Genomic DNA, 56,688 nt, shown 5'->3' on the forward strand with positions numbered 1-56,688 from the left:
AGGCCTGAGCGTGGCACTGGCGCATACCTTCGTCACGGTCGAGCCGGACCGCAAGAACCCCGGGACCGCCGAATGGAGCGTCGCCTTCGACATCTTCCACCTACTGCTCTGACCCCGGGCGGCTGCCGGGGGCGACAGAGATCGATTTCCCACCCCACTGCGACGTCGGCGACTACACCGTCACCCAAATCACAAACGTGCAGGACGTGTGCGGGTCCATCTCGGCCTTGGCCGTAGCGGGAAGTCCAGCTAGAGCGCACGCCTGAGAAGCGAGCGGGAGTGAGACGCCGTGCCTGGTGCGAGAGAAATTGGGGCGGATTCAGAGCAGGTGTTCGGTGGGGAGCCGCAGCGGGTCGGCAGCTTCCGATTCTTCCTCGACGGTCAGCGGTGGGAATGGTCCGACGCCGTCGCCCAGATGCACGGCTACCGGCCCGGGGACGTCACGCCGACCACCGAACTGCTGCTGTCCCACAAGCATCCCGAGGATCACCGGCGCGTCGCCCGCGTCCTCGAACGGATGATCAGTGACGCCGAACCGTTCAGCAGCAAACACCGCATCATCGACACCGCCGGCAAAGTTCACCTCGTCGTGGTCGTCGGCGACCTCTTGCACGACGACACAGACGCCGTGATCGGGACCACCGGCTTCTACATGACATCACCCAGTCCTACCGCAGCGATGTCAAGGAGTCGGTCGACGCGGCGGTCGCCGAACTCGCCGAGTCACGGGCGGTAATCGAACAGGCCACGGGCGCACTGATGCTGGTCTACGGGATACCCGCCGACCGCGCCTTCGACGTTCTCACCTGGTGTTCCCAGCAGACCAACACCCGACTTCGCACGATCGCCGAACAACTCGTCACCGGATTCGTCGAGTGCGAACCCGCTGCGGACCTACGGACCCGGTTCGACCACCTTCTGCTCACCGCCCACCAGCGAACCCGGCAACAGAGCTGAGTGAGTGACAGTCCCGCGGGGTGTAGGGAGTCAAACGAAACCTGGACCGGGCTGCCGACCGGTCGAGCACCCGATCTGGCACCCGCGCATCCGGGGACGGCTGGGTCGCGCGCGCTGCGCCGGCAATGATCATCCCGCCTCGTTCGACGGTTGTCGCGTCTGCTCGATGCGTTGCCGCTGCCGGACCCCGTACGCCGCCTCTCTGACGGCGGCGTCGTCCTCGAGACCCGACCCGAGCGCCCCACCGATGGTCGCGATGGACGCCAGTAGCCAGGCGAGGGTGAGGTAGTCGGAAAAATTCACCCCGTGCCCGAGAATGCGGGACAGCAGTTCCGGGGGAAGAGTCAGACACGCGGTGAACAGCAGCAGGCCGAACAAAGCCACGTGGAGGACGATCACGCCGATGACCAGGGTGACGACGGTGGCGGTGTTGTACAGCACCGAACGATCGCGCTCCTCCGGCGACTTCGGTCGTTCCCACAGTTCGTGTTCGACGAGCAGCCAGAGAATCATCGCCACGATCGACAGGACCGTCGCCGCACTCATCCGCCATGGACCCATCGTGTCGGCGAACAACCAGATCGTGTTGGTGGCCAGCGCGATCGCACCCGTGGCGAAGGCGCCGACGAGCACCTTCGACAGTCCGGTGACCAGTCGCCACGGCCGGTTGGCCCGCACCATCCCCGACAGCAGTCGCAGTCGCCGCAGTCCCGAGGGCGCCAAGTATCGGATGCCGTCCTTGATCTGCACACACGGGTACCGTCGCGCCGCGCCGGGAGGCATGAGTTCGGGTTCACCGAGAACGCGGGCGAGCGCGAGTTCGGTGACGGTGCGGATGCGGCGCTCGATCCGGACGCCGCCCACACCGGCGACCGAGATGAGTGCGAAGCTGACGTCGGCCACCACCGGCAGGGTGTCCTCCCGGCGCGGCAGATCGGTGAGATACACGACGATGTCTTCCTGTTCGGAGGACGGATCGACCGTGTCGATGACATCGGTGAAATCGGCTTGCTCGTCCGGCAGGTACGGTTTGCGGCGCACACAGGTCGTCCACCGGCGCTCGGGCCGGTCAGGGCTTTGCAGGCGTTCCGGCAGGTAGTCGGCGATGCGTTCGGCAAGAGCCGCTGGTTCGCCCGGATCCGCGATCAGCAGCACCGAAACCTGCTCACCCGCGGGATCTGGTCCGCTCGGTGCACCCCGCTGATCGATCCATTAGGGGCAAACGGGCCAATGACTGGGCATCGATCTCCTTACGGGATAGCGACCGGGCTGAGGATTCTGACAAGTTCGTGGGAATAAGGCACTGACACGACGGCGCGAACCTGCAGGTCGGAGATCCGCGAAGTGACACCGATCCGCGGAACCTACAGTAGGCCGGGGCGTGCATGGGTGCGAGAGTGCTCGGGTGCAGGTCCGCGAGTGCGCGGATGGTGGGTCCGAGTTCGGGGGTCAGGCACGTCGCGCGACCCAGGTCCTCCGCCTGCAGAGCGGGGCCGACGATCTCGCTCGTCGTCCGTGCCGGATATCTACCGAACGCCGTGAACAGATCACCGCACAACAGGGTGGATGTCGTTTCCTCGAACATCAGACCTGCATCCCATCCGTGTGGAACGTGCGGGGTGTCGATGTGCCGCACCCGACGTCGCCCGGTGGCCAGGACGTCCCCGTCCTGCAGGGGATGCGGTGGACGATCCGCAAGATCGGCGACCTGGACGAAACAACCCATCGCACCGTGGGCGACCTCCGCCGCCGGCGCCACTTCGAGCCAGGAGTTCATCGATCCACACTCGTCGGCCTCGACGTGCCCGAAGGTGATCCACCGCAACCGATCCAGCGGTATCAACCGTGCCACCGCCTCCGACACCGACGGGAACAACGCCCGATATCCGGTATGGAACAGCAGAGGCTCGTCACCGTCCACGAGGAACTGGTTCATCGTCAGGTTCGCCGCGTCGAGAAATGTGGACACGCGGTAGACATCCGGAGCGATCTCGGTGATCTCGGTTTCCATCACAGGTCTCCTCGGTCGCACCCCCCTTCTTTCGAGCGTGCCTCTGTCTCCGGCCGGACACAAGCCTCCGAGCCGGTACTCGTGCGAAGATGCGAGGAACAGCTGTCGACGAGGCCGCAGGAGGCGCTCATGGAGCACACCGAATCGTCGTTCACCGGCGTCGGCGCGATCCCGATCGTGTACGACGTGTGGTCGCCGGAGGCCCCCACCGGCGTGCTGATCCTCAGCCACGGGCTGGGCGAGCACGCACGTCGCTACGACCACGTCGTCGCGCGGCTCACCGATCTCGGTCTCGTCGTGTACTCCCCCGACCACCGCGGTCACGGACGGTCGGGCGGCAAGCGTGTGCACGCCCAGGAGATGCGCGAATTCACCGATGACCTGGACAGCCTGATCGACCTGGCGACCCATGCGCATCCCGGCCTGCCGGTCTTCATGCTCGGTCACTCGATGGGCGGTGCGATCGCGCTGGCCTACGCGCTCGACCATCAGGACCGGCTCGCCGCGCTCGTGTTGTCGGGGCCGGCCGTGATCGTCACGTCGGGCACACCGAAACCGGTCGTGGAGATCGGCAAGCTCATCGGGCGTTTCCTGCCGGGTGTTCCGGTGCAGAAGCTCGACAGCAAAGCGGTCTCGCGCGATCCCGCGGTGGTCGCGGCGTACGACGCCGATCCGCTCGTGCACCACGGTCTCGTGCCCGCCGGACTCGCGCGGGTGCTGGTGCTCAACGAGCAGAGCGTCGAACAGCGCCTTCCGAGCCTGAGGCTGCCGTTGCTGGTCATGCACGGAACCGCCGACGCTCTCGCCGATCCGGCCGGGGCGCAGCTCATCGCCGATCGTGCGGGTTCGAAGGACTTGACGCTGAAGTTGTACGACGGGCTGTACCACGAGGTGTTCAACGAGCCGGAGAAGGACCGCGTGCTCGACGACCTGACGGCCTGGTTGAAGACACGACTCGACAACTGAGGCTCGACAACCGGAAGGAGAGGGCGTGTCGTCACGCATGCCGGTCGCGTTCGTCGGCCACGGCAGTCCGCTCAACGCGCTCGAATCGAATCGGTACACGCAGGCCTGGGCGGCGTTCGGGCGATCCGTGCCGACGCCCCGCGCGATCCTGGCGATCTCCGCCCACTGGTTCATCAACGCCACCGCGGTGACCGCGATGCGGTCGCCGCGCACGATCCACGACTTCTTCGGGTTCCCGCAGGAGTTGTTCGACGTCGAGTATCCGGCGCCGGGCGCTCCGGAACTGGCCGAGGAGATCGCCGATCTCGTCCATCCGACGTGGGTCGGTGCCGACGTCGATTCGTGGGGCATCGACCACGGCACCTGGTCGGTGCTCACCCACGCCTTCCCGGAGGCGGATGTCCCGGTGGTGCAGCTCAGCCTCAACGCCTACAAGCCGCTCGACTATCACGTCGAACTCGGAGCCCGTCTCGCCGGACTCCGCGATCGCGGGGTGTTGATCGTCGCGAGCGGCAACGTCGTCCACAACCTCGGCACGATGGATCCGCGACGCCCGGGCGCGGGGTTCGACTGGGCGCACCGATTCGACGAGGATGCCTTCGCCGTTCTGCGCGACCGTCCCGGTGACGCCGCGGCGCTGGGTGAGCACCCCGATTACCGCCACGCGGTGCCGACCCCCGATCATTTCCTGCCGTTGCTGTACGTCGCGGGTCTGGCCGCCGAGTCCGGGGAGCAACCGGAGACCCTCGTCGACGGTGTCGAATACGGATCGCTGTCGATGACGTCCTACGCCGTCGGCGGGAACTGTCCGCCGCGCGACGGGGGCGGCCACGGCGCCGGACTGCCCGAGAGCCCGGAGCCGCCCGACACCAACCTGTGAGCGTTCAGGCGGCGTCGTCCACTGCGACGATCGCGCGTCGCGCGAACCGGGTGCTGAGCCCGATCAGTTCCATGGCTTCGGGGATCGCGCGGGCCAGGACCGGCCACGCGTGGATCTGCCCGCGCCACAGATGTGTCTCCACGGTGCGTCCCGCCGACGCGAGTCGTTCGGTCATGATCTCCACGTCCGGCCTGGTCAGCTCGTATTCGGCGGCGCACATGAACATGGGAGGGAACAGCGCCGGATCGGCGTCGACAGGGTTCGTCTCGCCCTCGATCGCCTCTTCCCCGGCGAACCAGCGCGGACTGATCTTCCCGAGTGCCTTGATGGGCAGGTAGGCGTCCCTCGCCATGTACTTCGGGTCGTGCTTGTCTAGGTCGAGGTTGAGCAGCGGCGAGTACCCGATCACCGCGGCCGGTCGCTGGATGCCGCGACGCGCGGCGAGTTCGGCGACCTTCGCCGCGAGATAACCGCCGGCCGAGTCGCCGCCGACGACGATGCGCGTGGGATCGTCGGCCACCTCGAGCAGAGCGGTGTAGGCGTTCATCGCGTCCTGCACCGAACCTGCGATCGGCACCGCGGGCACCTGCCGGTAGTCCATCGAGTACACCGGGGCACCGGAATCGAGCGCGAGCTGCACGCACAGCTGACGGTGGGTGGACGGGCCGCAGAAGATGAAGCCGCCGCCGTGGAAGTAGAGGATGGTGGCGTCGTCGAGCGGATCGTCGACCGGCTTCGGGGAGATGATCCGCTCACCGGGCACTCCGCCGAGTTCGGTCTGCGTGACGTGCACGGCGCGCGGCGTGGGCGTGATCCTGTCGACCACCCACGACAGCCGGCCGAGCACGGCGATGCCGAAGTCGTTGCTCGGCCAGAGACTCAGAATCGGCTTGAAGAGGATCCGGACCACCCACAGGAGGATCAGCGCGACCCTACTGCTGCGGTCGTGCCAGGTCACCGCATCGGTACGCATGTGCACACATTATGTGACCGATACGTCTCGGGCATCGAGAGTTCCGACACCCGGCGGCCCCGGACCTCGAACGCGTCACCCGATCCGCAGCAGCGGCACGAGCAGTTCCTCGTCGGTCAACGCCCCGTGCTGCCCGGGAAGGTTCGACATGACCTGCTCGCCGTCGCTGCGGATCACCGTCGATTCGCCACGTCCGACGGCCACGATGTCGCCGATCCGTTTGGCCAGCGCCGGATCGGGATCGGATCCGAACAGGCACGCCGCGAACGCGTCGTCGCGGGTGCCGACCCACGCGTGGTCGCCGAGTTCGTTGCGCCAGCGTTCGAGGACCCGGTCGACGTGGTAGGTGTAGATGTGGCGGCACCGCGGTTCCCCGGCGATGACGGTGACGTCCTCACCGAGACCCGGGGTGTGGTCGAAGTCGATGCGGCGACCCCGCGAGGCGTCGACCATGCCGTGATCGGCGGTGACGAGCAGGCGGGTGCCGGTCGGCAGCGCGTCGGCGAGTTGCTCGACGAAACGATCGACCACCGTGAGTTGCGCGAGCCACGCCGCGGACTCCGGTCCGTAGACGTGTCCGAGGGTGTCGACCTCGCCGATGTAGCAGTAGACGAGGCTGCGGTCGCCGGCGCTCACCGCGGCGACGACCTGGGCGAGCAGATCGCCGTAGGCGGAGACCCCGACGAAGTTGCCGCCGCGCAGCACGGCCCGGGTGAGGCCGCTGCCCTCGAAGGCATTCGGCACGACGGTGGTGACGGTCAAGCCCGCCTCGCGGCCGCGTTCGAACACCGTCGGGTGGGGCTGCACGGTCTCGGGTACAAGATCGTCGCGCTGGTCGATCGCGGTTCCGGCGAGGGTCCAGCGGAGCCAGTTGACCGGGGCCTCGATCTCGTCGACGTACGACTGGTAACCGGTGATGCCGTGGAGGCCGGACGGCAGCCCCGTCCCGAGGGAAGCGAGGCTGACGGCGGTGGTCGTCGGGAAGCCGGCACGCATCGGGCTCCCCGGCGCCTGCGTCAGGTACGGAGCGGCTTTCGCGTTGCGCTGCAGCAGCTCCCATCCCATCCCGTCGACGAGTAGGACGACGGTGTGATCGACGGGAGTGAGATCGAGTCGGTTGGTCTCACCGGCGACCCCCGCGGACGAGAGCACCGAAGGCATCAGGTCGGCGAGGGTCGGCTCGGCGTAGACGTCGCGCAGTGGCAGGCTCATAACCCGAGTATGAGCCACTCGCCTGCGCCGAGGGTCACTTGATGTCGGAGCCGTGCTTCGTCAGCGGCATGACCTCGATGTTCATGTAGGGGAACAACGGCAGGTTCCACAGGATCTCGTGCAATTCGTCGGCCGACTCGACGTCGAAGATCGAGATGTTGCTGTACTGGCCGACGATCCGCCAGATCTCCCGCCACTTGCCCTGGCGCTGGAGATCCTGGCTGTAGGCCTTCTCCTTCGCGACGGTCTCGGCGCGCACGTCGGGGTCCAGATCGCGGGGGATGTCGACGTCCATCCGAACGTGGAACAGTGCCATGATGTTTCTCCTTCTTCTGTTCTGACGAGAGCGCGAATCAGGAACGCGCGTACTTCTTCACGACGTCCATGTCGAGTTCGACGCCGAGTCCCGGCCCCTCGGGCAGGTGCACCTGGCCCTCGGAGTAGTCGAGCGGCTCCTGCAGCAGTTCGACGGCGAACAACTGCGGACCGAACAGTTCGGTGCCGTAGTCGATCCCCGGTTCGGCGCAGGCGAAGTGGACGGACGCGGCGGTCCCGATGGGGCCTTCGATGGAGGTCGCACCGTGGCACCGCAGGCCGGCCGCCTTCGCGACGGCGACGACCTGCTTGCTGCGCTGCAGTCCGCCGCACTTGGTGGTCTTGAGCGCGACGACGTCGGCGGCGCCGAGCTTGGCCACCTCGTACGCGTCGTGCGGGGTCTGCACGGACTCGTCGGCCATCACCGGCGCCGAGACGCGTCGGTTGATCTCGGCGAGCACGTCGAGTTGATCTGCGGGAGTGGGCTGTTCGATGAGCTCGACTCCACCGTCGACGAGCTGCGGGACGTGGCGCAGCGCGGTGAAACGGTCCCAGCGGGCGTTGACGTCGATGCTGAATCCGACCTCGCCGCCGAACGCCTCGACGATCTTGACGACACGATCGGTGTCGACTGCCGGGTCGAGCGCCCCCATCTTGAGCTTGAAGGAGTAGTTCAGACGCTGCTCACGCTTGTGGGTGACCTCCTCGACGATCTCTTCGAGCGGCGCGGCGCCGAGCGCCCACCGCACGTCGACGCCGGTCCGGAAGGCACCGCCGAGCAGCGACGCGACCGGCACACCCAGCGCGCGTCCCCACGCGTCGTGCATCGCGACGTCGACGGCGGCCTTCGCGAATCGCGCGTTGGCGACGATGCGCTCGATATCGACCATGACGCCACTGATCTCGTCGACTCCGCGTCCGATGATGTAGGGCCCGATGTAGCGATCGACGATCTGCTGCATCGTCTCGACCGATTCGCCGCCCCACCACGGCCCGCCCGGCACGACGCCTTCACCGTAACCGGTGACGCCGCCCTCGGTGGTCACCGCGACGAGCAGGATCGGCTGCGCTTCGGCGGTGGTGGTGGCGAACTTGTGGGGTCGGATCAGCGGTACATCGATGATCGTCGTGGTGACGGAGGCGATCTTCAGATCGGGGTCGGACATCGGAATTGCTCACAATCGGATCGGGGTGTGACGGGGAATAGGTCGACCCTGCATTCAGCACGAATGCCGGTACCCCAGTGGGGCACCGGCATTCGTTACGCAGAACCGACTCGCGCGCGGGGGCCGGATCGGGCGGTTTCCGCGGTGCGGATCACGCTTCGGGGTCGAGTACGAAGTTGTAGGTCACTTCGTCGATGCCGTCGGCGTTGGGCTGCGGATCCAGGATGAGCTCGGGCTTGACGGCCGTGGCGACGTCGTCCTCGACCCACTCGCCGCCCTTGAAGTACAGCTGGGTGGTGATGGCGCGCTTGCCGGGAGCCTTCACCATGAGGTGCAGGTGGGCCGGACGCCAGGGGTGTCCGCCGTAGGAGCTGATGAACCAGCCGGTCGGTCCGTCGGCCGGGATCTTGTAGGGAGCCGGCTTGAGCGTGGTGATCTCGAAGTTGCCGTTCTCGTCGACCTCGACGGTGCCGCGCAGGTTCCACTCGGGGATACCGGGGGCGAACTGCGAGTAGAAGCCCTCTTCGTCGGCGTGCCACAGCTCGACGGTGGCGCCATGCAGGCCGTTGCCCTCGAGGTCGGTGACCTGGCCCTTGAAGACCAGCGGCGGCGCGACCTTGTCCTTCTCGCGCATCGGCATCGTGCACTTGGCCGGGAGCTTCGGGCTGTCCGGGACGTAGTAGGGGCCTTCGATGGAGCCCTTGGTGCCGGTGAAGCCCTTGCGGTTGTAGTGCACCTTCTCGATCTCGTGCTCGAGGAAGACGTCCAGCCACAGCGGCCACTCGCCGTATTCACCCACGTCGATGAGCCACTGCTTGAGCACCCGGTACTCGTCGTAGGTCACCTGGTGCTTCTGGATGATGTCGGCGAAAGCCCCGATCACGTCCTGGTAGATCGCCGACGCACGCTCGACCGAGGTGTCGGACGTGACCCGCTCGGACTTGAACTTGGCGGTCGCAGCGTTGCCGGACCCGTGGGCGGTGGGGTTCTCCATGGTGGTCATGGCTCTCCTCGTGGGGACTGAACTATCGGAAGTGTGGGGCCGGTGCGACACAGGGGCTGCGGTGATCACCGGTCAGTACGCTGTGCGTACTTGTGTATCGCAGTGCGTACATCACATACTGTGCGTGGTGTCACACAGCTTGTCAACACCGGATCGGGCAGTATCAACAAGTACGCAGGTAGGAGGCAGGATGCCGAGCATCGACCTAGGTAATGGCCCTAGCAACGATCGAGACTTCATCCAGAGCATCGAACGTGGTTTCGCGGTATTGCACGCCTTCGACGACAAGGACCCGAACCCCAGCCTGGCCGAGCTGGCCGCCAAGACCGGCCTGTCGCGACCCGCGGTCCGCCGGATCCTGCTGACCCTGCAGAAACTCGGCTACGTCACCTCACACGGCACGAGATGGTCGCTCACTCCACGCGTGCTCAGTATCGGCCGGCACTACACCGAATCCCACACTCTCGTGGACTCGGCATTGCCGAAACTCGTCGAGATCGCCGAGCACGCCAACGAATCCGCATCCCTCGGCGTACTCGACGGCACCGAGGTCGTCTACGGCGCACGCGTCCCGGTCCGCCGGATCATGAGCATCAACGTCTCCGTCGGCACCCGCGTCCCCGCCTACGCGACGTCGATGGGTCGGGCGCTGCTGGCCTGGTCACCACGCGAAATCGTCGATCGCGTGCTCGAGGAAACCGAGTTCGTACGATTCACGAGCGCGACGATCGACAACCCCGACGACCTGCGTGCCGAACTGGCCCACGTGCGCAACCGCGGCTACGCGATCACCTCCGCCGAACTCGAGGAAGGGCTCATCACGATCGCCGCTCCCGTCTTCGACCCCTCCGGCTATGCCGTGGGAGTGCTCGCGTGCTCGACGTCGACCGGTCGGCACACCCTCGACTCGTTCCGCGATCTCGCTACGAAAAGGGTCGTGAACTGCGCCGAAAGGCTCAGCAGCGAGCTCGGCTACCACCACAACTGACGGCCCTCGATCACCCACGCAGCGTGACCGACGGTGCCACCCCGTACTTACGCTTGTAGGCCGCCGCGAACCGGCCGGTATGGGTGATACCCCACTTCAGAGCCACATCGGTGACCGACAGTTCCGCCGCATCGCCCACCGCGAGTTCCTCGTGGATGCGCTCGAGGCGCAGGTCGAGCAGGTAGTCGCGCGGGCACACCCCGAGATATTCGCGGAACCCCTCCTGCAGGCGCCGCACGCTGACCCCGGCCACCTCGGCCATCTCGGCGGTGGTCCACGCCGAGGCGGGATCCTCGTGCAACCGGTCGAGGACACGCTTGATGATGCGCGGGCGCGCCCCGCCGGTCGGATCCGCGTCCTCCGGCATGACCGCGAGGATGAACGAGGTCGTCAGAGCACCCGACAACTGCTCCGAGACAAGCGGATTCCGCCAGATCGATTCGTCCGTTTTGAGCTGTTCCACGACCGAGCGCAACAGCGTCATCCAGCTCTGGCCCGCCTGCGTCGTCAGATCCACCCGATTCGGGAGCTGCAGGTCGGGACGGGCGAGGATGCGCGACATCTCGCGCTGTAGATAGTCGCGTTCGAGCTTGATCCCGACGATCTCGCAGTCGTTCGTCCACTTCTGTTCCGGAGCTGCGGTGTCGGGACGGAAGACGGCGGCGTGCCCGACCTCCGACACCAACCCGTTGCCGGCGGCGATCCGACCGGCGATCGGAATGTTCACCGCGTACGCCCCGGGATGTTCACTGCGGATCGACACCGCCGCTCCCCAGCCGAGGCGCGTGAGACGGATCGGCCCGAGCGGCAGTGTTCGGAGCCGGAGCGAGGGCGCGACGTCGTCGAGCGGCGTCAGTTCGTGCTCGAAATAGGCATTCGAGACAGCCTCTTCCACCTCTTCCCAATCGACCGGCCCCGGAGTCGGCTCCATTGCCATCGGCCCCTCACCTTCGTTTCCAGCTCGTCGGCGCTCCGACCTGCGCATCCGTGTGGTTCGAGCGCGTGCGATCCAGTGTGATACGGAACACGGAACCAGGCAAACAGGGCCCTTCGGCCCACTCACCGCGCTAGGTGGATAGTGACCGCGCTCACTGGATCGCACAAGTTCCACGACGTCCATATGGTCTGTGTCACATCGAATCGAAGTCCACCACAACCCACACCGGACAGGAGGACGCAGACATGGATCAGCGCACACTCCGCAATATCTTCGGACAGTTCGCCAGCGGCGTCACCGTCATCACCTGCGCGAACAGCGACGGAGAGCCCCACGGCGCGACCGTCACCGCCTTCACCGCCGTCTCGCTCGAGCCCCGCCTGTGCCAGGTCACCCTGACCCGCACCTCCAAGGCCTGCCGGTTCCTGTCCGACGCGCCGTTCGCGGTCAACATCCTCGCCGCAAACCAGCTCGACACTGCACTGCACTTCGCAGGACGCCCCCAGTCGCCCGAGCCGGTCTGGGAGCAGGGCCCCACCGCCCCGATCCTCGCCGGCACCGCCGCGACACTGTCGTGCACGCCCTGGCGCGAATACGACGGCGGCGACCACATCATCTACATCGGCGAGATCGTCGACGCCACCTTCGACGAGACGGTCGACCCCCTCCTGTTCTACCGCAGCACTTTCCATGATCTCGGCGCCCCGAGCACGTCCACCGCGTGGAACGGCTCGCTCGACGATCCGCACAGCGGATGGTTCGACTCGCAGACCCGCTTCGTGCCGTTCCACCTCGCCGCAGCCCACGCCTGAACATCTTCCACTCCCCCGGACAAGGAGAAATCCCATGACCACCACCGAACCCCGGCCCTCGGAGACCCTCGATCGTTCCAAGGTGAACGTCGCCGCGGACTCCCCGGCCAACCAGCAGAAGAACTTCGCCTCCCGCCCTATGACCGGCGACGAGTACATCGCCTCCATCGACGACGGTCGCGAGATCTACCTGCACGGTGAGCGAGTCAAGGATTTCACCAACCATCCGGCCTTCCGCAACTCGATCCGGATGACGGCGCGCCTCTACGACGCCCTCCACACCGGTGAGCACGTCAACACCCTCACCGCCCCCACCGACACCGGCAACGGCGGCGTGACCATGCCGTTCTTCCGCACCCCGAAGTCCGCCGACGACCTGCGGGCCGACCGCGACGCCATCGCCACCTGGGCACGGCTGACCTACGGCTGGATGGGCCGCAGCCCCGACTACAAGGCGTCCTTCCTCGGCACGCTCGGCGCGAACGACGAGTTCTACTCGCCCTTCCAGGACAACGCGAAGCGCTGGTACCGCGAGTCGCAGGAGAAGGTCCTGTACTGGAACCACGCGATCATCAATCCGCCGGTCGACCGTCAGCTACCGCCGGACCAGGTCGGCGACGTGTTCATGAAGGTCGAGAAGGAGACCGACGCCGGCCTCATCGTCTCCGGCGCCAAGGTCGTCGCGACCGGCTCGGCCATTACGAACTACAACTTCATCGCTCACTACGGTCTGCCGATCAAGAAGAAGGAATTCGCGCTGATCTGCACGGTGCCGATGGACGCACCCGGCATCAAGCTCATCTCGCGCGCCTCCTACTCTCAGAACGCGAACATCGTCGGCTCCCCGTTCGACTACCCGATCTCCTCGCGGATGGACGAGAACGACGCGATCTTCATCTTCGACAAGGTGCTCGTGCCCTGGGAGAACGTCTTCATGTACGGGGACGTCGAGAAGATCAACAACTTCCTCGGCGGCTCCGGCTTCCTCCAGCGCTTCACGCTGCAGGGCTGCACGCGACTCGCGGTCAAGCTCGACTTCATCGCCGGTCTCCTCATGAAGGCTCTCGACGCCACCGGCGCCGGCGGATTCCGCGGCGTGCAGACCCGTGTCGGTGAGGTCATCGGCTGGCGCAACCTGTTCTGGTCGCTCACCGACTCCATGGTGAACAACCCGGAGCCGTGGATCGACGGCACTGTAATCCCCAAGCTCGAATACGGCCTCACCTACCGCATGTTCGCGATGCAGGGCTACCCGCGCATCAAGGAGATCATCGAGCAGGACGTCGCCTCGGGCCTGATCTACCTGCCCTCGTCCGCCGCCGACTTCAAGAACCCGGACGTGCGTCCTTACCTCGACAAGTATGTCCGCGGCTCCGACGGCATCCAGGCGGTCGACCGCGTGAAGGTCATGAAGGCACTGTGGGATTCGATCGGCTCCGAGTTCGGTGGCCGCCACGAACTGTACGAACGGAACTATGCCGGCAACCACGAGAACGTCAAGGCCGAGCTGCTGTTCGCCGCCGAGAGCCGCGGTGACGTCGCCTCCATGAAGGGCTTCGCGGAGCAGTTCATGAGTGAGTACGACCTCGACGGCTGGACCGTGCCCGACCTGATCGGCAACTCCGACGTCAGCGCGTTCTACAAGTAACCGACTCCCGCGCGCGGGCGGATGATCTCCGTTCTCCTGCCCGTCCGCGCGCGGCCCCCAACCTCCACCCACCGCGAAGGAGCGTCCGAGATGACCACGACCGCTTCGACCTCCGTGTCCCATCCCCCTGCACCGGAATTCGACGCGGTAGTCCTCGGACGCTCCTTCGCCTCCCAGCGGGTCTCGGCCCGGTTGCGCGACGAACTACGGCTGGCGGTCCACGAGATCGGCACCGCGAGCGCCGTCCGCTACGACGAATTCGACCATCGGTGGGAGATCCTCATCGGCGGCACCGTCGTCGGCCGAGCGAAGTTCGTCGTAGACGGGCACGGCGGCCTCACACTGCAGGGCCGAGACGGCGCCGCGCTCGAGCGCGATGCCCTGACGGTGCACGGCTTCCCCAATCTGTTCCGCCCCATCGTGAGTACGCGCACGGATTCCGTCGGGTACACGGTGTCCTGCATCGAATACATGCGCAGCAACGGTCTGGACTACGTCGAGCGGCGGCTGCGGACGCCGGTCGCGGACGACGACTACCCTGAGCTTTCGTTCGATCGGCCCACACCCATCCTCTGGTTCGGCTGAGCCGTCCGGGAGGACGCACGAGCGGGTGACGACCACGAGGTCGTCACCCGCATACGTGCGTCCGAATCCGCATGCGTTCAGCCCCGCAGGACTTCCGTAGGGGTGACGCCGTACCGCTTCCTGAAGGCGGCGGCGAAACGCCCCGGATGGCCGAAACCCCACCGGAAAGCCACATCTGCCACGGTGATTCCCCCGGCAGTAAGATCCGCGTGGGCGCGATCGAGCCGGATGTCGCGCAGACACGCGGACGGACTGCTGCCCACGTACTCGGAGAACGCCTCCTGCAACCTGCGCACACTGGTTCCGGCGATCTCCGCCATGTCGGCTGCCGTCCAGACACGACCCGGATCCTCCTGCAGAGCATTCAACACCCGCCGGACCATGCCCGGGCGGGGTGCCGGTGACATTTCGTCGGCCGGCGCGACCGCCAGGACGAAGGCCGTGGTGACCGCACCGCCGAGCTGGGCCGACACGAGAGGATTCGTGAGCACTCGGGTCGGCCCGGCGAGCTGCTCGCTCAGCGCTGCCACGAGACGGTGCCATTCCTGCGCCGACCCCCGCAGATCGAGGCGGTCGGGAAGTTCGAGGCGCGACCGCAACGGACCACCGAGAATGCGGTCCGCTTCGCGTTCGAGATGTTCTCGATCGAACTTGATTCCGAGGACCGAACATTCGGCGTCCCACCGTGTGATGAGCGACGGGGTGTCCGCGCGGAAGACTGTCGCCGAGCCGGGTTCGGAGACGACGGTGCCCGAGCGCCCCCGCGATTCGAGCCGCCCGCTCAGCGGTATGTTCACCTCGTAGGCGCCCGGATATTCGCATTCGATCGCGACGTCCGCTCCCCAGCCCATCCGACCGATCGTGACACCTCCGAGATCGGCCGAGACCAATTCGAGCTCAGGACGATCCACCTTTCCGAGGTCCGTCAATCGGTGCGGGAAGTACACGTCCGCCACGACGCGCGAGGCATCGTCCCAGTCCTCGATTTCGGGCACACTCACGCCTTCGAGACTAACCGCTTCCGAGACCTGGATCACATAGTCGCGTGATTCGTCCAGGGACCGCGCAATGTGCATCGACCGGCCCGTCGGCCGACTCGTATGGTCCAGGCCACGTCAACAACGGCCCGGCCGTCGCCGGACGGCTCCCGACCCGGAGGTACACCGATGACCAGCACCCTTTCGTGGCTCGACGAGATCACCATGGAAGAACTCGAGCGCAATCCGTACCCGGTCTACGAGCGCTTGCGTGCCGAAGCTCCGGTCGCCTTCGTGCCCGTCCTCGGCGCCTACGTAGCGTCCACGACCGAAGCGTGCCGTGCGGTCGCGGCCGGCGACGACTTCGACGGCATCATCACCCCCGCCGGTGGCCGCACCTTCGGTCATCCCGCGATCATCGGCGTCAACGGCGACATCCACCGCGACCTGCGGTCGATGGTCGAACCCGCCCTCCAGCCCGCCGAGGTGGACCGCTGGATCGAGGATCTCGTCCGCCCGATCGCACGACGCTACGTCGAGGCGTTCGAGTCCGACGGCAGGGCCGATCTCGTCGCCCAGTTCTGCGAGCCGGTGAGTGTGCGGTCGCTCGGTGATCTCCTCGGACTGAAGGACGTCAGTTCGGACAAACTGCGCGAATGGTTCCACAAACTGTCGGATTCGTTCACCAACGCAGCGATGGACGAGGACGGAAACTTTCTGAACCAGGAACGTTTCGACGAGGGCGACCGCGCCAAGGAGGAGATCCGTTCCGTCGTCGACCCGCTGATCGACCACTGGATCGAGCATCCCGACGACAGCGCCATCTCGCACTGGCTGCACGACGGGATGCCCGAAGGGCAGACGCGGGACCGCGACTACATCTACCCGACGCTGTACGTCTTCCTCCTCGGCGCCATGCAGGAACCGGGACACGCCATGAGTTCCACCCTGGCAGGCCTGTTCACCCGCCCCGAACAGTTCGAAGCCGTGGTGGACGAACCGGGACTCATCCCCCGCGCGATCGCCGAAGGGATGCGCTGGACCGCCCCGATCTGGTCCGGCACCGCACGTATCGCCAAGCGCGACACCGTCGTATCAGGAATCGAGATCAGCGAAGGGTCGGTGGTCATGCTGTCCTACGGGTCGGCGAACCACGACATCGACGTGTTCGACGCCCCCAGCCGCTACGACCTGACCCGCCCGCCGCTCCCCCACCTCGCCTTCGGTGCCGGCAAGCATGCCTGCGCGGGAATCTACTTCGCGAACAACGTGAGCCGCATCGGTCTCGAAGAACTGCTCGAGACCATCCCCAATCTCGAGCGGGACACTTCCGAGGACGTCGAATTCTGGGGTTGGGGTTTCCGCGGCCCGAAGACCCTGCACGCCCGGTGGGAGATCTGACCATGCCGTACACACTGACCGCGGGCACCGGCGTCGTTCCCTGCGAACCCGGTCGGACGGTGCTGGAAGCGTTCCTGCGCAACGGCAACTGGATGCCCAACTCCTGCAATCAGGGAACCTGCGGCACCTGCAAGATCAAGGTCCTCGACGGCGAACTCGATCATCGGAACTCGCCGGAGGAGACGCTCACCGCCGACGAACTCGCGGCCGGATTCGTCCTCGCGTGCCAGGCCACCCCGCGCGGCGACGTCGCCTTCGAGACCCCCGCAACGGAGGAACCCGCCAGCACGCACGTGCTGCGCGACGTCGTCGTCACCGTCACCGAGGTACGCGACATCGCCGCCGACACACGCAAGGTGTTGCTCACCGCCGACGAACCGCTCGAGTTCTCGGCCGGGCAGTACGTGGAGGTGACAGTTCCCGGGACCGAGATCCGACGGCAGTACTCACTCGCGAATCCGCCCTCCGAGGCCAAAGAGCTCGAACTGCACATCCGCCGGCAACCCGGTGGAGTCGCGAGCGAATGGGTCTTCGAGCGCATCGACGTGGGTGAACGCGTGACCGTCACCGGCCCGTACGGCGACTTCACCTTCGATCTGGAGGGCACCGGCCCGATCGTCCTGCTCGGCGGTGGGACGGGCCTCGCCCCGCTCGAGGCCATCGTCCGGCAGGCGCTCTCCCTCGTCCCCGACCGGCAGATCCTGCTCTACCACGGGGTCCGTACCTGCGCGGACCTGTACGAAGTCGAGTTTCTCCGCGAACTGGAGACCCGTCATCACGGTTTCCGCTACATCACCTGCGTGAGCAGGGAGAGCGGCGGAGACCGCGACGGATACGTCACCGACGCCTTCCTCGAGGACGTCGCGTCCGCGAAGGAGTTCACCGGTTACATCTGCGGATCGGACGCGTTCGTCGAGGCATCAGTGAAGGCGTTCAAGCGTCGCCGCATGTCGCCGCGACGCATCCGGCGCGAACGGTTCACCCCGGCCGGCTGAATACCCTCATCCCCGTACCGCTCGTACGCACGCGCTGCTCCGGCACCGCGATGCGCACGAGCGGTACGGCCGTGTCGAGGGGTCTTTCCGCCTCCGGTCGCTCGAGGGCCTTTCGACCCCCCACCCAGGGGTCCTAGGTATCCCTAGGTATTTGCCTGGTGTGACCGTAGACACAGGCTGTCATCGTGGAGATATCGCCGGACACATCGCGTCGAGCCGGACCGGAGAAAGACCCCGGTCACCACGAATCTTCAGTACAGGCTCGGCCGCGTCGGACACGCCCTGTCCGTCCCGGGAACGAAGCCGATACCTGGAGGATCCCATGACCGACATCGTGGAGCACGTGCGCACTCGCCTCGACGGCGCACTCGTCGAAGACCCGAGCACCGGGCGGTACCAGATCCGCCGTGACGTCTTCACCGACGAGGAGATCTTCGAACTCGAGATGAAGCACATCTTCGAGGGCAACTGGGTGTACCTCGCCCACGAGAGCCAGGTCCCGAACGTCGGTGATTACTTCACCACGTATATCGGCCGCCAGCCCGTCGTCATCAGCCGCGACAAGGAAGGCGAGCTGCACTGCCTGATCAACGCGTGCAGCCACCGCGGTGCGATGCTGTGCCGTCGCAAGACCGACAACCGCACCACCTTCACGTGCCCCTTCCACGGCTGGACGTTCCGCAACAACGGAAAGCTGCTGAAGGTCAAGGATCCCCGCGACGCCGGCTATCCCGAGCAGTTCAACACCGACGGCAGCCACGACCTGCGGAAGGTCGCTCGTTTCGAGAGCTACCGCGGTTTCCTGTTCGGCAGCCTGAATCCCGACGTCAAGTCGCTCGAGGACCACCTCGGTGACACCACGAAGATGATCGACATGCTCGTCGACCAGTCCCCCGAGGGCCTCGAGGTGCTGCGCGGTTCGTCCACCTATACCTACGACGGCAACTGGAAGCTGCAAGCCGAGAACGGCGCCGACGGTTACCACGTCTCGGCCACCCACTGGAACTATGCCGCGACCACCGCGCGCCGCACTGCCGGTGAGTCCAGCAACGAGACCAAGGCGATGGACGCCGGCACCTGGGGCAAGCAGGGCGGCGGCTACTACTCGTTCGACCACGGCCACCTGTTGCTGTGGATGTGGTGGGGCAACCCCGAGGACCGTCCGCTGTACCCGCGCAAGGACGAACTCGCGAAGGAGTTCGGCGAGAAGAAGGCCGAGTTCATGGTCTGCGCGTCGCGCAACCTGTGCCTGTACCCGAACGTGTACATCATGGACCAGTTCTCCTCGCAGATCCGGCACTTCCGCCCGATCTCCGTGGACAAGACCGAGGTGACAATCTACTGCATCGCACCGAAGGGTGAGAGCGCCGAGTCCCGCGCCAACCGGATCCGTCAGTACGAGGACTTCTTCAACGCGACCGGCATGGCCACCCCGGATGATCTCGAGGAGTTCCGCTCCTGCCAGAAGACCTACCTCGCATCGGCTGCGCCCTGGAACGACATGAGCCGCGGTGCAACCCACATCCTCAACGGACCCGACGAGGTCGCTCAGGATCTCGGCATGACGAAGGTGCTGTCGAGCGGTGTGAAGACCGAGGACGAAGGCCTGTACCCGATCCAGCACGGCTACTGGCTCGAAGCGATGCGCGAGGCCATCGCCGCCGAGAGTTCCGCCGCCGACCCGTCCGCGCTCTGAGAGGAACCGGAATCATGACTGCCGTACACGAATTCACGCAGACCGACATCGAACAGTTCCTCTACCGTGAGGCCCGACTGCTCGACGACCGCGAGTTCGAGCAGTGGCTCGAGTGCTACCACCCCGATGCCGAGTACTGGATGCCGGCCTGGGACGACGACGGTGCTCTCACCGAGAACCCGCAGACCGAGATCTCGCTGATCTACTACCCGAATCGCGGCGGCCTCGAGGACCGGGTGTTCCGCATCCGCACCGACCGTTCGTCGGCGACCTCGCTGCCCGAACCCCGCACAGGACACAACATCACCAACGTCGAGATCCTCGAGCGTCGCGGCACCGAAATCGACCTGCGGCACAACTGGTTCTCGTTGTACTTCCGCTACAACACCACCGACACCTACTTCGGGGCCACCTTCCTCACCCTCGATGTCTCGGGCGCACAGCCGGTGATCAAGAAGAAGAAGATCGTCCTGAAGAACGACTACATCCACCACATCGTCGACGTCTACGTCGTCTAGTTCCACCCCGATCACGAAAGGAGGCACGTGCCATGGCTTACCAGGTGGCATTGAGCTTCGAGGACGGGGTCACCCGCTTCATCAAGGTCAACCCGAACGAGACCGTCGCCGACGCCTCGTACAAGGCACGCATCAACATTCCGCTCGACTGCCGCGACGGCGCGTGCGGAACCTGCAAGGCCTTCTGCGAATCGGGCAGCTACGACGGCGGCGACTACATCGAGGACGCCCTCACCGACGAAGAGGCCGAGCAGGGTTACTGCCTGCCGTGCCAGATGATGCCGGAATCCGATCTGGTGGTGCAGATCGCGAGCACCTCCGATGTCGCGAAGACCGCGGCCGCCTCGTACAGCGCGACCATCACGGATCTGCGCCGTTACTCCGAGAGCGTCGTCGGGTTCACCGTCGAGATCGACAACCGTGACGATCTGGTGTTCCTGCCCGGTCAGTACGTCAACATCGGCGTGCCCGGCAGCGACGACGGCACCGGTAAGCCGGCGACCCGCTCGTACTCGTTCAGCACCGGCCCGCGAGAGAATTCGCTCGCGTTCCTCGTGAAGATCACCGAGGACGGTCTGATGTCCGAGTACCTGCGCGACCGCGCGCAGGTCGGCGATACCCTGGAGTTCACCGGCCCATTCGGCAGCTTCTTCCTGCGCGAGCGCAAGCGTCCGTCGCTGCTGCTCGCCGGCGGTACCGGCCTGGCGCCGCTGCTGTCGATCCTGTCGAAGATCGAGGCCGACGGCTCGGACCAGCCGGTGCACCTGATCTACGGTGTCACCTTCGATCACGATCTCGTCGAACTCGACGCGCTCGAGGAGTACACGAAGCGGCTGCCGAACTTCACGTTCGACTACTGCGTCGCCGACGAAGCGTCGTCCGCCCCGAACAAGGGATACGTGACGGGTCTGTTCGAGCCGTCGCACCTCAACGACGGTGATGTGGACATCTACCTGTGCGGTCCGCCGCCCATGGTGGAGGCGGTGCGTAACCACCTGTCCGAGAACGGTATCGAGCCGACGAACTTCTACTTCGAGAAGTTCAACACCTCGGCCACCCCGGGTGGGGCAACCGCACCCGCTGCCACCGACGCCGAGAAGGCCGCGGCGGAGAAGGCTGCCGCCGAGACCGGTCGTCCGGTGGTGCTCGAGAACCCCGAGCCCGGCAATTACGAGATCGGCGAGGAGCATCCGCCCGTCGCCGAATCGGACGAGCAGTTCGACGCCCGCATGGCCCTCGAACTCGGGGTCGTCGAACTCACGATCGGCCGGCTCACGCCGGAGCAGCTCGTCGAGTTCCGCATCCTCGCCGAGGCGTCCGGCGCGTCGGTCGAAGGCGACCACTTCACCGACGCCGCGGCGTTCACCGACACCAATGCGGCCTTCCACGAGTTCCTCTTCCGCTGTTGCACCAACCCGGTGCTGCTCGAGGCCTACAACAAGCTCGCGGTCACCCGGTTGATGAAGCAGGTCCTGCGCGACGCGCAGTGGATCGAGGAGCACATCGTCGACGAGCACCTGCAGCTCGTCGAGGCGTTCGAGAAGGGCGACAAGGCCGCCGCGCGCGACCTGATCGTCGTCCACTCGCAGCACGCCAAGGAGACGATGCGTCGCGCCATCGCCAGCGGTGCCCCAGCAGGTGTCTCCTCATGATCGAAACGAAGATCTTCCCGGGCCGGTTCGACGGACGGTGCCTGACGATCACCGGCGCCGCGCAGGGCATCGGTCTCACGGTGGCGACCCGCATCGCCGCCGAGGGCGGTGAGGTCGTGCTCGTCGACCGCGCGGATCTCGTCCACGAGGTGGCCGAGCAGCTGCGCGAGGCGGGCGGCAAGGCGCATTCGGTGACGGCGGATCTCGAGACCTTCGAGGGCGCGGAGGAGGCGATCTCCCACGCCGTCCGCACCACCGGCCGCATCGACGTGCTGATCAACGTCGTCGGCGGCACGATCTGGGTCAAGCCGTACGAGCACTATGCGCCGGAGGAGATCGAGAAGGAGATCCGGCGGTCGCTGTTCCCCACTCTGTGGACGTGTCGCGCCGCCGCTCCCCATCTGATCGAGCGACGCGCCGGCACGATCGTGAACGTCTCGTCGGTCGCGACCCGCGGCGTCAACCGCGTGCCGTATTCGGCGGCGAAGGGTGGGGTCAACGCGATCACCGCGTCGCTCGCCCTCGAACTCGCCCCCTACGGGGTCCGCGTGGTGGCGACCGCCCCGGGCGGCACCGTCGCTCCCGAGCGGCGGATCGCGCGCGGTCCGTCGCCGCAGTCCGAGCAGGAGAAGGCCTGGTACCAGCAGATCGTGGACCAGACCGTCGATTCCTCCCTGCTCAAGCGGTACGGCACGCTCGACGAGCAGGCCGCCGCGATCTGTTTCCTGGCCTCCGAGGAGGCCTCCTACATCACCGGCACGGTTCTTCCCGTCGCCGGCGGCGATCTGGGCTGACCGCCCCTCGCTCGGCCTCACCGGAGGCGCCAGTCCCCCCGGTGAGGCCACTTTTCTCCCCGAATCCTCTTGTGACTCCACCCACAGACCGGAGCAACGCATGCCCCACGCCACGCAGACCTGGGCCAGTCCACAACATCGGCGCAGCGTCATCTGGATCGTCGCGCTCGCCACCCTCGCGATCATCTTCGACGGCTACGACCTCGTCGTGTACGGCACCGTCCTTCCGACCCTGATGGCCGATCCGACCCAACTCGGGGAGATCTCCGCCCAGCAGGGTGGTGCCCTCGGCTCCTACGCGCTCATCGGCGTCATGGTCGGCGCGCTGCTGACCGGTGCGTTCGGTGACCGCGTCGGCCGCCGGAAGATGATGTTGATCAACATCGTCTGGTTCTCCGTCGGCATGGGTGCGGCGGCCTTCTCCACGAGCATCACGATGTTCGGCGCGCTCCGCTTCTTCACCGGCATCGGCGTCGGCGGTCTCGTCGCCACCGCCGGAGCCGTGGTCGCCGAGTTCGCTCCGCCCGGCAAGCGCAACCTGTTCAACGCCATCGTCTACAGCGGTGTCCCCGCCGGCGGTGTGATGGCCTCGCTGCTCGCGATCCTGCTGCGCGACGCGATCGGCTGGCGCGGACTGTTCCTCATCGGCGCGTTGCCGCTGCTCATCCTGCTCCCGCTGGCACTGATGAAGCTTCCCGAGTCGCCCGCCTGGCTGCAGTCGCGGGGACGCTCCGACGAGGCGCAGCGTGTGTGCGAGAAGTTCGGTTTCCCACTGCCGTCCGCAGCACCTGTCGCTTCCACCGAGAAGATCGGTTTCGCGGCACTCGCGACCCGCAAGTACGCCCTCGGTACGGGACTGCTCGGCATGATGAGCTTCGCCGGTCTGCTGCTCACCTACGGCCTCAACACCTGGCTGCCGAAGATCATGGCCGACGCCGGTTACAACGCCAACGGCTCGCTCGCCTTCCTCCTCGTCCTCAACGGCGGCGCCATCCTCGGCGGCCTGCTCGCCTCGAAGGTCGCCGACGGCCGCGGACCGCAGTCCGTCATCGTCACCACCTTCTTCCTCGCGGCCGTGGCCCTCGTGCTGCTCACGCTCGGTTTCCCGCTGCCGGTGCTGCTCACCGCCGTCGCGATCGCCGGTACGGGCACGATCGGCACCCAGGTGCTCATCTACGGGTTCGTGTCCAACTACTACGACACCCCCGCCCGCGCTGCGGGCGTGGCGTGGTGCGCCGGCTTCGGCCGCCTGGGCGGCATCGTCGGCCCGGTCATCGGAGGTCTGCTCATCGGCGCGGGCTTCGCGAACAACGTGAACTTCTACATCTTCGCGGGTATCGCGCTCGCCGGTGGTCTGGTCACGTGGTTCGTGCCCCGCCCGGTCCAGTCCGTCTCGCCGGTCCGCAGTTCCGATCGCCCCGTGCCGACTACCGTGGATGTGTGACGGACAACGTTGTGCTGATCGGCCGGAACTCCGAGTTGTTGCAACTCGAACGCCTCCTCGACGAAGCCCGCGCGGGTGTCCCCTCGCTGGTCCTCGTCGAGGGGGCGTCCGGCGTCGGGAAATCCTCCCTCGTTTCGTATTTCGTCGCTCGCCACGACGACCTCGCCGTACACGACGCGACCGGGGCCCGCTGGGAAGCCGGCCATCCGTGGTCCGTGCTCGAACAGCTGCTCGGTGACACCGTCACGGCGGGCGACCCGGTGGAGGCGGCACGCACGCTCCTCGACCGGATCGACGACGCGACGGTGATCGTCGTCGACGACGCGCACTACGCGGATGCCGAGTCGTTGCAGTCGCTGTCGTCGTCGCTGAGGCGAGCGCACGGACGTCCCCTTCTCATGATCTGGATCGTGCCCGACGTGCTTCCCGACGATGTCGCCCCGGCGACCGCCGACCTCCTCTCGAACAGCCACCGCGTGGACACCCTCCACGTCGGCGCGCTGGCGCCCCCGGATGTCGCGCAACTCGCACTGCATCGCATCGGCGTCGACCTGTCCGCGTGGACGGCGCGTCGCCTGCAGGAACACACGCTCGGGAACACCCGCTCGATCCTGCAGCTTCTCGACGAGATCCCTCGCGACGAATGGCACCGCTGGCAGGCGCGTTTCCCAGCACCGAGACAACACGCGGGGAAAGTGGGTCGCATCCTTGCCCGGTGTTCACCGGACACGCGCGCGCTCGTCGAATCGGTCGCCGTCCTGGACTCCGCCGCGACACGGGGAGCCACCGAATCCCTCGCGCTCGTCGCCGAACTCGCCGAGGTCGGCGACACGACCGGGCCGCTCGACGAGGCCCACCGGCTCGGTCTGCTCACGATGCGTGAACAGCGGGGCGTGGTGTCGTTGTCGTTCCCCGATCCCATGACCCGCGCCGCCGTGGCCGACGAGATCGGCCCGGCCCGCTGGCACAGCCTGCACGCGCGGGCCGCTTCGCTCGTCGACGACGAGGGCGCCCGGTTGTTCCACCTGGTGTCCGCGACACCGACCGGAAACGAGGAACTCGCCGCCGACCTCGACGCTTACGCCCGGCGATGCGCCGCCGACGGCGCCTGGTCCCAAGCGGCCGAAGCGCTCATCACCGCGAGCCGTATCACTCTCGACCGAGAACTACGGACCCGCAGGATGATCCGCGGTGTCGACGCACTGACCGGTGCGGCGGACCTGCCCCAGGCCCAGACGTTCGTCCCCGAGATCGAGAGCGTGCCGAGCGGACCGATGCGCAACGCCGTGCTCGGCTATCTCGCGATCCAGCGGGGGCGGGCCGCGGAAGCGCACCACCTTCTCACCGAAGCGTGGTCGATGCTCGACGATCCGGAATCCGAACCCGAACTCGCCGCGACGATTTCGCAACGCATGGTGTTGCATTCGTTGGCACGGCTGCGCGGCGACGATCTTGTCCTGTGGGCCGATCGTGCCGCGGACACCCTCCCCGAGACGGCTCCACCCGTCGTCGAGTCCCGGGCCATCCGCGGACTCGGGCTGGCGATGACCGGTCGCGTCGATGAGGCCGTCGAGTCGTATTCGGCTCTGTCCGATGTCATCCGGCTCGGAGCGCAGAGCCAGCGCATACGCATGGCCGAGGGGTGGCTCGCATTGGTGCTCGACCGGCCCGATCTCGCCCGGACCGAACTCGAGGCGGCCGAACCGACCATCTTCCGCGGCGGGTCGCTGCGCATCTCGCTGTGGGCGCAGGCCTGGCTCGCGCGAACACAATTCGCGCTCGGTGCGTGGTCCGACGCGCTGCACACCGTCGATCGCGCGGCGGCGCAGCTCGACGCGACACAACTCGATCTGCTCCGACCGCTCGTCCACTGGACCGGCGCCCAGGTCCAGGCGCTGCGCGGGAACTGGACCGCGGCACGGGAACACGCCCACCGTGCCCGCGCCGGGAACAACGACTACCCGCTCATGCTCGTACCGGCCTGCCTGTGTCTGGCGCAGTGCGCCGAGGTCGTCTCCGACTACACGAGCGTGTTGCGCTATCTGGAACCGATCGTCACCATGCGCGAGCGGGGCGCCGTCGACGAACCCGGCCACTGGCCGTGGCCGGATCTCTACGGCAACGCCCTCGTGATCACCGGACGCGTCGACGAAGCGGACGAATTCCTGCGGCCGCACGAGGAACTCGCCGCCGAACGCGGTCACCGCTCCGCCAAGGCCCGCCTCGGTTACGTGCGCGGTCGCATCCTCGGAGCCCGCGGCGACATCGACGCCGCCCGCGACGCTTTCGAACACGCACTCGACGAGATCGACACGCTGCCACTGCCCTACGACCGTGCACGCATCAACTTCGCGTACGGCCAGACGATGCGCCGCGCGGGGCGTCGCCGCGACGCCGACGCGGTGATCCGCACCGCCCGTGAGCTGTACGCGTCGCTCGGCGCCGTCTCGTACGTGGAACGTTGCGACCGGGAACTCAAGGCCGGTGGTCTTCGTACCGGCGACGGCGAGACCGAGACCCCGCGTTCGGATTTCACGACCCTCACTCCACAGGAACGCGCCGTGGCCACACTCGTCGCGTCGGGCCGCACCAACAAGGAAGTCGCCGGTGAGCTGTTCCTGTCCGTCAAGACCGTGCAGTACCACCTGACCCGCGTGTACTCGAAGTTCGGCATCCGCTCGCGCAGCGAGCTCGCCGCGAAGTTCCGACAACAGGATCGAGGTTGACCATTGACCGCCGTGGACGATCGCCCCACCGCCGAGACCGATCTGTTCGAACGCCCCGTGCGTCCCGTCGTCGGACCGCGCGGGATACTCCGGGATCTCGGCCCACGATACGCCGCGAACGGCTTGATCGGGCTCGTCTTCTCGTGCACCGGACCGGTCGCCGTGATCCTCGCCGCCGGCGCCGCGGGCGGGCTGAGCGCACCGCAGTTGGCGTCGTGGATCTTCGGGGTGTTCGCCCTCAACGGGCTGCTCACCATCGTGATGAGCGTCGCCTACCGGCAACCGCTCGGGTTCTTCTGGACCATCCCCGGCACCGTGCTGGTCGGCGGGTCGCTCACCCACCTGAGCTGGGCGGAGGTGGTCGGCGCATTCTTCGTGACAGCGGCCCTCGTGACGGTGCTGGGGGCCTCGGGACTGGTGCGCCGAGTGATGGAAGCGTTGCCGATGCCCATCGTCATGGCGATGGTCGCGGGGGTGTTCCTGAAGTTCGGCATCGATCTGGTTTCGGCGCTCGGTGCCGACGTCGCCATCGCCGCACCGATGGTGATCGTCTTCCTCCTGCTCAGTTCCGTTGCGGTCCTCGGTAAGTGGATGCCTCCCATCCTCGGCGCCCTGCTCGCCGGGGTGGGCGCGGTCGCGCTGTCGGGCCGGTTCTCACCGTCCGGGACCGCCAGCGCGGTCTTCGCCGCACCGGTGTTCACCGCCCCGCAGTTCACGTGGTCGGCGATCCTCGAACTCGTCGTGCCGCTCGCGATCACCGTGCTGGTCGTGCAGAACGGGCAAGGCATCGCGGTGCTGCGCTCGGCCGGGCACAATCCGCCCGTCAACGTCTCGGCGATCGCGTGCGGACTGTGGTCCTTCCTTGCCGCGTGCGTCGGCGCCGTGTCGACCTGTCTGACCGGACCGACCAACGCGCTGCTCGTGTCGTCGGGCGAACGGTCCCGTCAGTACACCGCGGCGATCACATGCGGGACGCTGGCGATCGTCTTCGGACTGTTCGCGCCGCTGTTCGTCCGGTGGATGATCGCCGCGCCCGCCTCGTTCGTCGCGACTCTCGGCGGCCTGGCGATGCTCAAAGCGTTGCAGGGCGCCTTCGTGGCCGGGTTCGCGAGCAAGCACACCATGGGTGCGCTCGTCGCGTTCGTGATCACCGCCTCGAACATCACCGTCTGGAACATCGGCGCGGCGTTCTGGGGGCTCGTCGCGGGTGTGGCCGTGTCGTGGCTGATGGAGCGTCCGGACTTCAGCCGTTGACCCCGACCCCGACGTACTCGGCGAGATGCTCGCCGGTGAGCGTCGACCGCTCCTCCACGAGCTCGCTGGGGGTGCCCTCGAAGACGATGCGTCCACCGTCGTGGCCGGCGCCGGGACCGAGGTCGATGATCCAGTCGGCGTGGGCCATCACGGCCTGGTGGTGTTCGATGACGATCACCGACTTGCCGGACTCGACGAGCCGGTCGAGCAGACCGAGCAGCTGTTCGACGTCGGCGAGGTGCAGGCCCGTGGTGGGTTCGTCGAGGATGTAGGTCTCCCCCTTCTCTGCCATCGCGGTGGCGAGCTTGAGCCGCTGCCGCTCACCGCCCGACAGGGTGGTCAGGGGCTGGCCGAGCCGCAGATAGCCGAGGCCGACGTCGGACAGTCGCTGCAGGATCTTCGACGCCGCCGGGGTGCGTGCCTCGCCGTCGGCGAAGTACTCCTGGGCCTGCGCGACGGACATGGCGAGCACCTCGGCGATGTTCTTCCCCGCCAGGGTGTAGTCGAGCACGGCGGTCTGGAAGCGCTTGCCCTCGCAGTCCTCGCAAACCGATTCGACGGTGGCCATCACCCCGAGGTCGGTGTAGACGACCCCGGCGCCGTTGCAGGTCGGGCAGGCGCCCTCGGAGTTGGAACTGAACAGGGCCGGCTTGACACCGTTGGCCTTCGCGAACGCCTTGCGGATCGGTTCGAGAAGACCCGTGTAGGTCGCGGGGTTGCTGCGACGCGAGCCCTTGATGGGGCTCTGGTCGATCGTGACCACGCCGTCGCCGTCGGCCACCGAACCGTGGATCAGCGAACTCTTGCCCGATCCGGCCACGCCGGTCACCACGACGAGCACGCCGAGCGGGATATCGACGTCGACGTTCTGCAGGTTGTGCGTGTCTGCGCCGCGGACCTTCAGGGCTCCGCTCGGGGTGCGCACCGTCGGTTTCAGCGACGCCCGGTCGTCGAGGTGACGACCGGTGAGGGTGTCGGCACGCCGCAGTTCGTCGACGGTGCCCTCGAAGACCACCTGTCCGCCCTCGGTGCCGGCGCGCGGGCCGAGATCGACGATGTGGTCGGCGATCGCGATGGCCTCGGGTTTGTGTTCGACGACGAGCACGGTGTTGCCCTTGTCGCGCAGTTGCAGCAGCAGGTTGTTCATCCGCGCGATGTCGTGCGGGTGCATGCCGATCGTCGGTTCGTCGAAGACGTAGGTGATATCGGTCAGCGACGATCCGAGATGGCGGATCATCTTGATGCGCTGCGATTCTCCGCCGGACAGGGTGCCGGTGGGACGATCCAGCGACAGATATCCCAGCCCGATGTCCGCGAAGGAGTCGAGCAGATGACAAAGGTTCTTCAGCAGCGGGGCAACCTGCGGAAGATCCAGTCCGCGCACCCATTCGGCGAGATCGCTGATCTGCATCGCGCACACATCCGCGATGCTCCTGCCGTCGATCTTCGACGACCGCGCCTCGGGGGCGAGACGCGTCCCTTCACAGTCCGGGCATGTGGAGAAGACGACGGCCTTCTCGACGAACGCACGGATGTGCGGTTGCATCGCGTCGAGATCCTTGGACAGGAACGACTTCTGGATCTTCGGGATCAGGCCCTCGAAGGTGACGTTGACGCCCTCCACCTTGATCTTGGTGGGTTCCTTGTAGAGCAGGTCATGGAGTTGCCGCTTGGTGAACTTCGCGATCGGCTTGTCGGGATCGAAGAAGCCGCAGCCGCGGTAGATCCGGCCGTACCAGCCGTCCATGCTGTAGCCGGGGATCTTCAGGGCGCCCTCGTTGAGGGAGAGACCGTCGTCGTAGAGCACGGTCAGGTCGAAATCGGAGATGTTGCCCTTGCCCTCGCATCGCGGGCACATGCCGCCGAGCCGGTTGAAGGTCACCTTCTCGGCCTGGGTCTTCCCGGCGCCCCTCTCCACCGTCACCGCACCACTGGCCCGCACCGACGGCACGTTGAACGAGTAGGCGTTGGGCGGACCGATGTGCGGCTCCGCAACCCGGCTGAACAGGATGCGAAGCATCGCGTTGGCATCGGTGGCGGTGCCCACCGTCGAGCGCGGATTCGATCCCATCCGTTCCTGGCCGACGATGATCGCCGCGGTGATGCCGTCGAGCACGTCGACGTCCGGGCGGGCCAGGGTCGGCATGAATCCCTGCACGAACGCGCTGTACGTCTCGTTGATCAGGCGCTGCGACTCGGCGGCGATCGTGCTGAACACCAGCGAACTCTTGCCCGAGCCGGAGACACCGGTGAACACCGTCAATCGCCGCTTGGGGATCTCCACGCTGATGTCGCGGAGATTGTTCACGCGCGCTCCGTGAACACGGATCGCATCGTGGGTGTCGGCGACGTGCGCTGCATGTGCCGGTGTGTCCTTCGTCGAGGTCATGTTCGAAGACTCCAGTGGTCGTACGGATGCGGGGCGGAACGGGTGCGACGATCGGAGAGTAAGGCCGATCGTGGGATCGGTCAGCGCAATTGCTGGATGCGGACCATGTTTCCCGCGGGGTCGCGGAGAGCGCAGTCGCGGACGCCGTACGGCTGGTCGGTGGGTTCCTGAACGATCTCGGTGTCGCCGGCCTGCAGCTGCTCGAACGCCCCGTCGAGATCCTTCGTCGCGAGGATGATCGATGCGAAGGTGCCCTTGGCCATCATCTCGGCGATGGTGGCGTTCTCCTCCTCCGTGATGCCGGGGTCGGCGTCCGGCGGGTACAGCACCAGGGACGTGCCGGGAGTGTCGCTGCGGCCGAGGGTGATCCAGCGTTTCCCGGCGTAACCGACGTCGTTGAGGACCTCGAAGCCGAGGGTGTCGCGGTAGAACGCGAGGGACGCCTCGGGATCGGTGTGCGGAAGGAATGTCTGGTGAATGGTGATGTCCATGCCGATCACGGTATGACCGGCGGACCCGTCCGCGCTTCTCGATTCCTGATCGGTCTGGTGACATTCTTCGCCACGCACGACGGGATGCCGTTCGTCTCCTCGCCCGCCTGCTTGCGGTACACGCTCGGGGGCACGCCGACGAGTTCCGTGAACCGGGTACTGAAGGTGCCGAGCGACGAACAGCCCACCTCGAAGCACACCTCGGTGACGGTGAGGTCGCCGCGTCGCAGCAACGTCATGGCCCGCTCGATGCGCCGGGTCATGAGATACGAATAGGGCGACTCGCCGTACGCGAGCCTGAACTGGCGGCTGAGATGGCCGGCCGACATGTTCACGCCGCGGGCGAGGGCCTCGACGTCGAGGGGCTGGGCGTACTCGCGGTCGATGCGGTCGCGGACGCGGCGCAGCAACGCGAGGTCGCGCAGACGCTGATCGGTGACGGGTTTACCGGGCACGGGTCCGATCGTGCCACGATGCGCCGCCTCGATCCTGTCGTCGTGCGCCTCCACAGCACATCCGCCCCGCGAGGATCCCGGGACCACAAACCGGACCCGCCGGGACCGGAAAACTGACACTCTGTCGATACCTGCCCGTACGGACGAAAGGTCACCGATGGCTCGTGCGGTTCGCGTCGTCGTTCTCGGATCGGGATCGTGGGGAACCACGATCGCGTCGTTGGCCGCACGCAACACCCCGACGACGTTGTGGGCCCGCAACGACGACATCGCGCGTGAGATCGACACCGAGCACCGCAACCGTCGATATCTCGGCGAACGGCCACTGCCGCAGGGCCTGCGCGCGACCTCCGATCTCGAAGAGGCCGCCCGCGAAGCCGACGTCCTGGTGATCGGTGTGCCGTCGCATGCAGTGCGCAAGACACTCGAGCAGGTTGTCGACGAGATCCGCGCGTGGGTTCCGGTCGTCTCGCTCGTGAAGGGCCTCGAGCCGGGCACCCGCCTGCGGCCCACCGAGGTGATCGCCGAATGCCTTCCGGGGCACCCCGTCGGGCTGCTCGCGGGTCCGAACATCGCCGGGGAGATCGCCGACGGCATGGCCGCCGCGTCGGTGGTCGCGATGCAGGACGAAGCGGTGAGTGCGGCGCTGCAACCGCTGTTCGCCACGTCGTTGTTCCGCGTCTATCGCAATACCGACGTGCTCGGCTGCGAACTGGGCGGGATCCTCAAGAACATCGTGGCGATCGCGGCCGGCATGGCCGAAGGGCTCAGCGTCGGCGACAACACCCGCGCGATGGTCCTCGCCCGTGGGCTGGCGGAGATGACGCGTCTCGGTGAGGCCATGGGTGCGGATCCGCGCACGTTCGCGGGCCTCACGGGGATGGGTGATCTCATCGCGACGTGCACGAGTCCGTCGTCGCGGAACCGCCGGGTCGGTGAGGCGCTGGCGCGCGGGCTCAGCATCGACGAGGCCGTCGAGGCGCTGGGGCAGGTCGCCGAAGGGGTGAAGACCGCGCCGACGGTCATGGAACTCGCCCGCGAGTACGGGGTGGAGATGCCGATCGCCGCCGAGGTCGCGGCCGTGGTGACCGGGAAGAGCACCCCCACCGATGCCTATCGGGGGCTGCGCCGGGTCACACCCGGCGACGAGAGGGACATCGTCTGACCTTCTCTACCGCTTTCTCGGACGGATCGTAGAAAGCCGAATAGTCGCCTGTAGTGTGCTCCCGGCCGGCTGAACGAACGCTCGGTGAAGTGATGTGCCATCGTGGTGACATGACTTCTGCCGCCGACACGCTGTCGTCCCTGCTCGACACCCGTTTCAGCTGCCGTGCCTTCCTGACGAAACAGGTCCCGCGCGAGGACATCGAACGCATGCTGCAGATGGGTCAGCGCACCGCGTCCTGGTGCAACTCCCAACCCTGGCAAGTGCACATCGTCAGCGGCGACGCCACCAACCGCCTGCGCGACGCCGTCTACGCGCAGGCCACCTCGGGGAACATGGATCCCGACATCCCGGGACCCGCCGAATACCGCGGCGCCTATGCCGAGCGTCGCCGCGGCGCCGGCTACGCCCTGTACAACGCGCTGGGCATCGCCCGCGACGACTACCAGCGCCGCACCGAGCAGATGCTCGAGAACTACCGCTTCTTCGGCGCACCGCACGTCGCGATCATCACCTCCGACAAGGCCCTCGGCGTGTACGGCGCCGTCGACTGCGGTGGCTACGTCTCGACCCTGCTGCTCGCCGCCGAGTCGCTCGGCATCGCCGCCGTCCCGCAGGCCGCCGTCGCGATGACGGCCACCGCGCTGCGACGCGAACTGAACATCGGCGACGACCGCGACATCGTCTGCGCCATCTCGTTCGGTTACGCCGACGAGGCGCACCCGGCCAATGCGTGTCGCACGAATCGCGCGTCGCTCGACGAGACCGTCGAGTGGGTCGACTGAACTTTCGATCGCCCCGGCCGGGTCAGTCGTTCTGGGCGCGCAGGTACCGCCCGAAGTGCGGAACGGTGAACCCGATGAACCCGCGCTCGGCGGAATAGATCAGGCCCTTCTTGATCAATCCGTCGCGCGCAGGTGACAGGGAGGCAGGTTTCCGTCCGAGTTCGACGGCGATCTTCGAGGTCGCGACAGGCCCGTCGTCGCCCGCCAGATCCGCCATGGCCCGCATGTATTCGCGTTCGGCGGGGGTCGCCCGTTCGTAGCGGGAGCCGAAGAAGCCGACGGCGAGTTCCTCTTCCGCAGTCGGTGCCGCGACCCGCACGTCGTCGGCGGTGATCGGCGAATCCGCTGCGACGTCCCAGGTCGTCTTACCATAGGCCTGCACGAAATACGGGTAGCCGTCGGCGGTTTCGTACAGAAGGTCGAGGGCGTCCTGCGTGAACTCGACGTCCTCTCGTGCCGCAGGCGCGATGAGCGCGAGATCCGCTGCCGCACGGTCGAGCCGGTCGATGCGGTGGTAGGTGAACAGCCGCTCGGAGTAGGACTTCGACGCCGACAGCACCGCGGGCAGGTGCGGCAGACCGGCCCCGACGACGATGAGCGGCGCGGCGTCCTGGCTCAGCTCGTGGCAGGCCCCGCAGATCGCTGAGACGTCGTCGGAGCCGAGGTCCTGCATCTCGTCGATGAACAACGCGATGCCCACGCCCACGTCGCGTGCGAGTCCTGCTGCGTCGACAAGCAGTTCGACGAGGTCGATCTCGATGTCGCCCGAGTCGGCCCGCCCTTTCACGGCCGGAGCATCGATGCCGGGTTGCCAGCGTTCGCGCATGCCCTTGTCGGCGGTAGCCCGCAGCGCGAACGACTTGAGCACCCCGAGGAAGTACTCCACCGATTCCGGATCCGGATGCGCGGCGGCGATCTCGCGGACCGCCATGTGCAGCGCCGACGACAGGGGGCGTCGCAGTCCTTGATCGGGACGGGCCTCGATCTTGCCGGTGCCCCAGCTCTTCGCGATGGCGGCGGAGCGCAGATGGTTGAGAAGGACGGTCTTGCCGACACCGCGGAGGCCGGTGAGGACGACGCTGCGTTCGGGTCGTTCCCGGGCGATCCGTTCGAGGACCACCTCGAACGCGGTGAGTTGCTTCTCGCGGCCGGCGAGCTCGGGCGGGCGCTGTCCCGCGCCCGGGGCGTACGGGTTGCGGACAGGATCCATCCGTCGATGCTAACGGCGAACTCATCGGATTCTGAGCTCATCTAGTGCGTGTCGTAGACGGCCGTATTCCGTATGTCCGAGCTCGAAACCGCAGTTGTTGTCGACATTTCGGCGATTTCTCGACAACAACTGCAACCTCGGCCGCCCGGAGCGACATGCACGCATGCGCATTTCAGACTTTGACATTCATTTTCGATAGTGGCTATTTCTTTCCCCATGACAACGCTCTCCCGCTACGGCGGCGCCGCCCTCACCGTCGTCGCTGCGACCTTCGCCGCCGCCTGCGGCGGTACGACCGAGGCCGACACCACTGCGGCCGACACCCCCGAGACGACGACCTCCGAGACGACGACCTCCGCCGCCGCTTCCGAAGTGGCGACGGCGCAGCCGCGCCTCGCCCTGACCTACGACGGCGGCGTCCTCGTCGTCGAGGAAGAAGAACTCACCGTCGTCGACGACTTCGCACTCGACGGTTTCAACCGCCTCTCCCCTGCCGGCGACGGACGCCACGTGCTGATCTCCACCGAAGGCGGATTCCGCGTGCTCGACACCGGCAGCTGGACGGAAGCCCACGGCGACCACGGTCACCACTACGCCGGCGCACCCACGCTCACCGACCTGACGTTCGCCGCCGAGAAGCCCGGACACGTCGTGCCGCACGCCGGGGTCACCGCCCTGTTCGACGACGGCACCGGACGCATCGACGTGTTCGACCCCGCCGATCTCGCCTCGGCGACCGACCTACCGGATCTCGACAGTCGCGCGCTCCCCGAGGCCCACCACGGCGTGGCCGTCCCGATGCCCGACGGCGGCATGCTCGTCACCCTCGGCGATTCCGAGGATCGGACCGGTGTGGCGCTGCTCGACGAGAACGGCACCGAGATCACGCGCACCGAACAGTGCCCGGGTGTGCACGGTGAGACGGTCGCAGCCGACGGGGTCGTCGCCTTCGGATGCGAGGACGGCATGGTGATCTTCCGCGACGGAACGTTCACGAAGGCGCCGGTGCCCGACCCCTACGGCCGGATCGGGAACCAGGCCGGCAGCGAGGACTCGCCCGTCGTCCTCGGCGACTACAAGACCGATCCCGACGCCGAGCTCGAGCGTCCCGAGCGCGTCGCGCTCGTGGACACCCGCACCGCGTCGGTGCGTCTCGTCGACCTCGGTACCAGTTACACCTTCCGCTCCCTCGGTCGCGGACCGGCAGGGGAAGCACTCGTTCTCGGCACCGACGGCAACCTCCACGTGATCGATCCCGACTCCGGCGAGCTCGTCCGGCGGATCGAGGTGCTCGAGCCGTGGGCCGAGCCCGACGAGTGGCAGGCACCTCGGCCCACACTCGAGGTGCGGGGCGATACGGCGTTCGTCACCGATCCCGCCACCGATTCCCTGTACGCGGTGGACGTGACCTCGGGTGAGATCCGCTCTGCCGAACTGCCGCACACCCCGAACGAGATCAGCGGCGTCGCCTGACTCCGCTACCGGAGTATTCGTCTTTCTAGCTGTAGAGCTAGAAAGACGAATACTCCCCTCACGTCCGGCCGGTCGAGATCTTTCCGCAACGTGATCCGCCTCACTCCCCAAGTTCGCGAAACGGATTTCCCGACCAAAACGTTTGGGGAGGCAATACTCTCGGCGCCTGATCCCGAAGACAACGATTGTGTAACGTGGCGACGCACCTGTTTCCTACCGGGGAGGTACCGCCCGTGCTGTTGACCGAAGTCCGTACCCGACCTGTTCGATCCTTGTTGATCGCCATCGGTCTGACGGTCTCGGCGCTGGCAGTCGCGGGATACCTGCGCGACGCGCTGAACGAGTACCTCATGGATCTCGACGTCTTCCGCGATGCCGGCTGGGCCTTCCTGCACCACACCCCGCTGTACACCGAGGGGTTCTTCAGCCATTCCGGTTTCCGGTTCATCTACCCACCCTTCGCGGCGTTCCTCTTCGCCCCGATGGCGTTGGTGGGCAGCACCGCCCTGCAGGTGTTGTGGACGATCGGACTCATCGCTCTCGTGTGGTGGGTGCTCGAGGTCGTCTACCAGCGACTCGACATGTCGCAGCCGAGCCTGATCGCAGCCGCGTCGCTCGGACCGGTGCTGTGGCTCGAGCCGTTCCGCTCCAACTTCACGTTCGGCCAGATCAACATCGTGCTCATGGCACTGGTGGTCGCCGACCTGCTCGGTGTGATCCCGAAGCGCTTCCGCGGTGTCGGCATCGCGCTGGCCGCCGCCATCAAGGTGACCCCGGCCGCCTTCGGCCTGATCTTCCTGCTGCGCCGCGACTGGCCGTCGGCATTCCGCGCGCTGAGCGCCTTTGCCGCGACCGTCGCGTTCGGCTACTGGCTGCGCCCCGATTCGACCGTCTACTTCTGGACCACGGAGTTCTTCGCGACCGACCGCGCCGGCGACCCGTCGTTCTTCCGCAACCAGGCGCTCACCGGTCTCATCGCCCGTTTCGACTTCTCCGACGGCACCGCCAAGGCGCTGTGGCTGGCCGGTGCCCTGGTCGTCGTGGCCGGTACCGCGTGGGCCGCCTACCGCTTCCTGCGTGCCGACGAGCCCGTGGTCGCGGTGGCCCTGGTGGGCCTGGCGTCGCTGCTCGCCGCTCCGATCGCCGTCACCCACCACTGGGTGTACGCGCTGTTCCTCGTGCCGCTGCTCGTCGCGCCGGCCTACCGCCGCTGGTGGCCCGTGCTGGGGCCCGCCACCGTGGTCTTCCTCATCGGACCCAACCACCTGCTGCGTGAGGCGTCCTCCGGCGGCTGGGTCGAGCAGTTGCTCCTCGAAGTCCTCGGGACCTCGCAGTGCCTGGCCGCGATCGCAGTCTTCGTCGCCGCGATGGTCGCCGCGCGCCATCGTCGCCCCGGTGCCGAGAACGCCGTCGAGCGCGAGGAGACCGTCGCCGCGCCGGCTCAGGTCCAGAACGCCGACGCGACGAGATAGAGACCCGTCCCGACAACGGTGCTCAGCGCGGCGTTGCGTCGCCACAGATGCACCGCGATCGTGCCCGCGAGACCGACGGTCGCGGGTAGCCAGGTCGACTCCCCCACGTCACGCAGTGTGTACATCACCAGGATCACCATGACGCCCGCGGGCATCGTACGGCCCAGGAAATCGACGAAGGCGGAGTTCTTCAGCGCCGACAACGCGAGGAACGGCGCCGAGCGCAACGCGACCGTCACGACGAACATCACCGCCAGAGCGCCGAGGACATATCCGGCGCCGGGCACCGACTCAGGCACGGGCCACCTTGTTCCGGTAGACGAACCGCACGAACAGGCACACTACGAACAACCCGAGCCCGACGACGAGCATCTGGCTTTTCGCGACCAGCAATGCGACGAGACCGCAGACCAGCGCGAGCACCGGCGCCGGCACGTCGCGGTTGGCGCGGAAGGCATCGATCGCAAGCACCGCGAACAGTGCCGTGAGGGCAAACTCGAGTCCGGCGAGCCCGTCGGGGAGCACTGCCCCGATCAGCGCGCCGATCGTGCCCGACACGACCCACATCAGCTGGCAGAGCACCTGGACCGTGAGGATGCGGGTACCCGAGAGCGGCTCACGTGCCTTGGGGGCGACGATCGCGTACGACTCGTCGGTGAGCGCATAGACGCCGTAGAGACGCCCGAGCCGGCTGCGGATGCGGTGCAGCGGGAACGACAGGCCGTAAAAGACGTGCCGGAAGTTCACCAGCAGCGTCGCCGCGGCGACCGAGGCGAGCGGCGTGACCGCCGCGATCAGACCGATCGCGAGGAACTCCATCGACCCCGCGTAGATGACGGTGGAGAAGATCGGCGCCCACCACCATTCGAACCCGCCCTGGGTGAGAACCACACCGAACGCGAGCCCCAGCGGGATCAGTCCCAGCCCGACGGCCCAGGAGTCCTTGATACCCGCGCGGATCTCGAGGGTACGACGGTCGGGCATGCTCATCAGGCTATCGCCGGGCCGGAAGTCTCGGCGCCCGGCCCGGAGGAAGGTGATCTGTGTCCACCTCGTTCACGGAGGTCGTGTCCTCCGCCTGGCAGGCCGTGTCGACCGTCGACCAGCCCGCTCCGACGGTGGTCGTCGTCGGAACGGCGATCGTCGCACTCGTGCTCGTCACCGTTCGGCCGCTGTGGCTGAAGACCCGCCATGTCGTCACGCAGGCGCACGAGGGGTCGCACGCGCTGGTCGCGGCGCTCGTGGGCCGAAAGCTGTCGGGCATCCGTCTGCACAGCGACACCTCGGGGGTGATGGTGTCGTCCGGCAACCCGCGAGGCCCCGGCATGGTCGCGACCACCTTCGCCGGGTACACCGGTCCGGCCGTGCTGGGATTCGCGGCGGCGACGCTGCTGACCCTGGATCGGCCCGCCGCGGTGCTGTGGTCGATCCTCGCCGCGCTCGCCGTCCTGTTGCTGCTGATCCGCAATCTGTACGGATTCGTCTCGGTGGTGATCGCAGGTGCGCTCGTCGGCGCGGCCGCCTATCTCGGGGACCCGATCGTCCGGTACACCGCGGCGTACCTGATCACATGGGTCTTGCTCCTCGGCGCGACCCGCCCGGTCCTCGAACTCGCCCGCACCCATTCGCGCGGTCGTGGCCGGGGTTCGGACGCCGACCAGTTGCGCGGACTGACCCGCGTTCCGGCGGCCGTATGGATCGCGCTGTTCGCGATCGTCACGGCGGGTACCGCCTTCTACGGCGTCACACGGATCGTGGTGACCCAGCTGTCCTGAGTGCCCTCGGGATGCAGGCGGCAGCACGGACGACCGCGTGCAGGCTCGCGGTGAGCACGGAGCGGTGACGCCCCGCTGCCCACCGTGTGTCGTCGCCGCTGCGGAATTCGATCAGGGTGAGTGCGTCGGTGCCGACGCTGCTCTGATGGAGGCCGAGCACCTCGATATCGATGCCGAGACGGGCGAGAGCGTCGGTCGATGCTTCGACGGGACCCACGCCCTCGTGGACACTGCGGTGTTCGGTGCCGCCGATACCCAGCGTGATCGTGGTGCCCGCGTCGGTCACGTCGAAGGCGCGCAGCACCGGTGCACCCGGGACGTCCGGCCGTGCGAGATATGCGGTGTCGAAGATCTCCCACAGTTCGGTCGCAGTGACCTCCCCGCCGCTGGTGTCGGTGTGGTCTTGCACGTGGCGAGTGAAGTCGATCTGGAGCCGACGCGGAACTTCGATGCCGTATTCGCTCTCGAGCAGGTAGGCGACCCCGCCCTTACCGGATTGCGAATTGACACGGATCACCGCGTCGTAGGTACGTCCTATGTCGGCGGGATCGATCGGCAGATACGGTACTCGCCAATCGATCTCGGACTCGGGACGGCCCTCGGCGACGGCGCGTGCCCGGTGCTCGGCGAACCCTTTCCTGATCGCGTCCTGATGAGTGCCGCTGAAGGCGGTGTGCACCAGGTCGCCGACATACGGGTGCCTCGGGTGGATCTCGATGCGATTGCAGTATTCGACGGTGCGGCGGATCTCGTCGATGTCGGAGAAATCGATCATCGGATCGATGCCCTGTGCGTGGAGGTTCAGTGCGAGTGTCGCAATGTCGACGTTGCCGGTGCGTTCCCCGTTGCCGAACACGCACCCTTCGACCCGCTGCGCCCCGGCGAGGACGGCGAGTTCGACGCACGCGATACCTGTGCCGCGATCGTTGTGCGGGTGCACGGACAGGATCACCGCGTCGCGTCGCGCGAGGTTGGTGTGCATGTACTCGATCTGGTCGGCATAGACGTTCGGGGTCGCGATCTCGACGGTGGCCGGAAGATTCACGATCACCGGCCGTTCGGGGGTCGCGTCCCACAACTCGGTGATCGCGTCGCACACCTCGAGCGCGTAGTCGGGTTCGGTGAGGTTGAAGACCTCGGGTGAGAACTCGAACCGCACGTTCGGCAGGTCGCCGGCCAGTTCCAGGACGTCGCGGCCACCGGCGACGATCAGTTCCGTCAGCGCGGTACGGTCGCGGTCGAGGACGACCTCGCGCCAGGTGGGAGCGGTCGCGGTGTACATGTGGACGACGACCTCGTTGCGGACACCCCGGACGGATTCCACCGTCCGCTCGATGAGGTCGCGACGTGCCGGGGTGAACACCACGATGGTGACGTCCGGCGGCGCGATGTCGGTCTCGACGATCAGGCGCACGAAGTCGAAGTCGGTCTGCGAGGCGGACGGATAACCGACCTCGATCTCCTTGTATCCCATCGCGACCATCAGCTCGAAGAAGCGGCGTTTGCGGCCGGGATCCATCGGTTCGGCCAGTGCCTGGTTACCGTCGCGCAGGTCCACCGGCACCCACAGTGGGGCCGCGGTCAGACGTTGTGTGGGCCAGTTCCGTTGCGCCAGTGGAACCTCCACGCGAGAGTACACATCGCGGTAGCGATGTGAGGGCATGGCGGAGTGCCGCTGCCTGTTCCAGACGGGGGCGTCGGCAGGAACCGGACCGGCAGGAGTGAAGATTCGCGGGAACGTGCTGGTGCTCATCGGAGAAGTCCTTCGTCGATCGTCGTTACGAGGGACCGGCGCGTGTTCGACTCCACGACGGGGAGCCGGTCCGGCTAGGCCCCGCCGTGGCGGCGAAGGAGAAGGAACGCGAAGGAGCGCATGTCCCGAAGGCTAACATACTCCTCGGACAAGTAGAGGAGTAGGGGACTCTGCGATGATGGAACCATGACCGTCGTCCGCCGCGAGCCTCTCGCCGACCAGGCCGCCGAACTGCTCCTCGAGCGCATCCGATCCGGAGAATGGCCGCTCGGCGCCAAGCTGCCCGGCGAGACGACGCTGGCTCCGCAGCTCGGCGTCGGCCGCTCCACCGTCCGCGAAGCGATCCGTCAGCTCGCCGGACGCGGCATCCTGACCACCCGGCAGGGCGCCGGCGTGTTCGTCACCGCTCTCGACGCACCCGAGGACTGGACGCGCACGGTCGCGCGTGCCGACATCCTCGCCGTGATCGAGGCCCGCATCGCCGTCGAGGTCGAGGCCTCGGCCCTTGCCGCCGCGCGCCGCACCCCCGCCGAACTGCGGGCATTGAAGAAGTCACTGCGGGAACGCGAAACCCATCGCACGGCTATCGAGGAACACGTCGACACCGACATCGTCTTCCACCGCACCATCGTGGTCGCCGCACACAACCCGATCCTTCTCGACCTGTTCGACGGCTTCACACCCCGTAACCGTCACGCCATGATCGAAATGCTCCGCACGCGCGGCACCCACGGGGACGACGCCGACCACGATACCCACCGACGCATCTACGACGCCATCGCGGACCGTGACGGGGTGACCGCCGCCGCCGTCACCCGCGACCACTTGTCCTCGCTCACGACGGCACTCGGCCGATAGCCGGGCCGGTTCTCTGCGGACGGTTCTCGACCTCCCGGGTGCGGGACGGTCACTTCTCGATCTGCATCGCGACCGCCCTCACCGGGGCCCCGTCGACGCCCGCGAACGGGATCGGCAGCAAGGACACGAGCGGATCCGCGAAGTCGATCGCGTCGAGATTGCGCAGGTTCTCGCAGATGATCGCCCCCGCGTCGGCGAGCACGTGGTGCGCTGCGAGCGTCTCGTCGCCCGTGGGATCCACGCTCGGCGCGTCGATTCCGACCGTGCGGACGCCGCGGTCGAGCAACCACCGGCACGCGTCGACGCTCAGGGCCGGATGCTCGAAATAGCGGTCGGTGCCGAAATACCGCGACCAGCCGGTGAGGACCAGCGCGATGTCGCCGGAGCCGATCGCAGGCCCACCCCACATGTCGGCGGTGACGAGCGCACCGGCGCCGACGCGGGCGCGCACGTCGAGCACCACTCCGCGTCCCACGAAGTTCTCCGGCGGTACCGCGTCGATCGCGGCGCCGCCGCTGCGCACGTGTCGCGGCGCGTCGACGTGGGTGCCGGTCTGCGATCCCATGTCGATGCGCATCAGGTCGAATCCGTCGGTCTCGACGGTGGCGTGCGGTGTGAACGTCGGTGCCGGATCCCCGGGATAGACCTGGATGGCCGGGGAGACGATGTGGGTTAGATCGACGATCCGCCGAACACGCATGACATCACTCCTGTTCGGGTCAGCCGAAATCGACCTGTCGATGCGCATTCGCGAGCGCGGTGACCACACCGGTGCCGAACGCGCCGAGACGGTCGAACAGCACCGCCGTGCCGACCGCGATGCCCTCGCTGCTGATGTGGTTGTCGGCCTCGATACCGACCTCCGGTCCTTCCGGCAGACGGGACAGTGCCAGGGTGACATCGGAATTGATGTAGCCGACACCTTTGTCCGACCAGTTGGTCACGAACGACGTGCCCTCACCGACGGTCGCGGTGTTGACGAACGGCGACAGCTCCTCGCCGACGATGATCGACAGCTGCCGCGACCACAGGCGCTTGCGATCGGAGTTCTGGTGTTCCGACCGCACCCGCGTCCATCCCGGGCCGTCGCTGCCGTACCACGACGAGTACTCGAGCGGCCCGGGCTGCGTCTCCGGGGAACCGGGAGGAGGCGTCGGGGACTCGCCGCGCAACCACACCGACCCGGGCGGCGGCGCCGACTTGCGGAGGAAGGTGAGCGTCGCGCGCGCCGACACCTCTCCACCCTGCATCAGGTTCGCGTCGGCGACGCGGATGCGGTTGCCGTCGCGCACCCGGGTGGTGGTGAAGGTGATCGGCTCGTTGCGGACCGGCCTGAAGAGATCGAGGGTGAACCGGGACGGGACGAAACCCTCGACGGCGTGGTGGATCTCGAGCTCACGCGCCACCAGACCGCTCACACACGGCCCGTTGAGCATCGTGTCCGACCACGGGCTGGTCGCATACTTCGTGGGCAGGTAGACACCGTCGTCCTCGGTGAAAAAACCGCGGTTCTTGCGCTCGTGCATTCGGGAATTCTCCCAGCACCGGCCGCGGTGCGTTCATCGGGATACCCGAAGATGGGATCGTGCATGTACACGAACCCGATGTTCCGGCTGCCCGTACCCGCCTGATCGTCGACGTCGACACCGGCATCGACGACGCTCTCGCCCTGCTCTATCTCGTCGCGAGCCCGGAAGCCGAGATCGTCGCCGCCCTGTGCACGGCGGGGAACGTGCCGGTGGACCAGGTCACCGCCAACACGCTGTCGTGGCTCGAGGTGTGCGGTCGGTCCGATATCGAAGTGGCTGCCGGATCGCAGGTTCCGCTGGTCGCGCCACTGATGACCACCGAGGACACGCACGGTCCACAGGGGATCGGGTATGCGGAACTCCCCGCTGCGTCGCAGTCGCGGTCGCCGCGATCGGCCGCGCAGGCATGGGTCGATCTCACCCGCGAGCATCCGGGAGAGCTCACCGGGCTCGTCACCGGCCCGCTCACCAACCTCGCCCTCGCCCTGCGCATCGACCCGGAACTGCCGTCGCGGTTGCGTCGCCTCGTGATCATGGGTGGGTGTTTCCACCATTCCGGTAATACGACGCCGACCTCGGAATGGAACGTCGCGGTGGATCCGGAGGCCGCCAAGGTCGTGTTCGACGCGTTCTCGATCGTCCCTCCGGACCGGCGACCGATCGTGTGCCCGCTCGACGTCACGGAGTCGATCGAGATGCATCCCGAGCATGTTGCGCGGATCGGGGACGTCGTCGGTGTGCCCCGATCCGGGGAGCTGTCCCCGGACGCGGTACGCGGTACGCGGTCGACGGCCGATGTCCCTCTCGTCCGCCACATCTCCGATGCACTGCGGTTCTACATGGAATTCCACCGTGACCAGGGCCTGGGCTTCCTCGCGCACGTGCACGACCCGTTCGCCGCGGCGGTCGCGCTGGGCACGGTTCCCTACACCTCCCGGCCCGCGACGGTCGACGTCGAGCTCGACGGACGGCTCACCCGGGGCACGACGGTCGCCGATCTGTCCGGTATGTGGCAGAGGACGCCGAACGCGGATATCGTGGCGGGCACCCGTCCGGCAGAGTTCTTCGATCATTTCGTCGAGCGGGTGGGATCGTACATTCGCGACTTGAACCTACCCCCGAGTAAGAACTAGCGTCGACAGCGCACAGTTCGGGGACAAGGAGATAAACGTGGCACAGAAAGTGCGCGTCCAATATTTCGACGATATCGACGGCCAACCGATCATGGACGGCCTGGCGCAGTCGTTCCGCATCACGGTCGACGACGACGAGTACGAAATCGACCTGCGGCCGGCGAACGCAGACAAGTTCCTGGCGGTACTCCGCCCGTGGCTGCACGAGAAGGCACCTGAGAAGCCCGCTTCGAGCACCCGCACCATCACGCCGAAGCAGACGGCAACGAAGGCCCGCACACGGACGGCGGGGACTCACAAGGCGATTCCGCCCACCCGATCGCCGGAGCAACTGGCCGCGATCCGGCACTGGGCCCGTAACAAGGGTTACGACGTCAGCTCGCGCGGCCGGATCCCGCGTCACATCCTCGAGCGGTTCGAAGCCGCACACTCCTGAGCATCACCCGGCTGCCTCCCCGCGGCAGGCCATGAACGCCACCGACGACCGGTGCCGCCTCGTCACGCGACGAGATGGTGCCGGTCGTCGCGTCGGATGGTCACCGCAGCGACGATCACGCCCACGACCACGCCGATGACGGTGTCGGCGACCCGGTTGACGGCGAGGCCCGGACCCGCGTGCTGCCCGAGACCGGTGAGCAGCAACGCCATCGTCGTCACCCCGACCGAGGCGAGCCCGTAGTTCCGGGTCACCGTGAGTTCGGTGAGCGTCTGGAACAGCACGGCGGCCGCGACCACCGGCCAGTAGCCCAGGTCGAGCGCGAGCAGCACGGCAGCGATCATGGCGCCGCCGACATTTCCGATCAGACGCTGGATACCGCGCTGAACAGTGTTGCGGTAGTTCAATCCTTGCAGCGCCGCCATGGCACCCATCGCAGCCCACAACGGATGGTCGAGCCCGATCGATGCGGCGAACGACGCCGCGAGCAACGACGCCACGAAGATCCGGGCCGCTCCGATCAGCACGAGACGGTCGAGCAGACGACCGCATCCTTCGCGGACGAAGCCGGGCGGCGTGGGCAGCACCGGCCGCCCCTCGGCATCGACACGCGGAATCTCGATGTCGCGCCGCGCTTTCCGAAGTTCCTTCTCGAATCGGGAGAAATCGTCGCAACGTGCGCGGGAGGTGTCGTGCGACCCGCTGTCGAGAACCGTCTCGGCCGCGTCGAGCAGTGCGGCCAGTTCGTGGACATGGGCGTCCGGACGTCGCGAGGCGTTCAGTGCGACGGTCTCGCGCGCCTTCCGGATGCTCTGTCGCGCAGCGGGAACGGCGTCCGCACCGCGGATCTCGACGGCGGAGACCGCCGCGAGGGCGCGTGCGACCGCCAGACGAGCGGGCGTGTGGGGATGGGAGAGCGCGGGGAGCATCGCGATGACATATCCGAGCAGCGCACCGATGGTCGCCGCGGCGGTGACCAGCCCCGCATCGCCCCATCCGTCGGAGAAACCGGCGGCGCCGGCGGCCGCGAAGATGAGGATCACCGGGCCGGGGCCCATGAGCGAGAAGGCCGTGAACACCCAGTACGCGACGGCCGAGCCCAGCGAGAGCGCAACGATCTGCACCCACAGCGGGGCGCCCATCGCGCCGAGCGCAGCCCCGAAGGCGGTGTAACCGACGATGCCGAGGCCGACCCACGGAAGGCGCACGGCGAGACGCGGATACGGTTCGTATCGCAGGAAGGCACTGGTGAGTGCGCCGAGGGCGGCGAAGCCGGCGACTTGTCCGTAACCGAGCAGACCGCCGCCGACGAGGGCGAGCATCGTCGCGAACCCCACGCGCAGCGCCACGGCCACGGTCGGATCGCCGCGCCGCACTTCGAGGGCGTCCTTCCACGCGCTCGCCGACAGCGGATGCGCGAGCGCTCTCCGGGTGTGACGGAGCTGAGGGCGGTCGTCGAGTCGGCGGTCCAGCATCCGTCCACCCTATTGTTTCACTAGTAAAATATCTATGAAATTGTTCGTCCGCTGCCGTTAGACTTGCCACATGCCCTCCGAGACGCCCCAGCCCGATTACGTCGATCGCGTACGTCTCGGATGGACCGCCCACTACCCCGGCCTCGACCTGCGCCCCATCGACGTGATCGGTCGCATCACCCGCATCGGGTCGCTCGCGCTCACCTACTTCGATCGGGAACTCGAACCGAGCGGCATCAGCCGCAGCGAGTTCGAGGTACTCAGCGCGCTCGCCCGCAGCGACCACCCGTTACGCGCCAGCGAGGTCACCTCGATCACGGGGATCTCCGGTGCGTCGACGACGAAGCACACCGAGCGACTCGCCAAACTCGGTCTCGTCGAACGCACACGACTCGAACGCGACGGCCGCGTCGTCCTCCTCACCCTCACCGACGACGGGCGCGCACTCGTCGAGAAGGAGTTCCCGCGACGCCTGGCACGCGAGCGGCAGATGCTCGACGGACTCGACGACGACGAGGTTCAGGTCCTGTCCGACCTGTTGCGCAAGGTCGTCCGCAACGTCGAGAACCACTATCCGGCCTGATCCCCCGAACAGGTCAGGGCATCTCCTGCGTCTCGGCCCGTTCGATCTCGCTCACGGCGCGGCGCAGATACGCCTCGGGAGCCACGCGGCGCGCAGCGACGAGATCGGCGACGACGAGCAGGCCCGCGGCCAGATACTGCTCGGGACGGATCTTCGGGCGTTCGGCGTCGGAATCGGACACTCCGAGCGCACCCGTGAGCACAGCAACAACGGCTTCGGGTTCGAGCGATGGCAGCCATCGCAGTCCGGAACGGACGGAGCGTTCGAGCACGGCCTGCACGTCCTCACCGGCGAGACCGTCGGGATGCAGTTCCTCGAGCAACTCCCGGACCATGCCCGCGTGCACGGCCGTGACCTGCTCGTAGGGCAGGTCGACCAGTACCGCGACCGCCTCGTCGAAGGGCTCGGCCGACTCGCTGCGGGCAGCGGCGAGCGCATCGGCGGTGGCCGTCGCGATCTCCCGCGGCGTTCTCGGCCAGTGGTCGGGCCACACAGCGATCTCCTGTCCTTCCTCCGGACGCCCGGTCACAGGCGTTCCTGCAACGCGAGCGCGTCGTGCGGGGCACAGCCTTTCATGTCGTTGTCGAAGTACACGTAGACGTCCCTGCCGTCGCCCAGCCATCCGCGGATCCGCTCGGCCCACACGTCGAGAACGTCGGGGGTGTACCCGCTCGCATACAGCTCCTTGTCGCCGTGCATCCGCACGTAGACGAAATCGCTCGTGACGTCGGTGAGGAACGGGAACTTTCCGGCCGTGTCGGCGACGACGAGCCCGATGTCGTGCGCGCGCAGCAACTCCACGGCCTGCGGGCTCGCGAGGTCGGGATGCCGCACCTCGACGGCGTGCCGCAGCGGACGCTCGGCGTCCACCTCCACCCACACCCGATCGTCGGCGAGTTTGTCGGTGTGCCGGCGGGCGAGTTCGCCGGCGGCCATCGTCGTGCGGGGCAACCGGGTGAAGAAGTCCGCGAACCTGTCCTCCTCGAAACCGAGGGTCGGCGGGAGCTGCCACAGCACCGGACCGAGTTTCGGGCCGAGCGCGAGCACACCGGAGGCGAAGAAATTGGCGAGGGCGTCGTCGACGCCCGCGAGCCGTTTCATGTGGGTGACGAACCGCCCGCCCTTGACGGCGTAGACGAAGTCGTCGGGTGCGGCGTCCCGCCACGCGAGATAGCTGCTCGGGCGCTGCAGCGAATAGAACGAGCCGTTGATCTCGATCGATCCGAACCGCTGGGCGGCGTATTCGAGTTCCCGGCGTTGGACGAGTCCTTCCGGATAGAAGTCTCCGCGCCAGCCCGGATAGCGCCATCCCGATATCCCGATCCTCGCCCCGGCCACGTTTCCGAGCGTAACCTCGGCTTCGATTCGGCACGCGAAGCAGCACGACCGCGCTTATCCTCTGGGCTACAAGATCACATCACACGCCAGGAGCCGCCATGTCCACGAGCTCGTTTTCTTCCAACGATCCGTTCCGATCATTACTGAAGCAGATCTGGTGGGTGGTGCTGCTGCGCGGCATCCTCGCGGTCCTCTTCGGTGTCGTCGCACTCGTCTGGCCCGGCATCACCGTGTGGGCGCTGGTGGTCGTCTTCGCGGCCTACGCGATCATCGACGGCATCGTACTGGTCGTCCAGTCGGTCCGTGACAAGCCCGAGGGCTGGGGCTGGTGGCTCGCCATGGGCATCGTCTCCGTCCTCGCCGGCCTCGTCGCACTGTTCTGGCCCGGCATCACCGCACTCGCACTGCTGTACGTGATCGCGTTCTACGCCATCCTGTTCGGCATCACCGGCATCGTCGGCGGCATCCGGTTCCGGAAGGTCCCCGAGTCCGGATGGGTGTGGTCGGTGCTCGCCGGCGTCGTCGCCGTCCTGTTCGGCATCGTGCTGCTGATCTTCCCCGGCGAGGGCATCCTGAGCCTGATCGTCCTGCTCGGCATCTACGCGATCCTGTTCGGCGTGCTGCTCATCATCCTGGCGTTCCAGGCACGCAGTGCGGCGAAGAAGGCCGGCGTCATCTGACCACCGGCCTTTTCCCCGATCGATCTCAGGCGTTGCGCAGGCGACCCCACGCGTGCCAGCGGTCGATCTCGATCCACGCGTTGACGCGCTTGCCGTCGCGCGCGTGGTACGGCTTGCCCGTGTAGTGGCGAGCGATCCGGTCGATGTCCTCCAGGGACGGATCGTCGGTGAATTCGACGACCCGCCCCTGGAGGCTCACGTGCGTGATCCAGTCCTGCGGATCCATCGCCGACAGGCTCACCCGCGGATCGTTCCGCAGGTAGTCGAGGCGCTTACGGGTGGAGTCCATGTTGACGAGGATGCGGCCGTCCTCGTAGACGTACCAGGTCGGAACGGACACCGGATGACCGTCCGGGCGCAGAGAGCTGATCGTGGCGTAGTTGGGCTGGGTGAGGAATTCTGCGACGGCCCCGGGCACGGGTCGTTTCGGCACGGCACTCCCTTTCGATGCGGTGGATGGATCTCGATATCGAGACTAGGCCGCGATTCCCGGCGAAACCGTCCCGGGTGACGAGGGGAGGACCGACCATGGAGGTCGGGATCCTCGAAAGGAGACGATCATGCCGCGATATCTCTGGCAGGTGAACTACACCGCGGACGGCGCACGCGGGTTGCTCACGGACGGCGGTACGTCCCGGCGCGACGCCATCGTCCGGATGGTCGAAAGTGTGGGCGGGACGGTCGATTCGGTGCACTTCGCGCTCGGTGGTCACGATCTGTACGTGCTCGGCGAGGTGCCCGACGAGATCGCGGCCGCGACACTCGAACTCCGCACCATCGCCTCCGGCGCCGCGCGCTCCACGCCGATCGCCCTGCTCACCCCCGAACAGGTCGACGAGGCCGCGCGCCGCGACGCGAGTTACCGGACGCCGGGGAGCCAGGACGGCTGACCGCTCGCCTCCCGCGACGCACTGCTGGGTATCGTCTGCTCATCCTGTTGCTTTCTCGAAGAAAGTGAATTCGTGATGAGTGTGCGCCCGGCCCAGCGCAGTGACCACCGACCGGCCCGCATCCACCCGGCATGGTGGGTCGCCGCGGTGGCCTTCCTCGCGTTGTTCGGCGCCGCCGGCTTCCGGGCGGCACCCGGCGCGCTCATGGTGCCGCTGCACGACGAGTTCGGCTGGTCGACGAGCGTCATGTCGCTCGCGGTCAGCATCAACCTCGTCCTGTTCGGACTCGTCGCACCGTTCGCCGCCGCCCTGATGGACCGGTTCGGCATGCGCCGGGTGATCTCGTCGGCGCTGTTCCTGGTGGCCCTCGGCGCCGGTGGCAGCGTCGCCATGACCGCCTCGTGGCAGTTGCTCGTGTTCTGGGGACTGCTCATCGGTACCGGCACGGGGTCGATGGCCCTGGTCCTGGCGGCGACCATCGCCGACCGGTGGTTCGTCGAGCGGCGCGGCCTGGTGATGGGCATCCTCACGGCCGGTTCCGCGACCGGCCAGCTGGTGATCCTCCCTCCCGTGGCCGCGCTCGCGGAGAACGTCGGTTGGCGGCAGGCCTCCCTCGTGATCGCCGCGGCGGCGCTCGTCGTCGTCCCGCTGGTGTGGGCGGTGATCCGCGATCATCCCGACGAGCGCGGCGTCCTGCCCTACGGGGCCGACCCCGAGACCTACATCGCGCCGGCACGGGCGACCGGTGGTGCCGTCGGCCGCGCTCTCGAAGGGCTGGTCTTCGCGGTGCGTCACCGGGCGTTCTGGGCCCTCGCGATCGCCTTCGCCATCTGCGGAGCCACCACCAACGGACTCGTCGGCATCCACTTCATCCCGTCGGCCCACGACCACGGCATGCCCACGACCACCGCGGCGAGCCTCATGGCCGCCGTGGGGATCTTCGACATCGTCGGCACCATCGCCTCCGGATGGCTGACCGACAAGTTCGACCCCCGCAAGCTGCTGGCCTTCTACTACACCTTCCGCGGCGTGGGTCTGCTCCTGCTGCCCTGGTTGCTGCAGGAGTCCGTGCACCCCAGCATGATCCTGTTCGTCGTGGTCTACGGCCTGGACTGGGTCGCCACCGTGCCGCCGACTGCGATGCTGTGCCGCCGGATCTTCGGCGACCGCGGAACCATCGTGTTCGGCTGGGTGTTCGCCTCCCACCAGATCGGTGCCGCGGCGGCCGCTTTCGGAGCCGGGGTCATCCGCGACAACCTCGGCACCTACACCTACGCGTGGTGGGCCGGAGCGTCCCTGTGCGCGGTCGCCGCGTCGCTGTCGATTCTCACCAGGGGCCGCGTCGCCACGACCGCACCGATGGGCCGCAACTGAGCGACGCGACCGCGTGCGGATCGTGACGACGCAGGACGCTATCCGGCTCGGAAGTCGCGTTCGCTACCGGCCCACTCGCGGGCCCACTCGCGCAGTTCCACGGCGCGGATCTTCGAGCCGTTGCCCCCGACCGTGGTGGGCATCCGTTCGATGACATGGATCGCCGTGGGCACCTTGAAGGCGGCGAGGGTCTCGCGGCACCAGGCCCGAAGGGTCACCGACGTCGTGTCCGCGGGTGCGTCGTCGGTGGGGACGACGAAACCGATCGCCTCCGTGTAGCCGCCGTCGCCGGTGATGCCGACGACCTTGGCCGTGGCCACGCCGGGATGCTCCGCCAGACGCGTCTCGATCTCGGCGGGGTCGACGAGGAAGCCGCGCAGGCGCAGGACGTCGCCCATCCGGCAGACGTAACGGAAACCCCCGTCGCCGAGGTCGACGGCGAGGTCGCCGCTGCGGAACCAACCGTCGGCCGTGAACGCGCACGCGGCGGCGTCGGGGTTGCCGAGATAGGCGTCGACGACGTTCGGGCCGCGGAACTGCAGTTCGCCCTGTTCGCCGGCCGGGAGGACCCGATCGTCGTAGGGATCGGCGACCCGCAGTTCGATCGCCGTGTCGACCGCGCGTCCGCCACCGTTCCAACGCACCGATTCCGGATCGTCGGCGTTCCACAGCATCGCGAGGGCGAAGACCTCGGACGAACCGAACACACCGGAGGTGTGGGTGCCGAATTCGTCGCGCAGCCATCGGGCGATCTCGTGGGAGCGGCCGAGGAAGTCGGCGATGCCGACCCAGCGCAATGACGACAGATCGACGCGTTCGCCGTCGTGCCAGGCGTCGTAGAGACGGCCGAACAGGTCGTCGGCGCCCACCGCGTGTGTGACCCCGACCTCCCGCATCCGGCGCAGGACCGCATCCGGATCGAAGACCGTCTCCATGAGCAGCGCTCCCCCACCGGCGAGCGCCGCCATCGCGGTACTGAAACCGAAGACACCCGAGACCGGGAGCACGCACAGCGCCACGTCGCCCTCGGCGACCTTCATGATCGCGGCGTCGGCGCGTCCGTGACGGACGACCGCGTTGCCGCGATGTGCGGCCAGCTTGGGCACGCCCGTGGAACCGGATGTCGTGAACGCCACCGCGATCCGATCCTCGGGATCGTCGTCGATCCCGGCCGGGGTGAGTGTCGCGGTGTCGGGGGTCTCGGGAGCGCTTGCGCCACGCGTGTCGCCGCTGCCGGCCGTCCACGCGCCTCCGCCGAGATCGAAGTCGGCCGGGGACGCCGAGGGGTTCGCCGGTCCGGGCACCACCGCAACCACCGGGGTGGACACATCGGGCACGGACGCCGCGGCCTCGGTGAGCCGACCGAACAGGTCGAGTCCGTGGAAGGCGGCCGGCACGGCCACGACGGCAGGTCGTGCTGCGGTGAGTATGTGCGCGACCTCACGGGTGTTGTAGCGGGTGTTGACACCGATGACGTGGGCACCGAGCGCGGAGGCCGCGAACTGCCACACGAGTGCGTCGGACCAGTTCGGCAACATCACCGCGATGCACTGGCCGGCGCGCAGGCCGATGCCGTCGAGTTCGCTGCGCACGGCCTCGACCCGGTCGCGGAACTCTCCGCGGCTGCGGGCCACCGCCACGTCGTCGACGATGTCGTAGGCGATCGGGGCATCCGGATTCGCGGCGACGAGCCCGTCGAGCAGTGCGGGCAGGGTGTCGGTGCGGGTGGTGGTCACAGCGCTGCCTCCTCGGGAACAGCGACCCGGCGCAGTTCACCGATCCAGGTGTCGGCGAGCGCGGCGAAGTCGTCGATCTCCTCCATCGGATAGTGCCCGATACCGGCCAGTGCCGTGAAGCGGGCGCGTCCGGGAAGTGCGTCGTTGATGGTGTCCGCTGCCCGGGCCACGGCGTCGGGGTCGATCCACGGGTCGTCGACGCCGGCGACGAGGTGGATCGGTGCGGTCACCCGGTCGAGGCGGTCGCGCACGTCGTGGGTTCCCCAGCCGATGAGGTCGGACGACGAGATCTCCGGGTCCTCCCGCTTGTGCATGAGCGCGATCGTGTGCGCCTTCACCTCCGGAACCGAACGTCCCACGGATGCAAGAGTTCCCAGATAGGTGCGCTCGGAGCGCGACGGTCCGGCGACGTCCTCGAGTTCGCGGCGCAGACCGGTGACGTTGACGCGGCCCGGGCCGGGCTCGGCTTCCATCGCCACGGCCCCGGACAGCGGACGGTCCGGGCGGGTCGCGAGTTCGAGTGTGAGCTTGCCCCCGATCGAGCAGCCCATGACGAACGGCCGGTCGATCCCGAGCGCGTCGAGCACCTCGCACAACCAGTCGCCGTAGGTGATCAGGCTCGTGACGGGGCCGCCGGGTGCCGGTTCGGAACGTCCGTGGCCGGGCAGGTCGGGGACGACCACCCGGTAGCCGCGGTCGGCGAGATCCCGGGCCGCGTGGCGCCACTGCACGCCGCTCTGGCCCGCAGTGTGGATACACAGGACGGTGGGCAGATCGGTCGCGTCGAGCGCGTTGCCGGATCGTGCGTCGGGAGTGACGATCTCGACGAAGCCGAGCGCTCCGCCGATCTCCAGGTAGCGGGCCTCGATCATGAGCGGGCCTTTCGGGCGAGGGCACGGACGTGCCCGATGATCGTGTTGAGCGGCTTGGTCAGGCGTAGGTATTCGTATCCGTCTCCGGTGGAGGAGAATTCGCCGCGGATGGCGCGGCGCATGAAGTCGTTCTCCTCGGACAGGACGAGATCGGTCCAGGCGTGGTCGGACGCGACGAAGGTGAACGTCGCGCCGTGCGGGGTGCGCCGGGTGACGTCGACGATCCGCCCCTTGTAGATGCGCAGGTGCAGTTCGATCTCGCCGCTGCGCAGTCCGATGGTGCCGTCCCAGGTGGACAGCGAGGAAGCAAAGTCCCGGTCTTCCGAGAGGCTCTCGGCGAGCAGTGCGCCCCAGGCGGGTGTGCAGAAGTCCAGTTCGGGAACCGTCGGCTGTTCGTCGTCGAAGGTCCATGTCTCGGTGCCGGATTCGCGTACCGTGCCGGCCTGGTCCACGAGCCGGACGTAGCGGCGCGCGGTCCGTCCGGACACGCGGGTGATCACGGTGTCCGCCGATACGACGTCCGATGCGGAGACCGGATCGTTTGCGTTCCAGTCGAATCCGGACGGTACGCCACCGGGAACGGACGGGACGAGCGAGGCGACGGCCAGGGCACCGAGGACGGGTGAGTTCGCCGGTGCCACCGTACCGGAGGCGGTCAGGACATCGGCCACGGTGCAGGGTTCCGAGGCGGTGCGGTCCCCGACGGTGAGCGGGCGGGTGACGGTGTGTGCGCTCATGCCTGCTCGGGCCTTCCCAGGAGTTCGTCGGATATGATGCGCATCTGGATCTCGCTGGTGCCCTCGAAGATCTTCGTCAGACGTGCGTCGCGCCAATGGCGTTCGACCTGGAAGTCGGTGGTGTATCCGGCGCCGCCGTGGATCTGCACGGCCTCGCTGGTGACCTGCTCGGCCATCTCGGTGGCGACGAGCTTGCACATCGACGCCTCGAGCGAGCACCGCCGGCCGGTGTCGATGTCGGTGGCGACCGAGTACATCAGCTGGCGTGCGGCCTCGATGTCGGCGGCCATCTTCGCGATCTTGAACCTCAGATGCTGGAAATCGCCGATGGGGCGGCCGAACTGGCGGCGGGTGTGCACGTACTCGATCGAGTCCTCGAGCGCGGCGCGGGCGAGGCCGATGGCGCGGGCGGCGGTGTGGGCACGGCCCACCTCGAGGCCGGAGACGGCGAGGTAGAAGCCCTTGCCCTCCTCGCCGAGCATCTTGTCGGCCGGGATGCGGAAGTTGTCGAACGACAGTTCCCAGGTGCTCCACCCGAAGTAGCCGATCTTGCGGACCTTGGTACCCGAGATGCCCTCGGGAAACACGCCGCGTTCCTTCTCGACGAGGAAGGCGCTGATGCCGCGATGCGGCTTGGCCGGGTCCTTGTTCGGGTCGGTGCGGGCGAAGAGCACGAGGTAGTCGGCCTCGTCGGCGTAGGTGCACCACATCTTGGTGCCGTTGACGACCCAGTCGTCGCCGTCGCGCACGGCGCGGCACGAGATGTTCGCGACGTCGGAGCCGGCCTCGGCCTCCGACAGGGCGTACGCGCCGAGGTACTCACCGCGCGCGACCTTGGGCAGCAGTGCCGCCTCCTGCTCGGGGGTGAATCCACCGCCCATGCCGTTGCCGCGGGCGAGCAGACCCGACACGCTCATCCATGCCCGCGACAGTTCCTCGGCCACGAGGCAGTACTCGAAGACGCCGAGCCCGAGACCGCCATGTTCCTCGGGGATCATGATCCCGAAGAAGCCGATCTCGGCCATCTCCTTCTTGAGGGAGTCGGGGATGGCGCCCTGGACCGGGTCGAGTTCGTTGGCGACGGGCAGCACCTTCGTCATCGCGAAGTCACGGGCGAGGTCGCGGATCGCGAGGCGTTCCTCGGTGAGATAGCGCGGGGAATCGGTGCGCGGCTGCGAGGGGCGGTGGGTCATGGGAGGTGCACTCCTTCGATGGACCGGAGTAGGTCATTAACGCTTGTTCACCCAGTACAGCACGGCACCCATGACCCGTCAACGGTTCAGCGCGAATATCCGACCAGATTGAGCGCGTATCCGGCGAAATCGTCGGCGACCTCCTGTGCCGAGAGGGGTCCGCTCTCCCGGAACCAGAGGGGGATGCCGGCGCACATCGTCAGCACCGCGGTGACCCCTTGATGCACTCGTTCGATCGTGAAAAGTCCCTGCTCCACACCGTCTTCCGCGATATCGACGAAGAGTTGTTCCTGCGCGTCGCGTGAGCCCACCACGCGCTTGCGGTCGAGCGGGCCGAGATACCGCAGTTCCGAATTCGCCACCAGGCAGGCCCGCGGATTCCGCGCGGTGTACAGCGCGTGGGCCGCGACCGCCGCGCGCCACCGCTCGGCCGGATCGTCACCGACCTTGCGCAGCGCGTTGCGGGTCGCCGTGAACTGCTCGTCACTCGCGCGGCGGAGAATTTCCACGAGCAGTTCCGACTTGTTCTCGAAGTGGTTGTAGACGTTGGCAGCGCTGCAACCTGCGGCGTTGGCGATATTGCGCATCGTCGCCCCGTGGAATCCGCACTCGTAGAACTCGTCGAGCGCGGTCTCGAGAATCCGTTCCCGAATGGACGAGGACGCTCCGTTCGACCGGCTGTTCATCCCTGCACAGTAGGCACACATCGCGCCGACCAGCAAGAACCTTCCCGTTGACGGGCATGCGCACGCTTGTTATGGTCCAGCTCACATGAACGGACGTTAATAAAACGCACAACGGAGGATCTGCTGTGTCCAGTCCCCATCCCGGACCGTCCCTGCTCGACCGCATCACCCACCTCGAAGACCTCGAGGCGATCCGGAAGCTCGATGCGCAGTACTGCCGCCACCTCGACGACGGCAACTGGGACGCGCTCATGGAGCTGTTCACCGATGACGGCGAGTTCGACGGCCTG

General features: G+C 67.3%; 56 protein-coding genes and 1 pseudogene (1 of these 57 only partly in view). 30 read left to right on the top strand and 27 right to left on the bottom strand.

The window, feature by feature from the left end:
* Both ACQR3U_RS20535 and ACQR3U_RS20540 read left to right on the top strand, forming a co-directional pair.
* Positions 1-112: DUF1931 family protein (locus ACQR3U_RS20535; RefSeq protein WP_428692132.1), on the top strand; the 112-nt coding region annotated here is incomplete at its 5' end.
* A 195-nt stretch (positions 113-307) separates the two neighbouring features.
* Positions 308-957: pseudogene (locus ACQR3U_RS20540) on the top strand (PAS and ANTAR domain-containing protein).
* Positions 958-1,086: 129 nt separating this feature from the next.
* Here ACQR3U_RS20540 and ACQR3U_RS20545 read toward each other — a convergent pair.
* Complete coding sequence (locus ACQR3U_RS20545) at positions 1,087-2,166, bottom strand: hypothetical protein (RefSeq protein ID WP_230811295.1); 1,080 nt, start codon at positions 2,164-2,166, stop codon at positions 1,087-1,089.
* Complete coding sequence (locus ACQR3U_RS20550) at positions 2,123-2,968, bottom strand: MBL fold metallo-hydrolase (RefSeq protein ID WP_230811292.1); 846 nt, start codon at positions 2,966-2,968, stop codon at positions 2,123-2,125. The genes ACQR3U_RS20545 and ACQR3U_RS20550 overlap by 44 nt, the downstream gene beginning before the upstream one ends.
* Positions 2,969-3,097: 129 nt before the next feature.
* Between ACQR3U_RS20550 and ACQR3U_RS20555 the strand changes: the two genes are divergently transcribed.
* Both ACQR3U_RS20555 and ygiD read left to right on the top strand, forming a co-directional pair.
* Positions 3,098-3,934, top strand: coding sequence for an alpha/beta hydrolase (locus tag ACQR3U_RS20555; protein ID WP_230811291.1), 837 nt, complete (start codon positions 3,098-3,100; stop codon positions 3,932-3,934).
* A 37-nt stretch (positions 3,935-3,971) separates the two neighbouring features.
* Positions 3,972-4,814 (top strand): 4,5-DOPA dioxygenase extradiol, encoded by an 843-nt coding sequence (ygiD, locus tag ACQR3U_RS20560; protein WP_230811294.1) that lies wholly within the window; start codon positions 3,972-3,974, stop codon positions 4,812-4,814.
* 4 nt (positions 4,815-4,818) lie between these two features.
* Here ygiD and ACQR3U_RS20565 read toward each other — a convergent pair whose 3' ends face one another.
* The 5 genes from ACQR3U_RS20565 to catA all read right to left on the bottom strand — a co-directional run bounded on the left by ACQR3U_RS20565 (position 4,819) and on the right by catA (position 9,483).
* A complete protein-coding gene (locus ACQR3U_RS20565) occupies positions 4,819-5,787 on the bottom strand; it encodes an alpha/beta hydrolase (RefSeq protein WP_006553169.1) in 969 nt (322 codons plus the stop codon).
* 75 nt (positions 5,788-5,862) lie between these two features.
* A complete protein-coding gene (locus ACQR3U_RS20570) occupies positions 5,863-6,999 on the bottom strand; it encodes an alkaline phosphatase family protein (RefSeq protein WP_006553168.1) in 1,137 nt (378 codons plus the stop codon).
* A gap of 34 nt (positions 7,000-7,033) precedes the next feature.
* Positions 7,034-7,315 carry a muconolactone Delta-isomerase gene (gene catC / locus ACQR3U_RS20575; RefSeq protein ID WP_006553167.1) on the bottom strand — a complete coding sequence of 94 codons (282 nt, stop codon included), beginning with the start codon at positions 7,313-7,315 and terminating at the stop codon, positions 7,034-7,036.
* A 37-nt stretch (positions 7,316-7,352) separates the two neighbouring features.
* Entirely contained in the window at positions 7,353-8,480 is a 1,128-nt protein-coding gene (locus tag ACQR3U_RS20580) for a muconate/chloromuconate family cycloisomerase (RefSeq protein ID WP_006553166.1), read from the bottom strand.
* A gap of 151 nt (positions 8,481-8,631) precedes the next feature.
* Complete coding sequence (gene catA, locus ACQR3U_RS20585; protein WP_230811290.1) at positions 8,632-9,483, bottom strand: catechol 1,2-dioxygenase; 852 nt, start codon at positions 9,481-9,483, stop codon at positions 8,632-8,634.
* A 190-nt stretch (positions 9,484-9,673) separates the two neighbouring features.
* Between catA and ACQR3U_RS20590 the strand changes: the two genes are divergently transcribed.
* Complete coding sequence (locus tag ACQR3U_RS20590) at positions 9,674-10,471, top strand: IclR family transcriptional regulator domain-containing protein (RefSeq protein WP_230811289.1); 798 nt, start codon at positions 9,674-9,676, stop codon at positions 10,469-10,471.
* Positions 10,472-10,481: 10 nt separating this feature from the next.
* Here the strand turns inward: ACQR3U_RS20590 and ACQR3U_RS20595 are convergent, their stop codons facing one another.
* Positions 10,482-11,402, bottom strand: a complete 921-nt coding sequence (locus tag ACQR3U_RS20595; RefSeq protein ID WP_230811293.1) for an AraC family transcriptional regulator — start codon at positions 11,400-11,402, stop codon at positions 10,482-10,484.
* Between the two features lie 251 nt (positions 11,403-11,653).
* On the opposite strand from ACQR3U_RS20595, the gene ACQR3U_RS20600 reads away from it, so the two are divergent.
* The 3 genes from ACQR3U_RS20600 to ACQR3U_RS20610 all read left to right on the top strand — a co-directional run bounded on the left by ACQR3U_RS20600 (position 11,654) and on the right by ACQR3U_RS20610 (position 14,453).
* Positions 11,654-12,220 carry a flavin reductase family protein gene (locus ACQR3U_RS20600; protein WP_019288825.1) on the top strand — a complete coding sequence of 189 codons (567 nt, stop codon included), beginning with the start codon at positions 11,654-11,656 and terminating at the stop codon, positions 12,218-12,220.
* A gap of 34 nt (positions 12,221-12,254) precedes the next feature.
* Entirely contained in the window at positions 12,255-13,868 is a 1,614-nt protein-coding gene (locus ACQR3U_RS20605; protein ID WP_006553161.1) for a 4-hydroxyphenylacetate 3-hydroxylase family protein, read from the top strand.
* Between the two features lie 90 nt (positions 13,869-13,958).
* Positions 13,959-14,453 carry a hypothetical protein gene (locus ACQR3U_RS20610; protein ID WP_230811288.1) on the top strand — a complete coding sequence of 165 codons (495 nt, stop codon included), beginning with the start codon at positions 13,959-13,961 and terminating at the stop codon, positions 14,451-14,453.
* A 77-nt stretch (positions 14,454-14,530) separates the two neighbouring features.
* On the opposite strand, the gene ACQR3U_RS20615 is transcribed toward ACQR3U_RS20610, so the two are convergent.
* Complete coding sequence (locus tag ACQR3U_RS20615) at positions 14,531-15,454, bottom strand: AraC family transcriptional regulator (RefSeq protein ID WP_112320135.1); 924 nt, start codon at positions 15,452-15,454, stop codon at positions 14,531-14,533.
* Between the two features lie 165 nt (positions 15,455-15,619).
* On the opposite strand from ACQR3U_RS20615, the gene ACQR3U_RS20620 reads away from it, so the two are divergent.
* The 9 genes from ACQR3U_RS20620 (at position 15,620) to ACQR3U_RS20660 (ending at position 27,910) form a co-directional block, all read left to right on the top strand.
* A complete protein-coding gene (locus ACQR3U_RS20620) occupies positions 15,620-16,831 on the top strand; it encodes a cytochrome P450 (protein WP_006553158.1) in 1,212 nt (403 codons plus the stop codon).
* A gap of 2 nt (positions 16,832-16,833) precedes the next feature.
* Positions 16,834-17,826, top strand: a complete 993-nt coding sequence (locus ACQR3U_RS20625) for a 2Fe-2S iron-sulfur cluster-binding protein (RefSeq protein ID WP_230811287.1) — start codon at positions 16,834-16,836, stop codon at positions 17,824-17,826.
* 322 nt (positions 17,827-18,148) lie between these two features.
* Entirely contained in the window at positions 18,149-19,522 is a 1,374-nt protein-coding gene (gene benA / locus ACQR3U_RS20630; RefSeq protein ID WP_230811286.1) for a benzoate 1,2-dioxygenase large subunit, read from the top strand.
* A gap of 14 nt (positions 19,523-19,536) precedes the next feature.
* Positions 19,537-20,040, top strand: a complete 504-nt coding sequence (gene benB, locus ACQR3U_RS20635; RefSeq protein ID WP_019288828.1) for a benzoate 1,2-dioxygenase small subunit — start codon at positions 19,537-19,539, stop codon at positions 20,038-20,040.
* A 32-nt stretch (positions 20,041-20,072) separates the two neighbouring features.
* On the top strand, positions 20,073-21,692 hold the full coding sequence (benC, locus tag ACQR3U_RS20640) for a benzoate 1,2-dioxygenase electron transfer component BenC (RefSeq protein WP_230811285.1): 1,620 nt from the start codon (positions 20,073-20,075) through the stop codon (positions 21,690-21,692).
* Entirely contained in the window at positions 21,689-22,486 is a 798-nt protein-coding gene (gene benD, locus ACQR3U_RS20645) for a benzoate diol dehydrogenase BenD (protein ID WP_230811284.1), read from the top strand. The genes benC and benD overlap by 4 nt, the downstream gene beginning before the upstream one ends.
* A 100-nt stretch (positions 22,487-22,586) precedes the next feature.
* A complete protein-coding gene (locus ACQR3U_RS20650; RefSeq protein ID WP_019288830.1) occupies positions 22,587-23,930 on the top strand; it encodes an MFS transporter in 1,344 nt (447 codons plus the stop codon).
* Positions 23,927-26,656, top strand: coding sequence for a helix-turn-helix transcriptional regulator (locus ACQR3U_RS20655; protein WP_230811283.1), 2,730 nt, complete (start codon positions 23,927-23,929; stop codon positions 26,654-26,656). Before ACQR3U_RS20650 ends, ACQR3U_RS20655 begins: the two co-directional genes overlap by 4 nt.
* Before the next feature lie 12 nt (positions 26,657-26,668).
* On the top strand, positions 26,669-27,910 hold the full coding sequence (locus ACQR3U_RS20660) for a benzoate/H(+) symporter BenE family transporter (RefSeq protein WP_230811282.1): 1,242 nt from the start codon (positions 26,669-26,671) through the stop codon (positions 27,908-27,910).
* On the opposite strand, the gene ACQR3U_RS20665 is transcribed toward ACQR3U_RS20660, so the two are convergent.
* From ACQR3U_RS20665 to ACQR3U_RS20675, 3 genes are all read right to left on the bottom strand, one after another.
* Complete coding sequence (locus ACQR3U_RS20665) at positions 27,900-30,299, bottom strand: ATP-binding cassette domain-containing protein (protein WP_230811281.1); 2,400 nt, start codon at positions 30,297-30,299, stop codon at positions 27,900-27,902. The genes ACQR3U_RS20660 and ACQR3U_RS20665 overlap by 11 nt on opposite strands.
* Before the next feature lie 80 nt (positions 30,300-30,379).
* Complete coding sequence (locus ACQR3U_RS20670) at positions 30,380-30,790, bottom strand: VOC family protein (RefSeq protein WP_026061047.1); 411 nt, start codon at positions 30,788-30,790, stop codon at positions 30,380-30,382.
* Positions 30,791-30,795: 5 nt separating this feature from the next.
* A complete protein-coding gene (locus ACQR3U_RS20675; RefSeq protein WP_033097561.1) occupies positions 30,796-31,245 on the bottom strand; it encodes a helix-turn-helix transcriptional regulator in 450 nt (149 codons plus the stop codon).
* 157 nt (positions 31,246-31,402) lie between these two features.
* Between ACQR3U_RS20675 and ACQR3U_RS20680 the strand changes: the two genes are divergently transcribed.
* Positions 31,403-32,410: an NAD(P)H-dependent glycerol-3-phosphate dehydrogenase gene (locus ACQR3U_RS20680; protein ID WP_006553146.1), complete on the top strand. Its 1,008-nt coding sequence runs from the start codon at positions 31,403-31,405 to the stop codon at positions 32,408-32,410.
* Between the two features lie 110 nt (positions 32,411-32,520).
* Entirely contained in the window at positions 32,521-33,195 is a 675-nt protein-coding gene (locus tag ACQR3U_RS20685; protein WP_033097479.1) for a nitroreductase, read from the top strand.
* 22 nt (positions 33,196-33,217) lie between these two features.
* Here ACQR3U_RS20685 and ACQR3U_RS20690 read toward each other — a convergent pair whose 3' ends face one another.
* Positions 33,218-34,405, bottom strand: a complete 1,188-nt coding sequence (locus ACQR3U_RS20690) for an ATP-binding protein (protein ID WP_006553144.1) — start codon at positions 34,403-34,405, stop codon at positions 33,218-33,220.
* A 216-nt stretch (positions 34,406-34,621) separates the two neighbouring features.
* Between ACQR3U_RS20690 and aztD the strand changes: the two genes are divergently transcribed.
* On the top strand, positions 34,622-35,878 hold the full coding sequence (aztD, locus tag ACQR3U_RS20695; RefSeq protein ID WP_230811280.1) for a zinc metallochaperone AztD: 1,257 nt from the start codon (positions 34,622-34,624) through the stop codon (positions 35,876-35,878).
* A gap of 233 nt (positions 35,879-36,111) precedes the next feature.
* Positions 36,112-37,350, top strand: coding sequence for a glycosyltransferase 87 family protein (locus ACQR3U_RS20700; RefSeq protein WP_006553142.1), 1,239 nt, complete (start codon positions 36,112-36,114; stop codon positions 37,348-37,350).
* Here the strand turns inward: ACQR3U_RS20700 and ACQR3U_RS20705 are convergent.
* Both ACQR3U_RS20705 and ACQR3U_RS20710 read right to left on the bottom strand, forming a co-directional pair.
* Positions 37,320-37,649, bottom strand: coding sequence for a branched-chain amino acid transporter permease (locus ACQR3U_RS20705; RefSeq protein ID WP_230811278.1), 330 nt, complete (start codon positions 37,647-37,649; stop codon positions 37,320-37,322). The two genes, ACQR3U_RS20700 and ACQR3U_RS20705, sit on opposite strands and share 31 nt — an antisense overlap.
* Positions 37,642-38,340, bottom strand: coding sequence for an AzlC family ABC transporter permease (locus ACQR3U_RS20710; RefSeq protein WP_006553140.1), 699 nt, complete (start codon positions 38,338-38,340; stop codon positions 37,642-37,644). The genes ACQR3U_RS20705 and ACQR3U_RS20710 overlap by 8 nt, the downstream gene beginning before the upstream one ends.
* A gap of 53 nt (positions 38,341-38,393) precedes the next feature.
* On the opposite strand from ACQR3U_RS20710, the gene ACQR3U_RS20715 reads away from it, so the two are divergent.
* On the top strand, positions 38,394-39,125 hold the full coding sequence (locus tag ACQR3U_RS20715; protein WP_006553139.1) for a M50 family metallopeptidase: 732 nt from the start codon (positions 38,394-38,396) through the stop codon (positions 39,123-39,125).
* On the opposite strand, the gene ACQR3U_RS20720 is transcribed toward ACQR3U_RS20715, so the two are convergent.
* The gene (locus tag ACQR3U_RS20720) at positions 39,094-40,878 is read right to left on the bottom strand and encodes a 2-isopropylmalate synthase (protein ID WP_230811277.1); all 1,785 of its coding nucleotides are present in this window, start codon (positions 40,876-40,878) and stop codon (positions 39,094-39,096) included. The genes ACQR3U_RS20715 and ACQR3U_RS20720 overlap by 32 nt on opposite strands.
* A gap of 186 nt (positions 40,879-41,064) precedes the next feature.
* Here ACQR3U_RS20720 and ACQR3U_RS20725 point away from each other — a divergent pair, with 186 nt between their 5' ends.
* Positions 41,065-41,736, top strand: coding sequence for a FadR/GntR family transcriptional regulator (locus ACQR3U_RS20725; RefSeq protein ID WP_006553137.1), 672 nt, complete (start codon positions 41,065-41,067; stop codon positions 41,734-41,736).
* Positions 41,737-41,785: 49 nt separating this feature from the next.
* Here the strand turns inward: ACQR3U_RS20725 and ACQR3U_RS20730 are convergent, their stop codons facing one another.
* Together ACQR3U_RS20730 and ACQR3U_RS20735 are read right to left on the bottom strand one after the other, a co-directional pair.
* Positions 41,786-42,436, bottom strand: a complete 651-nt coding sequence (locus ACQR3U_RS20730; RefSeq protein ID WP_006553136.1) for a cyclase family protein — start codon at positions 42,434-42,436, stop codon at positions 41,786-41,788.
* Between the two features lie 19 nt (positions 42,437-42,455).
* A complete protein-coding gene (locus ACQR3U_RS20735; protein WP_230811276.1) occupies positions 42,456-43,262 on the bottom strand; it encodes an acyl-CoA thioesterase domain-containing protein in 807 nt (268 codons plus the stop codon).
* A 59-nt stretch (positions 43,263-43,321) separates the two neighbouring features.
* Between ACQR3U_RS20735 and ACQR3U_RS20740 the strand changes: the two genes are divergently transcribed.
* Together ACQR3U_RS20740 and ACQR3U_RS20745 are read left to right on the top strand one after the other, a co-directional pair.
* On the top strand, positions 43,322-44,398 hold the full coding sequence (locus ACQR3U_RS20740; protein ID WP_230811275.1) for a nucleoside hydrolase: 1,077 nt from the start codon (positions 43,322-43,324) through the stop codon (positions 44,396-44,398).
* Between the two features lie 37 nt (positions 44,399-44,435).
* Entirely contained in the window at positions 44,436-44,834 is a 399-nt protein-coding gene (locus ACQR3U_RS20745) for a histone-like nucleoid-structuring protein Lsr2 (RefSeq protein WP_006553133.1), read from the top strand.
* A gap of 62 nt (positions 44,835-44,896) precedes the next feature.
* Here ACQR3U_RS20745 and ACQR3U_RS20750 read toward each other — a convergent pair whose 3' ends face one another.
* Positions 44,897-46,309, bottom strand: coding sequence for an FUSC family protein (locus tag ACQR3U_RS20750; protein ID WP_200358915.1), 1,413 nt, complete (start codon positions 46,307-46,309; stop codon positions 44,897-44,899).
* A 70-nt stretch (positions 46,310-46,379) separates the two neighbouring features.
* Here ACQR3U_RS20750 and ACQR3U_RS20755 point away from each other — a divergent pair, with 70 nt between their 5' ends.
* On the top strand, positions 46,380-46,892 hold the full coding sequence (locus tag ACQR3U_RS20755; protein ID WP_006553131.1) for a MarR family winged helix-turn-helix transcriptional regulator: 513 nt from the start codon (positions 46,380-46,382) through the stop codon (positions 46,890-46,892).
* 13 nt (positions 46,893-46,905) lie between these two features.
* Here the strand turns inward: ACQR3U_RS20755 and ACQR3U_RS20760 are convergent, their stop codons facing one another.
* Positions 46,906-47,421: a hypothetical protein gene (locus tag ACQR3U_RS20760; protein ID WP_006553130.1), complete on the bottom strand. Its 516-nt coding sequence runs from the start codon at positions 47,419-47,421 to the stop codon at positions 46,906-46,908.
* Positions 47,418-48,230 (bottom strand): DUF72 domain-containing protein, encoded by an 813-nt coding sequence (locus ACQR3U_RS20765; protein ID WP_024102382.1) that lies wholly within the window; start codon positions 48,228-48,230, stop codon positions 47,418-47,420. The genes ACQR3U_RS20760 and ACQR3U_RS20765 overlap by 4 nt, the downstream gene beginning before the upstream one ends.
* A gap of 98 nt (positions 48,231-48,328) precedes the next feature.
* On the opposite strand from ACQR3U_RS20765, the gene ACQR3U_RS20770 reads away from it, so the two are divergent.
* Positions 48,329-48,910 carry an HdeD family acid-resistance protein gene (locus ACQR3U_RS20770; protein WP_230811274.1) on the top strand — a complete coding sequence of 194 codons (582 nt, stop codon included), beginning with the start codon at positions 48,329-48,331 and terminating at the stop codon, positions 48,908-48,910.
* Between the two features lie 25 nt (positions 48,911-48,935).
* On the opposite strand, the gene ACQR3U_RS20775 is transcribed toward ACQR3U_RS20770, so the two are convergent.
* A complete protein-coding gene (locus tag ACQR3U_RS20775; protein WP_006553127.1) occupies positions 48,936-49,343 on the bottom strand; it encodes a TIGR03618 family F420-dependent PPOX class oxidoreductase in 408 nt (135 codons plus the stop codon).
* Positions 49,344-49,470: 127 nt separating this feature from the next.
* On the opposite strand from ACQR3U_RS20775, the gene ACQR3U_RS20780 reads away from it, so the two are divergent.
* Positions 49,471-49,800: a GYD domain-containing protein gene (locus tag ACQR3U_RS20780; protein WP_006553126.1), complete on the top strand. Its 330-nt coding sequence runs from the start codon at positions 49,471-49,473 to the stop codon at positions 49,798-49,800.
* Positions 49,801-49,875: 75 nt separating this feature from the next.
* Positions 49,876-51,174: an MFS transporter gene (locus ACQR3U_RS20785; protein ID WP_019288841.1), complete on the top strand. Its 1,299-nt coding sequence runs from the start codon at positions 49,876-49,878 to the stop codon at positions 51,172-51,174.
* A gap of 38 nt (positions 51,175-51,212) precedes the next feature.
* Here ACQR3U_RS20785 and ACQR3U_RS20790 read toward each other — a convergent pair whose 3' ends face one another.
* From ACQR3U_RS20790 to ACQR3U_RS20810, 5 genes are all read right to left on the bottom strand, one after another.
* Positions 51,213-52,910, bottom strand: coding sequence for an AMP-binding protein (locus ACQR3U_RS20790; RefSeq protein WP_230811273.1), 1,698 nt, complete (start codon positions 52,908-52,910; stop codon positions 51,213-51,215).
* Entirely contained in the window at positions 52,907-53,782 is an 876-nt protein-coding gene (locus ACQR3U_RS20795; RefSeq protein ID WP_024102387.1) for an alpha/beta fold hydrolase, read from the bottom strand. Before ACQR3U_RS20795 ends, ACQR3U_RS20790 begins: the two co-directional genes overlap by 4 nt.
* The gene (locus ACQR3U_RS20800) at positions 53,779-54,519 is read right to left on the bottom strand and encodes a hypothetical protein (RefSeq protein ID WP_230811272.1); all 741 of its coding nucleotides are present in this window, start codon (positions 54,517-54,519) and stop codon (positions 53,779-53,781) included. The genes ACQR3U_RS20795 and ACQR3U_RS20800 overlap by 4 nt, the downstream gene beginning before the upstream one ends.
* Positions 54,516-55,712, bottom strand: coding sequence for an acyl-CoA dehydrogenase family protein (locus tag ACQR3U_RS20805; RefSeq protein ID WP_006553121.1), 1,197 nt, complete (start codon positions 55,710-55,712; stop codon positions 54,516-54,518). The genes ACQR3U_RS20800 and ACQR3U_RS20805 overlap by 4 nt, the downstream gene beginning before the upstream one ends.
* Positions 55,713-55,798: 86 nt before the next feature.
* Positions 55,799-56,398, bottom strand: coding sequence for a TetR family transcriptional regulator (locus ACQR3U_RS20810; RefSeq protein ID WP_033097487.1), 600 nt, complete (start codon positions 56,396-56,398; stop codon positions 55,799-55,801).
* Positions 56,399-56,523: 125 nt separating this feature from the next.
* Here ACQR3U_RS20810 and ACQR3U_RS20815 point away from each other — a divergent pair, with 125 nt between their 5' ends.
* Positions 56,524-56,688 carry the 5' portion of a nuclear transport factor 2 family protein gene (locus ACQR3U_RS20815; protein ID WP_006553119.1) on the top strand. Its footprint extends 333 nt past the window's final position, so 165 of the gene's 498 nt are visible here — the first part of the coding sequence; the start codon lies at positions 56,524-56,526; its stop codon lies off the right edge, out of view.

This window comes from Rhodococcus sp. IEGM1339, from assembly GCF_050321925.1.
In the GTDB taxonomy this organism is placed as follows: Bacteria; Actinomycetota; Actinomycetes; order Mycobacteriales; family Mycobacteriaceae; genus Rhodococcus; species Rhodococcus pyridinivorans.

Coding starts and splice junctions, on each gene's coding strand:
- ACQR3U_RS20550 (WP_230811292.1), bottom strand. CDS start 2,968: ATGGAAACCGAGATCACCGAGATCGCTCCGGATGTCTACCGCGTGTCC.
- ACQR3U_RS20555 (WP_230811291.1), top strand. CDS start 3,098: ATGGAGCACACCGAATCGTCGTTCACCGGCGTCGGCGCGATCCCGATC.
- ygiD (WP_230811294.1), top strand. CDS start 3,972: ATGCCGGTCGCGTTCGTCGGCCACGGCAGTCCGCTCAACGCGCTCGAA.
- ACQR3U_RS20565 (WP_006553169.1), bottom strand. CDS start 5,787: ATGCGTACCGATGCGGTGACCTGGCACGACCGCAGCAGTAGGGTCGCG.
- ACQR3U_RS20570 (WP_006553168.1), bottom strand. CDS start 6,999: ATGAGCCTGCCACTGCGCGACGTCTACGCCGAGCCGACCCTCGCCGAC.
- catC (WP_006553167.1), bottom strand. CDS start 7,315: ATGGCACTGTTCCACGTTCGGATGGACGTCGACATCCCCCGCGATCTG.
- ACQR3U_RS20580 (WP_006553166.1), bottom strand. CDS start 8,480: ATGTCCGACCCCGATCTGAAGATCGCCTCCGTCACCACGACGATCATC.
- catA (WP_230811290.1), bottom strand. CDS start 9,483: ATGACCACCATGGAGAACCCCACCGCCCACGGGTCCGGCAACGCTGCG.
- ACQR3U_RS20590 (WP_230811289.1), top strand. CDS start 9,674: ATGCCGAGCATCGACCTAGGTAATGGCCCTAGCAACGATCGAGACTTC.
- ACQR3U_RS20595 (WP_230811293.1), bottom strand. CDS start 11,402: ATGGAGCCGACTCCGGGGCCGGTCGATTGGGAAGAGGTGGAAGAGGCT.
- ACQR3U_RS20600 (WP_019288825.1), top strand. CDS start 11,654: ATGGATCAGCGCACACTCCGCAATATCTTCGGACAGTTCGCCAGCGGC.
- ACQR3U_RS20605 (WP_006553161.1), top strand. CDS start 12,255: ATGACCACCACCGAACCCCGGCCCTCGGAGACCCTCGATCGTTCCAAG.
- ACQR3U_RS20610 (WP_230811288.1), top strand. CDS start 13,959: ATGACCACGACCGCTTCGACCTCCGTGTCCCATCCCCCTGCACCGGAA.
- ACQR3U_RS20620 (WP_006553158.1), top strand. CDS start 15,620: ATGACCAGCACCCTTTCGTGGCTCGACGAGATCACCATGGAAGAACTC.
- ACQR3U_RS20625 (WP_230811287.1), top strand. CDS start 16,834: ATGCCGTACACACTGACCGCGGGCACCGGCGTCGTTCCCTGCGAACCC.
- benA (WP_230811286.1), top strand. CDS start 18,149: ATGACCGACATCGTGGAGCACGTGCGCACTCGCCTCGACGGCGCACTC.
- benB (WP_019288828.1), top strand. CDS start 19,537: ATGACTGCCGTACACGAATTCACGCAGACCGACATCGAACAGTTCCTC.
- benC (WP_230811285.1), top strand. CDS start 20,073: ATGGCTTACCAGGTGGCATTGAGCTTCGAGGACGGGGTCACCCGCTTC.
- benD (WP_230811284.1), top strand. CDS start 21,689: ATGATCGAAACGAAGATCTTCCCGGGCCGGTTCGACGGACGGTGCCTG.
- ACQR3U_RS20650 (WP_019288830.1), top strand. CDS start 22,587: ATGCCCCACGCCACGCAGACCTGGGCCAGTCCACAACATCGGCGCAGC.
- ACQR3U_RS20665 (WP_230811281.1), bottom strand. CDS start 30,299: ATGACCTCGACGAAGGACACACCGGCACATGCAGCGCACGTCGCCGAC.
- ACQR3U_RS20670 (WP_026061047.1), bottom strand. CDS start 30,790: ATGGACATCACCATTCACCAGACATTCCTTCCGCACACCGATCCCGAG.
- ACQR3U_RS20680 (WP_006553146.1), top strand. CDS start 31,403: ATGGCTCGTGCGGTTCGCGTCGTCGTTCTCGGATCGGGATCGTGGGGA.
- ACQR3U_RS20685 (WP_033097479.1), top strand. CDS start 32,521: ATGACTTCTGCCGCCGACACGCTGTCGTCCCTGCTCGACACCCGTTTC.
- ACQR3U_RS20690 (WP_006553144.1), bottom strand. CDS start 34,405: ATGGATCCTGTCCGCAACCCGTACGCCCCGGGCGCGGGACAGCGCCCG.
- aztD (WP_230811280.1), top strand. CDS start 34,622: ATGACAACGCTCTCCCGCTACGGCGGCGCCGCCCTCACCGTCGTCGCT.
- ACQR3U_RS20710 (WP_006553140.1), bottom strand. CDS start 38,340: ATGAGCATGCCCGACCGTCGTACCCTCGAGATCCGCGCGGGTATCAAG.
- ACQR3U_RS20720 (WP_230811277.1), bottom strand. CDS start 40,878: ATGAGCACCAGCACGTTCCCGCGAATCTTCACTCCTGCCGGTCCGGTT.
- ACQR3U_RS20725 (WP_006553137.1), top strand. CDS start 41,065: ATGACCGTCGTCCGCCGCGAGCCTCTCGCCGACCAGGCCGCCGAACTG.
- ACQR3U_RS20730 (WP_006553136.1), bottom strand. CDS start 42,436: ATGCGTGTTCGGCGGATCGTCGATCTAACCCACATCGTCTCCCCGGCC.
- ACQR3U_RS20735 (WP_230811276.1), bottom strand. CDS start 43,262: ATGCACGAGCGCAAGAACCGCGGTTTTTTCACCGAGGACGACGGTGTC.
- ACQR3U_RS20750 (WP_200358915.1), bottom strand. CDS start 46,309: ATGCTGGACCGCCGACTCGACGACCGCCCTCAGCTCCGTCACACCCGG.
- ACQR3U_RS20755 (WP_006553131.1), top strand. CDS start 46,380: ATGCCCTCCGAGACGCCCCAGCCCGATTACGTCGATCGCGTACGTCTC.
- ACQR3U_RS20770 (WP_230811274.1), top strand. CDS start 48,329: ATGTCCACGAGCTCGTTTTCTTCCAACGATCCGTTCCGATCATTACTG.
- ACQR3U_RS20780 (WP_006553126.1), top strand. CDS start 49,471: ATGCCGCGATATCTCTGGCAGGTGAACTACACCGCGGACGGCGCACGC.
- ACQR3U_RS20785 (WP_019288841.1), top strand. CDS start 49,876: ATGAGTGTGCGCCCGGCCCAGCGCAGTGACCACCGACCGGCCCGCATC.
- ACQR3U_RS20795 (WP_024102387.1), bottom strand. CDS start 53,782: ATGATCGAGGCCCGCTACCTGGAGATCGGCGGAGCGCTCGGCTTCGTC.
- ACQR3U_RS20800 (WP_230811272.1), bottom strand. CDS start 54,519: ATGAGCGCACACACCGTCACCCGCCCGCTCACCGTCGGGGACCGCACC.
- ACQR3U_RS20805 (WP_006553121.1), bottom strand. CDS start 55,712: ATGACCCACCGCCCCTCGCAGCCGCGCACCGATTCCCCGCGCTATCTC.
- ACQR3U_RS20810 (WP_033097487.1), bottom strand. CDS start 56,398: ATGAACAGCCGGTCGAACGGAGCGTCCTCGTCCATTCGGGAACGGATT.